The sequence below is a fragment of the Pseudomonas sp. NY15372 genome, from assembly GCF_048068215.1.
Classification (GTDB): domain Bacteria; phylum Pseudomonadota; class Gammaproteobacteria; order Pseudomonadales; family Pseudomonadaceae; genus Aquipseudomonas; species Aquipseudomonas guariconensis_A.
The window spans coordinates 1-54,251 of sequence record NZ_JBLUPY010000028.1 but is presented as its reverse complement, the minus strand read 5'-3'; the positions used below and the strand labels follow the sequence as shown (position 1 = coordinate 54,251).

Annotated in this window: 46 protein-coding genes; 18 read left to right on the top strand and 28 right to left on the bottom strand. The window is 63.6% G+C overall.

The window, feature by feature from the left end:
* Window positions 1-209 precede the first annotated feature (209 nt).
* Entirely contained in the window at window positions 210-794 is a 585-nt protein-coding gene (locus ACNFG0_RS17445; protein WP_196145878.1) for a LysE family translocator, read from the top strand.
* Between the two features lie 27 nt (window positions 795-821).
* Here ACNFG0_RS17445 and ACNFG0_RS17440 read toward each other — a convergent pair whose 3' ends face one another.
* Window positions 822-1,598, bottom strand: coding sequence for an AraC family transcriptional regulator (locus ACNFG0_RS17440; RefSeq protein WP_416765794.1), 777 nt, complete (start codon window positions 1,596-1,598; stop codon window positions 822-824).
* Window positions 1,599-1,608: 10 nt separating this feature from the next.
* Window positions 1,609-2,151 (bottom strand): helix-turn-helix domain-containing protein, encoded by a 543-nt coding sequence (locus tag ACNFG0_RS17435; RefSeq protein ID WP_416765792.1) that lies wholly within the window; start codon window positions 2,149-2,151, stop codon window positions 1,609-1,611.
* A 163-nt stretch (window positions 2,152-2,314) separates the two neighbouring features.
* On the opposite strand from ACNFG0_RS17435, the gene ACNFG0_RS17430 reads away from it, so the two are divergent.
* Both ACNFG0_RS17430 and ACNFG0_RS17425 read left to right on the top strand, forming a co-directional pair.
* Window positions 2,315-3,097, top strand: coding sequence for an aldolase (locus ACNFG0_RS17430; RefSeq protein ID WP_196145881.1), 783 nt, complete (start codon window positions 2,315-2,317; stop codon window positions 3,095-3,097).
* A gap of 33 nt (window positions 3,098-3,130) precedes the next feature.
* Window positions 3,131-4,018, top strand: coding sequence for a dihydrodipicolinate synthase family protein (locus ACNFG0_RS17425; RefSeq protein ID WP_196145882.1), 888 nt, complete (start codon window positions 3,131-3,133; stop codon window positions 4,016-4,018).
* A 225-nt stretch (window positions 4,019-4,243) separates the two neighbouring features.
* Here the strand turns inward: ACNFG0_RS17425 and ACNFG0_RS17420 are convergent, their stop codons facing one another.
* The 4 genes from ACNFG0_RS17420 to ACNFG0_RS17405 all read right to left on the bottom strand — a co-directional run bounded on the left by ACNFG0_RS17420 (window position 4,244) and on the right by ACNFG0_RS17405 (window position 9,590).
* Window positions 4,244-6,460 carry a TonB-dependent siderophore receptor gene (locus tag ACNFG0_RS17420; protein WP_416765790.1) on the bottom strand — a complete coding sequence of 739 codons (2,217 nt, stop codon included), beginning with the start codon at window positions 6,458-6,460 and terminating at the stop codon, window positions 4,244-4,246.
* A gap of 155 nt (window positions 6,461-6,615) precedes the next feature.
* Window positions 6,616-8,034, bottom strand: coding sequence for a short-chain fatty acid transporter (locus tag ACNFG0_RS17415; protein WP_196145884.1), 1,419 nt, complete (start codon window positions 8,032-8,034; stop codon window positions 6,616-6,618).
* A 166-nt stretch (window positions 8,035-8,200) separates the two neighbouring features.
* Window positions 8,201-8,857 (bottom strand): CoA transferase subunit B, encoded by a 657-nt coding sequence (locus tag ACNFG0_RS17410; protein ID WP_023380384.1) that lies wholly within the window; start codon window positions 8,855-8,857, stop codon window positions 8,201-8,203.
* A 34-nt stretch (window positions 8,858-8,891) separates the two neighbouring features.
* Window positions 8,892-9,590 carry a CoA transferase subunit A gene (locus tag ACNFG0_RS17405; RefSeq protein ID WP_043215587.1) on the bottom strand — a complete coding sequence of 233 codons (699 nt, stop codon included), beginning with the start codon at window positions 9,588-9,590 and terminating at the stop codon, window positions 8,892-8,894.
* A 119-nt stretch (window positions 9,591-9,709) separates the two neighbouring features.
* Between ACNFG0_RS17405 and ACNFG0_RS17400 the strand changes: the two genes are divergently transcribed.
* A complete protein-coding gene (locus tag ACNFG0_RS17400) occupies window positions 9,710-10,615 on the top strand; it encodes a LysR family transcriptional regulator (protein WP_416765787.1) in 906 nt (301 codons plus the stop codon).
* A complete protein-coding gene (locus ACNFG0_RS17395; protein WP_416765786.1) occupies window positions 10,603-11,424 on the top strand; it encodes an aldo/keto reductase in 822 nt (273 codons plus the stop codon). Before ACNFG0_RS17400 ends, ACNFG0_RS17395 begins: the two co-directional genes overlap by 13 nt.
* 100 nt (window positions 11,425-11,524) lie before the next feature.
* Here the strand turns inward: ACNFG0_RS17395 and ACNFG0_RS17390 are convergent, their stop codons facing one another.
* From ACNFG0_RS17390 to lexA, 4 genes are read right to left on the bottom strand one after another with little or no spacing between them, the layout of a single operon-like run.
* The gene (locus ACNFG0_RS17390; RefSeq protein ID WP_416765784.1) at window positions 11,525-14,605 is read right to left on the bottom strand and encodes an error-prone DNA polymerase; all 3,081 of its coding nucleotides are present in this window, start codon (window positions 14,603-14,605) and stop codon (window positions 11,525-11,527) included.
* Complete coding sequence (locus ACNFG0_RS17385; protein WP_416765782.1) at window positions 14,602-16,020, bottom strand: Y-family DNA polymerase; 1,419 nt, start codon at window positions 16,018-16,020, stop codon at window positions 14,602-14,604. Before ACNFG0_RS17385 ends, ACNFG0_RS17390 begins: the two co-directional genes overlap by 4 nt.
* Window positions 16,021-16,026: 6 nt before the next feature.
* On the bottom strand, window positions 16,027-16,647 hold the full coding sequence (gene imuA / locus ACNFG0_RS17380) for a translesion DNA synthesis-associated protein ImuA (RefSeq protein ID WP_416765780.1): 621 nt from the start codon (window positions 16,645-16,647) through the stop codon (window positions 16,027-16,029).
* Window positions 16,647-17,264 carry a transcriptional repressor LexA gene (gene lexA / locus ACNFG0_RS17375; RefSeq protein WP_196145890.1) on the bottom strand — a complete coding sequence of 206 codons (618 nt, stop codon included), beginning with the start codon at window positions 17,262-17,264 and terminating at the stop codon, window positions 16,647-16,649. The genes imuA and lexA overlap by 1 nt, the downstream gene beginning before the upstream one ends.
* A 194-nt stretch (window positions 17,265-17,458) precedes the next feature.
* Between lexA and ACNFG0_RS17370 the strand changes: the two genes are divergently transcribed.
* Both ACNFG0_RS17370 and ACNFG0_RS17365 read left to right on the top strand, forming a co-directional pair.
* Window positions 17,459-18,148, top strand: coding sequence for a TetR/AcrR family transcriptional regulator (locus tag ACNFG0_RS17370; RefSeq protein WP_416765778.1), 690 nt, complete (start codon window positions 17,459-17,461; stop codon window positions 18,146-18,148).
* Window positions 18,149-18,337: 189 nt separating this feature from the next.
* Window positions 18,338-18,895: a TetR/AcrR family transcriptional regulator gene (locus tag ACNFG0_RS17365; RefSeq protein ID WP_196145895.1), complete on the top strand. Its 558-nt coding sequence runs from the start codon at window positions 18,338-18,340 to the stop codon at window positions 18,893-18,895.
* An 87-nt stretch (window positions 18,896-18,982) separates the two neighbouring features.
* Here the strand turns inward: ACNFG0_RS17365 and ACNFG0_RS17360 are convergent, their stop codons facing one another.
* From ACNFG0_RS17360 to ACNFG0_RS17350, 3 genes are read right to left on the bottom strand one after another with little or no spacing between them, the layout of a single operon-like run.
* On the bottom strand, window positions 18,983-20,386 hold the full coding sequence (locus ACNFG0_RS17360) for an efflux transporter outer membrane subunit (protein WP_416765776.1): 1,404 nt from the start codon (window positions 20,384-20,386) through the stop codon (window positions 18,983-18,985).
* On the bottom strand, window positions 20,386-23,511 hold the full coding sequence (locus ACNFG0_RS17355) for a multidrug efflux RND transporter permease subunit (protein WP_416765775.1): 3,126 nt from the start codon (window positions 23,509-23,511) through the stop codon (window positions 20,386-20,388). Before ACNFG0_RS17355 ends, ACNFG0_RS17360 begins: the two co-directional genes overlap by 1 nt.
* Before the next feature lie 15 nt (window positions 23,512-23,526).
* Complete coding sequence (locus ACNFG0_RS17350; protein ID WP_416765774.1) at window positions 23,527-24,660, bottom strand: MexC family multidrug efflux RND transporter periplasmic adaptor subunit; 1,134 nt, start codon at window positions 24,658-24,660, stop codon at window positions 23,527-23,529.
* 94 nt (window positions 24,661-24,754) lie between these two features.
* On the opposite strand from ACNFG0_RS17350, the gene ACNFG0_RS17345 reads away from it, so the two are divergent.
* A complete protein-coding gene (locus ACNFG0_RS17345) occupies window positions 24,755-25,321 on the top strand; it encodes a TetR/AcrR family transcriptional regulator (protein WP_416765773.1) in 567 nt (188 codons plus the stop codon).
* A gap of 60 nt (window positions 25,322-25,381) precedes the next feature.
* On the opposite strand, the gene ACNFG0_RS17340 is transcribed toward ACNFG0_RS17345, so the two are convergent.
* The gene (locus ACNFG0_RS17340) at window positions 25,382-26,695 is read right to left on the bottom strand and encodes a PucR family transcriptional regulator (RefSeq protein ID WP_416765771.1); all 1,314 of its coding nucleotides are present in this window, start codon (window positions 26,693-26,695) and stop codon (window positions 25,382-25,384) included.
* 178 nt (window positions 26,696-26,873) lie between these two features.
* On the opposite strand from ACNFG0_RS17340, the gene ACNFG0_RS17335 reads away from it, so the two are divergent.
* A complete protein-coding gene (locus ACNFG0_RS17335; protein WP_416765797.1) occupies window positions 26,874-27,743 on the top strand; it encodes a phytanoyl-CoA dioxygenase family protein in 870 nt (289 codons plus the stop codon).
* Between the two features lie 111 nt (window positions 27,744-27,854).
* Here ACNFG0_RS17335 and ACNFG0_RS17330 read toward each other — a convergent pair whose 3' ends face one another.
* The 7 genes from ACNFG0_RS17330 to ACNFG0_RS17300 all read right to left on the bottom strand — a co-directional run bounded on the left by ACNFG0_RS17330 (window position 27,855) and on the right by ACNFG0_RS17300 (window position 36,815).
* The gene (locus ACNFG0_RS17330) at window positions 27,855-28,817 is read right to left on the bottom strand and encodes a WD40/YVTN/BNR-like repeat-containing protein (protein WP_416765770.1); all 963 of its coding nucleotides are present in this window, start codon (window positions 28,815-28,817) and stop codon (window positions 27,855-27,857) included.
* A gap of 10 nt (window positions 28,818-28,827) precedes the next feature.
* The gene (locus tag ACNFG0_RS17325) at window positions 28,828-31,242 is read right to left on the bottom strand and encodes an efflux RND transporter permease subunit (protein WP_416765768.1); all 2,415 of its coding nucleotides are present in this window, start codon (window positions 31,240-31,242) and stop codon (window positions 28,828-28,830) included.
* Between the two features lie 8 nt (window positions 31,243-31,250).
* Window positions 31,251-32,897 carry a DUF1302 domain-containing protein gene (locus ACNFG0_RS17320; protein WP_416765767.1) on the bottom strand — a complete coding sequence of 549 codons (1,647 nt, stop codon included), beginning with the start codon at window positions 32,895-32,897 and terminating at the stop codon, window positions 31,251-31,253.
* A 24-nt stretch (window positions 32,898-32,921) separates the two neighbouring features.
* The gene (locus tag ACNFG0_RS17315) at window positions 32,922-34,343 is read right to left on the bottom strand and encodes a DUF1329 domain-containing protein (protein WP_192440026.1); all 1,422 of its coding nucleotides are present in this window, start codon (window positions 34,341-34,343) and stop codon (window positions 32,922-32,924) included.
* Between the two features lie 472 nt (window positions 34,344-34,815).
* The gene (locus tag ACNFG0_RS17310) at window positions 34,816-35,463 is read right to left on the bottom strand and encodes a hypothetical protein (protein ID WP_416765796.1); all 648 of its coding nucleotides are present in this window, start codon (window positions 35,461-35,463) and stop codon (window positions 34,816-34,818) included.
* Between the two features lie 177 nt (window positions 35,464-35,640).
* A complete protein-coding gene (locus ACNFG0_RS17305; protein ID WP_054905267.1) occupies window positions 35,641-35,856 on the bottom strand; it encodes a hypothetical protein in 216 nt (71 codons plus the stop codon).
* A 71-nt stretch (window positions 35,857-35,927) separates the two neighbouring features.
* Window positions 35,928-36,815, bottom strand: a complete 888-nt coding sequence (locus ACNFG0_RS17300) for a phytanoyl-CoA dioxygenase family protein (protein ID WP_326431173.1) — start codon at window positions 36,813-36,815, stop codon at window positions 35,928-35,930.
* 388 nt (window positions 36,816-37,203) lie between these two features.
* On the opposite strand from ACNFG0_RS17300, the gene ACNFG0_RS17295 reads away from it, so the two are divergent.
* From ACNFG0_RS17295 to ACNFG0_RS17260, 8 genes are all read left to right on the top strand, one after another.
* Window positions 37,204-37,782, top strand: a complete 579-nt coding sequence (locus ACNFG0_RS17295; protein WP_326431172.1) for a TetR/AcrR family transcriptional regulator — start codon at window positions 37,204-37,206, stop codon at window positions 37,780-37,782.
* A gap of 303 nt (window positions 37,783-38,085) precedes the next feature.
* Window positions 38,086-39,612, top strand: coding sequence for a flavin-containing monooxygenase (locus ACNFG0_RS17290; protein ID WP_326431170.1), 1,527 nt, complete (start codon window positions 38,086-38,088; stop codon window positions 39,610-39,612).
* Entirely contained in the window at window positions 39,609-40,484 is an 876-nt protein-coding gene (locus tag ACNFG0_RS17285) for an alpha/beta fold hydrolase (RefSeq protein WP_054905271.1), read from the top strand. Before ACNFG0_RS17290 ends, ACNFG0_RS17285 begins: the two co-directional genes overlap by 4 nt.
* Before the next feature lie 217 nt (window positions 40,485-40,701).
* Window positions 40,702-41,859: an iron-containing alcohol dehydrogenase gene (locus ACNFG0_RS17280; protein ID WP_416765765.1), complete on the top strand. Its 1,158-nt coding sequence runs from the start codon at window positions 40,702-40,704 to the stop codon at window positions 41,857-41,859.
* A gap of 12 nt (window positions 41,860-41,871) precedes the next feature.
* Window positions 41,872-43,203, top strand: coding sequence for an APC family permease (locus ACNFG0_RS17275; protein WP_416765764.1), 1,332 nt, complete (start codon window positions 41,872-41,874; stop codon window positions 43,201-43,203).
* A 79-nt stretch (window positions 43,204-43,282) separates the two neighbouring features.
* Window positions 43,283-44,707 (top strand): gamma-aminobutyraldehyde dehydrogenase, encoded by a 1,425-nt coding sequence (locus ACNFG0_RS17270; protein ID WP_416765763.1) that lies wholly within the window; start codon window positions 43,283-43,285, stop codon window positions 44,705-44,707.
* Window positions 44,708-44,752: 45 nt separating this feature from the next.
* A complete protein-coding gene (locus ACNFG0_RS17265; RefSeq protein ID WP_416765762.1) occupies window positions 44,753-46,006 on the top strand; it encodes a diaminobutyrate--2-oxoglutarate transaminase in 1,254 nt (417 codons plus the stop codon).
* 183 nt (window positions 46,007-46,189) lie between these two features.
* Window positions 46,190-46,342, top strand: coding sequence for a hypothetical protein (locus tag ACNFG0_RS17260; protein WP_416765761.1), 153 nt, complete (start codon window positions 46,190-46,192; stop codon window positions 46,340-46,342).
* Window positions 46,343-46,391: 49 nt separating this feature from the next.
* Here the strand turns inward: ACNFG0_RS17260 and ACNFG0_RS17255 are convergent, their stop codons facing one another.
* From ACNFG0_RS17255 to ACNFG0_RS17225, 7 genes are all read right to left on the bottom strand, one after another.
* Window positions 46,392-48,050 (bottom strand): cation acetate symporter, encoded by a 1,659-nt coding sequence (locus ACNFG0_RS17255; RefSeq protein WP_196145915.1) that lies wholly within the window; start codon window positions 48,048-48,050, stop codon window positions 46,392-46,394.
* The gene (locus ACNFG0_RS17250) at window positions 48,047-48,370 is read right to left on the bottom strand and encodes a DUF485 domain-containing protein (RefSeq protein WP_196145916.1); all 324 of its coding nucleotides are present in this window, start codon (window positions 48,368-48,370) and stop codon (window positions 48,047-48,049) included. Before ACNFG0_RS17250 ends, ACNFG0_RS17255 begins: the two co-directional genes overlap by 4 nt.
* Before the next feature lie 55 nt (window positions 48,371-48,425).
* Entirely contained in the window at window positions 48,426-50,078 is a 1,653-nt protein-coding gene (locus ACNFG0_RS17245) for an acyl-CoA synthetase (RefSeq protein ID WP_230386132.1), read from the bottom strand.
* Window positions 50,079-50,161: 83 nt separating this feature from the next.
* The gene (locus ACNFG0_RS17240) at window positions 50,162-50,929 is read right to left on the bottom strand and encodes an SDR family NAD(P)-dependent oxidoreductase (protein WP_196155127.1); all 768 of its coding nucleotides are present in this window, start codon (window positions 50,927-50,929) and stop codon (window positions 50,162-50,164) included.
* Entirely contained in the window at window positions 50,929-52,101 is a 1,173-nt protein-coding gene (locus tag ACNFG0_RS17235; RefSeq protein WP_416765760.1) for an acyl-CoA dehydrogenase family protein, read from the bottom strand. Before ACNFG0_RS17235 ends, ACNFG0_RS17240 begins: the two co-directional genes overlap by 1 nt.
* 53 nt (window positions 52,102-52,154) lie before the next feature.
* On the bottom strand, window positions 52,155-52,511 hold the full coding sequence (gene lvaB / locus ACNFG0_RS17230) for a 4-hydroxypentanoyl-CoA kinase subunit LvaB (protein WP_015270461.1): 357 nt from the start codon (window positions 52,509-52,511) through the stop codon (window positions 52,155-52,157).
* Entirely contained in the window at window positions 52,508-53,566 is a 1,059-nt protein-coding gene (locus tag ACNFG0_RS17225; protein WP_196155124.1) for a phosphotransferase family protein, read from the bottom strand. The genes lvaB and ACNFG0_RS17225 overlap by 4 nt, the downstream gene beginning before the upstream one ends.
* A 202-nt stretch (window positions 53,567-53,768) precedes the next feature.
* Between ACNFG0_RS17225 and ACNFG0_RS17220 the strand changes: the two genes are divergently transcribed.
* A partial coding sequence (locus ACNFG0_RS17220; RefSeq protein ID WP_416765757.1) for a PrpR N-terminal domain-containing protein occupies window positions 53,769-54,251 on the top strand: 483 nt, incomplete at its 3' end.

The following is a 54,251-nucleotide window of genomic DNA, read 5'->3' as shown; positions in this document are numbered from 1 at the left end:
ACTGCATTGAAATAGCGAAATATCTATTCGCCATGGCGGCGCTGACTCACCTTTTCGCCTTTACGGCGACCTACTTTTGCTCTTGGGCAAAAGTAGGCAAAAGCCGCTGGCCCCTGCCTTCGGCGCTCATGTAATGGGGAACTTTTCTTCAATACCCACCCCAGCCTTCTGCCCCAACATGGCGCCCTCCTCCACAAGGAACACTTACCATGAGCCTGTCATTGTCCATGGCCGCCTTCGCCCTGGCGGCCTCCATTTCACCCGGCCCAGTCAATATCGTCGCCCTGGGTAGCGGTGCCCGCCACGGGCTGCGTGCCAGCCTGGCCCATGCCGCAGGCGCCACCCTGGGGTTCTGCCTGCTGCTGTTGCTGGTCGGCCTTGGCCTGCACGAGCTGCTGCTGCGTTGGCCGCACCTGGGTCAGGTGCTGCACGGTGCTGGCGTGGCGTTCCTGTTGTACATGACCTGGAAGCTGGCCAGCGACGATGGCCAGCTGGGTAGCGAACACCGTCAGGGCGCGCCATCGGCCTGGCATGGCGCGCTCATGCAATGGCTCAACCCCAAGGCCTGGCTGGCGGCGATCGCAGGGGTCGGGGCCTACACCGGTGGCGAGCAGCACTTGCTGTGGCTGTTCGCCTGGATCTATGGGCCGATCTGCTTCGTTTCGATAGCCAGCTGGGCCTGGGCAGGCAGCGTGATTCGCCACTTCCTGGGCAACCCGCGGCACATGCGTGCGTTCAACCGCACATTGGCAGGCTTGCTGGCGGCCAGTGCCGTTTACCTGGTGCTAGGGTGAGCCTGCGCCTGATCGCCGCTCGGCGACCTAGCCCTGCCGATAATGCCCCGGGGTCGCTGCCAGGTGCTGCTTGAATGCCCGCTGTAGATGCGCCTGGTCGGCGAACCCCGCCTCCATCGCCACCTCGGCGATCGGCCGCCCCTGGCGCAACTGCGCCCGGGCATGCTGCACGCGTTGGTCCAGCAGGTAGCCGTGGGGCGTCAGGCCAAAGCGCTGGCCGAAGGCGCGTATCAGGTAAGCCCGCGACAGGCCCACAGCAGCGCAGATGTCGTCCAGGGTTAGGGGGTCGAGCCGGTGCGCACGGATGAACGCGGCTGCAGCTTCCAGACGTGGATGGGCGCGCAACCCGCTGGCCGGGGCGCGTTCCAGATAACCCGGCAAGTCCTCGAAGAAGCGAGCCAACAGCGCCTCCCGGCCAACTGTCTCGGCATCGAAGAGCGCAGCGAATACCGCCAGCAGCCGGCCGTAGAGCGCAGGGGACGCACTGTAGGTCGCCTCAGGCAACGCGAAGCCACGGGCCTGCAGCCATGGCAGGTCGACGAAGAGCATCAGGTAGGACCAGGGTTCGCCCTCGATCGGGTTGCAGGCATGCACCACGCCCGGGTTCATCACGACCGTGGCGCCTGCGCCCACCTCCCGCTGGGTACCACCGGTGAGGTAGGTGCTACGCCCCCCGGTGATCACACCGATGGAAAAGCTCTCATGGGAATGGGCCGCGTAGCACACCTGGCGCCCATCGCCCACGCGCCGGGCCTCGACGAAGGGCAATGCCGGATCCCGCCAGAACCGCGACACCTCGATCATCGCCCTGCCCTCACTCGCCGCCGCCCTGCACGACCACCAGCAACTGCGCCTGGCGCGGCCCGACCGAGCGCAGGCGGTGCGGGGTCTGGGCATTGAAGTGCAGGGCATCGCCCTGCTCCAGCACTACCCGTTCGTTCATGAAATCCACCTCCACCTGCCCTTCATGCACGAACAGGAACTCTTCGCCCTGGTGTTCCTTGAAGGTCGGGTCGCTGAATTCGGTCGGCGGCTGGATGAGAAACGGCAACAGGCTGCGATGGCCGACCTGGGAAGTCAGCACCGTATACCCCGGCCCTTGGCCATCGCCCACCAGCGCCTGGCGTTCGCCTTGGCGCACCAGGCTGTAGCGGGCCTGGGCGTGCTGGTCGTCGGCGAACAGCTCCTCGACATTCACGTTCAGCGCCCGCGCCAGCTTCAGCGCTGCGGCAATCGACGGGGTATTCAGGCCGCGTTCCACCTTGGACAGGTAGCTCTTGGTCATGCCGGATTTCTCGGCCAGCAACTCCAGGGTGATCCCTAGCTTTTTTCTCAGCAATTTCAGACGGATAGACATGTGACGCGGTTTTCCCGGGCGAACGTACTTGCTTATGACACTTTGTGTCATATAGGATTATTTGTGTCATGTGCTTGACCGCCCCGCACCGGACTACCCCACGCAGCAGGTAACGAGGCGACAAGTACCGACATTGTCCATCACGCCACAGAGGATACCCCCCATGGCCAAGACCCTGACACACAGCAAGGACCAGTTGGTCCGCCAAGCCCTGACGCAGATGCAGGGCTCGCTCGCCGATAATACGTGGACCGTGCGCGAAAAGCTGGCCCTGACCTGCCGAATTCTCTTCGACCATGGCCATGATTCAGGCCTGGCCGGGCAGATCAGCGCACGTGGCCCGCAGCCGGGCACGTTCTACACCCAGCAGCTGGGCCTGGGTTTCGACGAGATCAGCGCCAGCAACCTGCTGCTGGTCAACGAAGACCTGGACGTGCTCGAAGGCCAGGGCATGCCTAACCCGGCCAACCGTTTCCATAGCTGGGTGTACCGCGCACGCCCGGACGTCAATTGCATCATCCACACCCACCCAACCCACGTCGCCGCGCTGTCCATGCTGGAGGTACCGCTGCAGGTGTCGCACATGGACCTCTGCCCGCTGTATGACGACTGTGCCTTCCTTGAGGCCTGGCCAGGGGTGCCAGTGGGCAACGAAGAAGGCGAGATCATCAGCCAGGCCCTGGGCGACAAGCGCGCGATCCTGCTCTCGCACCATGGTCAGCTGTCGACCGGCAACAGCATCGAGCAGGCCTGCGTCTACGCCCAGCTGATCGAACGGGCCGCGCGCCTGCAACTGCTGGCGATGTCCGCAGGCACCATCAAGCCTATCGCCCCGGCGCTTGGCCGCGAGGCCCATGACTGGATCGACCGGCCCAAGCGCCATGGCGCGGCCTTCGCCTATTTCGCCCGGCAGAGCCTGCGCCGGCATACCGACTGCTTGAACTGAACCCTGAACGCCTTGCTTGCGGAGCCTTTCATCATGACCACAGAATTCCACGGCATCATCGGCTACACCATCACCCCCTTCAGCGCCGACGGCGAACAGCTCGACCTGCCTGCTCTGGGCCAGTCCATCGACCGGCTGATCGACCACGGGGTACAGGCCATCGCCCCGCTGGGCAGCACCGGCGAAGGTGCGTATCTGAGCGATGAGGAATGGCGGCAGGTGGCCGAGTACAGCCTGGCGCGCATCGCCGGGCGCGTGCCGAGCATCGTCAGCGTCTCCGACCTGACCACCGCCAGCGCCGTGCGGCGCGCCCGTTTCGCCCAGCAACATGGCGCCGATGCGGTGATGGTGCTGCCCTCGGCTTACTGGAAGCTCGGCGAGACCGAGATCATCCAGCATTACCGGGCCATCGGCGCGGCCATCGACATCCCGATCATGCTCTACAACAACCCGGCCACCAGTGGGACCGACATGTCGGTAGAGCTGATCCTGCGCATCGTGCGCGAAGTCGACAATGTCACCATGGTCAAGGAGAGCACTGGCGATATCCAGCGCATGCACAAGCTGCACCTGCTCGGCGAAGGCCAGGTCCCCTTCTACAACGGCTGCAACCCGCTGGCGTTGGAGGCGTTCGTGGCGGGCGCCAAGGGCTGGTGCACCGCCGCCGCCAACCTGATCCCCGACCTTAACCAACGCCTTTACCAGGCGATACGGGCGGGCGACCTGGCGCAGGCCAAGGCGTTGTTCTATCGCCAATTGCCGTTGCTGGACTTTATCCTCAAGGGCGGCTTACCGGCCACCATCAAGGCCGGGCTGGCCATGACCGGGCTGCCCGTGGGCGAGCCACGGCGGCCGGTGTTCGGCCTGGACGAACAAACTCGCCAGGCTTTGCAGGCGCTGTTGAGGCACTGCCACGCATGAATTAAAGCCGCCGATCGCGGGGCAAGCCCGCTCTCATAGAACAACGCATAACTATTTGATTTTGCAAGTCCTTGTGGGAGGTTGCGCTAGCCGCTTGTTCTTTATGCGACAGCGCAGCCCGGGAGGGATGGGTGATCTCCCACAGGATGTCTCCATTCCCGGAGCCAGCGCTGCCCTGTAGCAGCGGCCTTGCGCCGCGATCAAGGGCGCAGCCCTTGCCTACCCCTAGAGCCGCCAATCGACGCCAAGCATCACCGTCCGAGGTTCGCCGTAATACACCCCGTTATAGAACCCGATGTTGTTGTAGTAATGCTCATCGAACAGGTTCTTCACGTTCAGCGAGGCCGACAGGTGCTCGTCGAACTGGTAGCGGGCCATCAGGCCTACCACCGAGAACGCGCCTTGGCTGACGGTATCGGCCACGGTGATGAACTTGCCTTGCTCGGTACGCCCGATCGGGCGCTTGGTCGACTTGTAGGTCTCGCTCTGCCAGTCCAGCGTGCCGCCAACCGTCAACGCCGGCGTGAGCTTGTAGGTGGTGGCCAGGCGCACCAGGTTCAGCGGCTGCTCGGGGCTCTTACGGGTTCGCTCGGCCGCGGCGGCATGGGTGTAGCTGTAGCCCAGGCTCATCTGCCAGTCGGGCATCACCTCGCCTGCGACCTCGGCCTCGAAGCCCTCCACCACCACGCCCTTGCCCCCGGACTTGTAGAACACTTCGTTGCCGCCTGGGTCCACCGAGTCGTCACGCTCGGGCACGTTGTCCTGCTTGCTGCGGTACACCGCGCTGCTCAGGTTCAGACGGTCTTCGAACAGGCTGCCCTTCAGGCCCACCTCATAGACCTTGCCGACGATCGGGTCCAGGTAGTTGCGGTTCACGTCCCGCACCGTCTGCGGGTTGAAGATATCGGTGTAGCTGGCATACACGGTGTACTGTTCGGTCAGGTCGTAGAGCACACCGGCGTAAGGGGTCCACTGGTCGCTCTGGGTCTGTTGGGTGCGCGGCAGCTCCTTGCCGTTGAGGGCATCGTCGTAGGCCCATTGGCGTTGTTCGCTCTGCCAGGTGCCGTAACGGCTGCCGAGCACGACATGCAGCCGCTCGGTGGGGTTCAGACGGGTGGCGATGTAGCCGGCCTTCTGCCGGGTATAGCCACGCGAAGCGTCTCGCCCGGAGTCGGTGTCGAAGAATTTGGGGATAGAGCCCATGTGCTTCCAGTCCGGGATCTTGGTGTAGTCGTCCGGCAATGCCTGGCGCACCAGGTAAGGCTCGGTGTTGCGCCGCTGCGACTCGCCGTAGCCGACCATCAAATCATGGCTGCGACCGAACAGTTGGTAAGGCCCGGCCAGGTTGAAGTCAATGGCGTCCATCTTCTCCACGCCGGAGAAGTGCGCCAGCCAGGCCGTCATGCCGCTGCGGTCGGCCTCGGGGAAGCCGTTGCCGCCGTAGTAAACCTTGCCATCGCTGTCGCTCTGGCGATGGGTATAGGCCGCCTTGAGCAGCCAATCGTTGCCCAGCCGCTGGTCGAGGGTGACGAACACAGTCTCGTCCTTCAGGGGCCAGGACGACCAGGGTGCGGTAAGGTTGGTCGAGCGTGGCAGGTTGGCCTTGCTGCCGTCGGCGTTCCAGATCGGCACCGTGCCCCAGGACGAACCCTGCACGTGCTTGTTCTGGTAGTCATAGCCGACCGCCAGCACGGTACTGTCGCTCAGGTCGGCCTCGAGGATCCCGTAGGCGACCTCGCGCTGGTTGGCGTATTTGTCCATGAACGACTTGGCGTCGCGGTAGGCCAGCACGGTGCGCCCACGCAGCCGCCCATCCCATCCCAGCGGGCCGCCGACATCGAGGTAGCTGTAGTAGTTGTCGAAGCTGCCGGCACTGGCGCCGGTGCGGATCGCCAGTTCATGGGTGGGCCGCTTGCGTACCATGGCGATGGTCCCGGAAGGGTCGCCCGCGCCGGTGGTCAACCCGGTGGCACCGCGCACCACTTCGATGCGGTCGTAGATGATGGTGTCGGAGTCGGACTTCAGGCCCGAGAAGGTGTTGAGCATCCCGTCGATCTGGAAATTGTTGATCGCGTAACCACGCGAATAGTAGGCCGGCCGCTCCGAATCGTTGCGCTGCACAGTGACCCCAGTGACATGGGCCATGGCTTCGGACAAGGTGTTGAGCTGAAAGTCGTCCAGTTGCTGGCGAGTCAGTACCGAGACCGATTGTGGCGTTTCCTTGATCGACAGATTCAGGCGCGTGGCTGCGCTCATGCTGCCGGTGGTGTAGGAGCCGGTATGCTCCGTGGTGCTGCCCAGGCCTTGGGCGAAGATTTCGGTGGAACCCAGTTCCAGGACCTCTGCGCTGACCTGGTTGTCGGTTTCTTCGGCCAGGGTTGCAGTGGCGGTGACGCACAACCCCAGGGTCAGGGTCATGTAACGGCTGATGGGCGCGAACATCGCTGCCTTACTCCTTGTTCGTTTCGATGAATGTCCTTGCCTGCCGCACGGCGGCATTCACTTGAGAACGAATCACTTATGCGAATCGTTATCGATAATTCATCGATACGAAAAAAAGGGCGGTTTCCTACAGCCCTCTTCTAGCTTTCCTACACCTATGGCATGACCGGTGGCACGTATTGCAAGGTCGTGCCCAGCGCCCACAAGAGCACCAGCACCAAGGGTACATGCACCAGCAGCTGCACGAAGGAGAAGCCGATCAGGTCCCGCGCCTTGAGCCCCAGCACTCCCAGCAGCGGCAGCATATAGAACGGGTTGATCAGGTTCGGCAGCGCTTCGGCGGCGTTATAGATTTGCACGGCCCAGCCCAGGTGGTACTGCAGGTCGTTGGCCACCAGCATCACGTAGGGCGCCTCGATGATCCACTTGCCGCCACCGGACGGGATGAAGAAGCCCAGCACCGCCGAGTAGACGCCCATGAGCACGGCATAGGTGTCGTGGGAGGCGATCTGCACGAAGAAGGTGGAGATATGGTGGGCCAGGGTCTGTTCGTCCACGCCCTTGACCTGGGTGAGGACAGCCGCGATCGAGCCGTACAGCGGGAACTGGATCAACACCCCGGTGGTGGTCGGTACGGCACGGGCCACTGCGTCGAGGAAGCTGCGCGGGCGCCAGTGGAGCAAGGCGCCGAGCATGATGAACAGGAAGTTGTAGGTATTCAGGCCCGAGATCGCGGTGATGGCAGGCTTGGTGGCAAATTCGTGGTACAGCCAGCCTGCGGCCAGGGCCACCAGCAGCAGGGTCAGGATCGGGCTGTACTCCAGCCACTCACCCGGGCGCGTGCGCTGGGCGGGTGGCGGCGCGCTGAAGCTTGGGTCCACGCCGCACTGTTCGGCGGTGCGGGCACTGTTCGGGCCGGGAGCGGTGGCATAGGCGATCACCAGCGAGACGATCACCAAGGCCGCCAGCATGACGCCGGACTGCCACAGAAAGATAGTTTCGGTGAACGGGATCACCCCCGTGATAGCCAGGATCGAAGGCGGCAGACTGGCCGGGTTGGCCTGCAGCTGCGCGGCCGAGGACGACAGCCCCAGCGCCCAGACCGCACCCAGGCCCAGGTAGGCGGCGGCACCGGCGGCGCGATAGTCCATCTTCAGATCCTGGCGGCGTGCCAAGGCGCGTACCAGCAAGCCGCCGAACACCAGCGACAGCCCCCAGTTGAGCAGCGAGGCGAGCATCGAGATCAACGCCACCCAGCACACCGCCGAACGGCCGTTCTTGGGCAGCCGGGCCAGGCGGTCGATCAACCGCGCAGCGGGCGGCGAACTGGCCACCACGTAACCGCCAATGACCACGAAGGCCATCTGCATGGTGAACGGGATCAGGCTCCAGAACCCATCGCCGAAGGCCTTGGCGGTGTCGGTGGGCTTGCCGCCCATGAGCATGGCGCCCAGACACACCAGCACCACAGCGAGGGCGGCGAACACCCAGGAGTCGGGGAACCAGCGTTCGGCCCAGTTGGAGCAGCGCAAGGCGAAACGGGCGGAGCGGCTGTCTTGGATTTCAGCGGCCACGGTAGTCTTCCTTTTATTGGTTTTATGGTTTTTTCAAGAACAAGCACAAAACCCTGTGGGAGCGGGCTTGCCCCGCGATAGCGTCCGCTCAGGCGATGATGTTGCCTGGCCTGACGCTATCGCGGGACAAGCCCGCTCCCACAGGGAGGGTCTACAACCTCTGATGTCAGAAGGTCATTTCCTTCACATCGTCCGGCACGATCAGCTTGCCGGCGGTCTTCTCGATGATCTCCTCGACGCTTACCCCAGGAGCCGTCTCGCGCAGGATGAAGGCGCCGTTTTCGATCTCCAGGTAGGCCAGATCGGTGAGCACCTTACGGATGCAGCCGGCACCGGTCAGCGGCAGGCTGCAGCGCGGTAGCAGCTTGGACTCGCCGTCCTTGGAGGCATGGGTCATGGTGACGATGATGTTCTCGGCACCGGCCACCAGGTCCATGGCGCCGCCCATCCCCTTGACCAGTTTGCCGGGGATCATCCACGAGGCGATGTTGCCTTCCACGTCCACTTCGAAGGCACCGAGCACGGTGAGGTCGACATGGCCGCCACGGATCATGGCGAAGGATTGGGCCGAATCGAAGATCGAGGCACCGCGGCGGGCGGTGACGGTCTGCTTGCCGGCGTTGATCATGTCGGCGTCGATCGTGCCTTCGGTGGGGAACTCGCCCATGCCGAGCAAGCCGTTCTCGGACTGCAGCATCACGTCCATGTCGGCGGGCACATAGTTGGCCACCAGGGTGGGGATGCCGATGCCCAGGTTGACGTAGTAGCCGTCCTTCAGTTCACGGGCGACGCGTTGCGCCATCTGTTCGCGGGTCAGTGCCATGGTCAGGATCTCTTTGTTGTTCTGTGGGCGGCGCTCAGGCCTTGACGGTGCGCTTCTCGATGCGCTTCTCGAAGGTGCCGACGATGACCCGGTCGACATAGATGCCCGGGGTGTGGATCTCGCTGGGCAGCAACACGCCCGGCTCGACGATCTCCTCGACCTCGACCACGGTGATCTTGCCGGCGGTAGCGGCCAACGGGTTGAAGTTCTGCGCGGTGTTGCGGTACACCACGTTGCCGTAGTGGTCGGCCTTCCAGCCCTTGACGATGGCGAAGTCGCCGGTGATGGATTCTTCGAGGATGTACTTGCGGCCCTTGAACTCGCGCACTTCCTTGCCTTCGGCGACCGGGGTACCGTAGCCGGTGGCCGTGTAGAAGGCCGGGATGCCGGCACCGCCCGCGCGCATCTTCTCGGCCAGGGTGCCCTGGGGGGTCAGTTCCACTTCCAACTCACCGCTGAGCAGTTGGCGTTCGAACTCAGCGTTTTCGCCCACGTAGGAGGCGATCATCTTGCGGATCTGCCGGTCTTCCAGCAGCACGCCCAGGCCGAAGCCGTCGACGCCGCAATTGTTGGATACCACGGTCAGGCCCTTGACACCGCGGCGCTTGATTTCGGCGATGAGGTTTTCGGGGATGCCGCACAGGCCGAAACCACCGGCCAGCACCGTCATGTTGTCGGTCAGGCCTGCGAGGGCCTCTTCATAGGTTGCTACGCGCTTGTCCAGTCCGGCCATGCTCAGTCGCCTTTTGTAGTTGTTGGAACCGTGGACGCATCTTCACCGCTGCCGACTGATTTGTTAATTTTGTTTTCGTCATCGATTGATAATTTTTCTAAAACAAAAACAGGTTCGCCATGAACGTCAAGCAGTTACGCGCCTTCGTCACCGTGGCCAAGTACCAGAGCTTCGCCCAGGCCGGCGAACACCTGCATATTTCCCAGCCGGCGCTGAGCCTGACCATCAAGGCGCTGGAGGACAACCTCGGCGGCGCCCTGCTCACCCGCACCACCCGCAGCGTCAGCCTGACGCCCGAGGGCGAGGTACTCCTGCCCCTGGCCCGGCGCTTGCTGGCCGACTGGGACGACACCGAAGAAATGCTGCGCCAGCGTTTCACCCTGCAACTGGGGCGGGTCTCGGTAGCGGCCATGCCGGCATTTGCCGGCAACCTGCTGCCCCGGTCGTTGAAGGTGTTTCGCCAGCGCTACCCGCGGGTCAATGTCACGGTGCACGATGTGATCAACGAACAGGTGCTGGAACTGGTGCGCCATCGCCGCGTCGAACTGGGCATCGGTTTCGAGCCGGAGAACCTCGACGGGCTGCGCTTCCATCCGCTGTACCTCGACCGTTTCGTGGCCGTGGTGCCCGCCGATTCGCCCTTGGCCGAGCAGCCCCAGGTTAGCTGGCAGCAACTGCTCGCAGAGGACTTCATCGCCCTGCAACGGCCCTCGGCCGTGCGCCTGCTGCTCGAGCAGAATGTGGCGGCCAGCCACGGCAAGCTGGCGGTGGCCTTCGAGAGCCACCAGTTGTCGACCATCGGCCGCATGGTCGCCAACGGCCTGGGCGTCAGCGCCGTGCCAGCGCTGTGCGTCAACCAGATGCAGGAGCTCGGCGCCCGCTGCGTGCCCCTGGTCGAGCCCAGCGTGGAGCGGCGCATCGGCGTCATCGCCCTGGCCGACCACAAGCTTTCCACCGCAGCGCAAGCGCTGCTCGACGTCGTGCTTTCCTACACCGATCCACAGGAGGTGACATGCGTTTCGTGAATCTGGCAGGTTCGAAAGTGCCGGCCATCGGCCAGGGCACCTGGTACATGGGCGAAGACCCGCGGCGCAAGGCGGCTGAAGTGGCCGCACTGCAACAGGGCATCGACCTTGGGCTGACCTTGGTCGACACCGCGGAGATGTATGCCGAGGGCGGAGCCGAAGAGGTAGTCGGCCAGGCCATCGCCGGGCGCCGCGACCAGGTATTCCTGGTCAGCAAGGTGTACCCGCACAATGCCAGCCGGCGCGGCGTGCCGGCAGCTTGCGAGCGCAGCCTCCGGCGCCTGGGCACCGATTGCATCGACCTGTATTTGCTGCACTGGCGTGGCCAGTACCCGCTGGAGGAAACAGTCGAAGCCTTCGAGCGCCTGCGCGAGCAAGGCAAGATCCGCCGCTGGGGCGTGTCCAACTTCGACCTTGACGACCTGCTCGAGCTGGGCAACGACGATTGTGCCACTAACCAGGTGCTGTACAACCCGGCCCAGCGCGGCATCGAGTTCGACCTGCTGCCGTGGAGCCAGCAACAGCGTTTGCCGACCATGGCCTACTGCCCGCTGGCCCAGGCCGGGCGCTTGTTGCAGCACCCGGTGCTGGCCGAGATCGCCGAGCGCCATGGGGCGACCTCAGCCCAGGTGAGCCTGGCCTGGGTGACGCGCAATGACGGAGTGATCGCCATTCCCAAGGCCGTGGATCCGATGCATGTGCAGCTCAATGCGGCGGCGGGTGAACTGGTGCTGCGTGCTGAAGACCTGCAGGCGATCGACAAAGCGTTTCCGGCGCCGACGCGCAAGCAGCACCTGGCGATGGTGTGACCCTCATCGCCGGCAAGCCGGCTCCCACCAGGCCTGCGCTGTCTTCAGAGACCCCGCCGTAGCTGTGGGAGCCGGCTTGCCGGCGATTGGACCTTAAGCGCTAGTGAAAATCCCGGCTACGCACATCCAACCCCTGCAGCAGAAGGCTGATATCTTCCAGCCGCCGGGCAACCAGATGGCGCACGCCCTTCTCCTGTTCCAGCCGCCCGCTCACCTTGAGCAGCTGCGAACCCACCAAGGCCCTGCGCTGGCGCTCGGCCAAATCGCGCCAAACCACCACATTGACCATGCCATGTTCATCTTCGAGCGTGACGAAGGTCACCCCGCTGGCGGTCTGCGGCCGTTGCCGCCCCACCACCAGCCCGGCCACCGCGACGCTGTCCCCATGCTCGACCTCGGCCAGTTCCACGGAGCTGCGACAGCCCAGCGCTCGCAAGCGCCGACGTAACAAGGCCAGGGGGTGCGGCCCGAGGGTGGTGCCCAAGGTGGCGTAGTCGGCGAACAGGTCCTCGCCCACCGAGGGCATCGGCAGGGCCACAGGTACCTCGGGCATTGCCTGCACCTGGGCGAACAACGGCAATTGCGCCTGCACCGCCGCGACCTGCCAGCGCGCCTGGTGGCGGTCGCTGGCCAGGGCACGCAAAGCGCCGGCATCGGCCAGGCGGGCCCTGGCGCGGCTGTCGAGCTTGGCGCGCAGGCACAGGTCTTCGACATCCCGCCAGGGGCGCAGCGCCCTGGCCTGCTCCAGGCGCCGGGCATCGACCTCGCTAAAACCGCGAATCTGTCGCAACCCCAGGCGGATCGCCAGTGCGCCTTGCGCGTCAGGCTCCAAGGTGCAATCCCATTCGCTGTGGCACACATCCACCGGCCGCACCTCGATGCCCTGGCGCCGCGCCTCCTGCAACAGCTGATCCGGGCTGTAGAAGCCCATGGGCCAGCTGTTGACCAGGGCGCAGGTGAAGATCGCCGGCTCATGGCATTTGAGCCAACTGCTGGCATAGCAGAGCAAGGCGAAGCTGGCGGCGTGGGACTCGGGGAAGCCATAGCTGCCAAAGCCCTTGATCTGCTCGAAGATGCGCTCGGCGAAGGCCTGCTCGTAGCCATTGCGTTTCATGCCTTCGAGCAGCCGTTCGCGGTGCGGCTCCAGGCCCCCGTGACGCTTCCAGGCCGCCATGCTGCGGCGCAGCTGGTCCGCCTCGCCAGGGGTGTAGTCAGCGGCGACCATGGCCAGCTCCATCACCTGCTCCTGGAACAACGGCACGCCCAAGGTACGCCCGAACACGTCCTTGAGCTTGGGCGACGGGTAGGTCACCGGCTCCTCCTCCAGGCGCCTGCGCAGGTAGGGATGGACCATATCGCCCTGGATCGGCCCAGGTCGGACGATGGCCACCTCGATCACCAGGTCGTAGAACTTCTGCGGCTTGAGCCTGGGCAGCATGGCCATCTGCGCCCGCGATTCGATCTGGAAAACCCCCATGGTCTCGGCGCGGCTGATCATGGCATAGGTGGCTTCGTCTTCCTTGGGGATGCTCGCCAAGGTCAGGTGCCGGCCACGGTGACGGGCCAGCAGGTCGAAGCAGCGCCGCAGGGCGCTGAGCATGCCCAGGGCCAGCACATCGACCTTGAGCAAGCCGACCAGATCGAGGTCGTCCTTGTCCCACTGGATCACCGTGCGCTCGGCCATCGCAGCGTTTTCCACCGGCACCAGGTGGTCCAGTGGCTGCTCGGAGATGACGAAGCCGCCGGGGTGCTGGGACAGATGCCGAGGGAAGCCGATCAGTTCGCCGGCCAGCACCAAGATGCGCCGCAGCGACGGGCTCTGCGCCTCGAAGCCGGCCTCGGCCAGGCGCTGGGCATCGGGAATGCGGTCGCTCCAGCGCCCGCAGCACTTGGCCAAGGCATCCACCTGGTCGGCCGGCAGCCCCAGGGCACGGGCCACGTCACGCACGGCACCAGCGGCATGGTAGGTATTGACCACGGCGGTGAGTGCCGCGCGGTGCCGGCCGTAGCGGCGAAACACGTACTGGATCACTTCCTCGCGGCGCTCATGCTCGAAGTCCACGTCGATGTCCGGTGGCTCGTTGCGCTCGTGGGACAAAAAGCGCTCGAACAGCAACCGGTGCTCCATCGGGTCCAGCTCGGTGATGCCCAGCACGAAGCACACCACCGAGTTGGCGGCCGAGCCACGGCCTTGGCAGAGAATGCCCTGCTTGCGGGCAAAATCGACGATGTCATGGACGGTGAGAAAGTAGCTTTCGTAGCCCAGCTCCTGGATCAGGCACAGCTCCCTTTCCAAGGTCGCCAGCGCTTCGGCGCTCGGCCCCTGGGGCCAGCGCTCGGGCAGGCGCAGCTGGCACAAGTGGCGCAACCAGCTGCCAGGCGTATGGCCCTGGGGCACCAGTTCGCGGGGGTACTGGTACTTCAATTCACCCAGGTCGAAGTGGCAGCGGCCGGCGATGGCCTGGGCCTCGGCCAGCAGGTCGCCCGGGTACAGCTCGGTGAGTTCGGCCCACATGCGCAAGTGGCGTTCGCCATTGGCAAACAGGTAGCGCCCGGCCTGGGCCACGGTGCAGTGCTGACGGATCGCCGTCATGCAGTCCTGCAGGGCGCGACGCCCCCGGACATGCATGTGCACATCGCCGCAGGCCACGGCGCGGATCCCCAACCGACCTGCCAGGCTGCGCAACCGCTGCAAGCGGCGAGCATCGTCGCAGCCACGGTGCAAGTGTACCGCCAACCACAGGCGCGGGCCGAACAGCGACTGCAGCCACTGGCCGGTGGCCGGGTCGTCGTCGGCATCGGCGACCCACAGCGCCAGCAGGCCCTGGCAGCGCCCCTGCAGGTCTTCGGCCAGCACCTGGTATTGACCCTTCTGCGCCCGTCGCCGGGCCTGGGTGATCAGGCCGCAGAGGTTCTGGTAGCCCGTCAGGTCCTCGACCAGCAGCACCAGCCTGGGCCCCTGTTCCAGCTGGACTTCACTGCCGATGATCAGCCGTACCCCATGTTGCCGGGCGGCCTGCCAAGCCCGGACGATACCGGCCAGGGTGCATTCGTCGGTAATAGCCAGGGCCTCGTAGCCCAGGGCCTTGGCCCGCCTGAACAGTTCGTCGGCGCTGGAGGCGCCGCGCTGGAAACTGAAGTTCGACAGGCAATGCAGCTCTGCGTAGCCTGGCGCGCTCATGCGAACCAGCCTTGCAACCACAATGGCCCTGGCTGGGCCAGGTCGCGATAGGCCCAGCCGCGCAAGCCATCGCGGGTTTCGATGCGGTAGTAGTCTCGGCGCACATCGCCGCCGTCCCACCAGCCGGACTCGATGCGCTCAGGCCTTGTCAGTAAACGCAGGCCCGCCTCGGGCAGGGGCTGGGGCTGAGGCAGCAGCCAGCCGGGGCGGCTACCCGGCGCGACCGGCAGTACACCCGGTGCGCCCTGCTCGGCCACCTGCCAGGCGTATTCGGGGCGAGGGTCAGCTTCGGCGCACAGCCCCGTGACCGCTTCATCGCCCAACCGCGCACGCAGGCGCTCACGCAACTGCTCCCAGGGTTGGGCCTGCTGCGCCCGGGGGGTGAACAATGCCTGGTGCTGGGGAACGAAAGGCGGCAGGTCCTCGGCCAGCAGCCGCAGGTTGCGCACCGGTGCGCGGATACGCAGCGGCTCCAGGCGCCCCCGGGCCAGCTCGAACAGCATCGCGGCCTCGCGCTCGGCGGCCAGCAGGCCGATCTTGAGCTCGGTATCCGGCCCTTCGACGTGCTCCAGGTACAGGTTCAAACGCTGCACACCGCAATCCCGGCCCGCGAGAAACGCCGCCAGGTCGTTGATCAATCGGCGCAGGGGGAACAGCAGCGCCTGGTGCGACTCGACATCGAAGTTCAGCTCCAGCCGCGCCTCGAACCGGTCCGGCGGCTGGTAGAACGCCAGCCCCAGGGTGCGCAGGCCGAGCAGTTGGTCCAGGTGCAATTGCACGTCGGCGGCGAAGCGTCGGGCCAAGGCGTCGCGCGGCAGCGTCAGGACGTCGCCGAGCCGGCGCAGGCCCATGCGGACGAACGCCTCCGCCGCCGCCGGAGGCAGCCCGACCTTGCCGATCGGCATGTTGGCCAGGGCCGCCCGGGTCTGTTCGGTCGTTGTCACGGCCAGGCCGTCATGGCTATTGGCGAGCATGCGTGCGGCCACCGGGTTGGTCGCCAGGACGATGCGCTGGCGCAGCCCCAGCGCTTCCAGCTCCTGGCGCAGGCGCGCCTCGAACACAGGCCATGGCCCGAACAGCCCCAGGCTGGAGCCGACTTCCAGCAGCAAGGCCCGGGGGTAGTGCCGGCTGACCTGGGCACTGAAACGGTAGGCCCAGGCGGCCAGCAACTGCTGGAGCTGTTCGATGCGCACCGGGTCGGCCTCCACGCAGGTGAAGCCATCGGCCAGGGCGCGGGCGGCGGTGAGGGTCTGCCCGGCACGCAAGCCGAGCGCGGCCGCAGCCGAGTTGACCGATTGCACGATACGCCGTTGGTGTGGCCCGCCGATCAGCACCAGGGGCGCGTCCGGATCGTCGTGCTCACGCAGGAGGCTGTCCAGTGCCAGTTGCGGAAAGACAATGCACGCCCAAAGCATGGTGCATCAACCCCGCCCCGGGCAGGCGATGGGGGTGGCCGGCGGCAGGCCGCCACGGCACTTGAGGACCCGCCACTGGGCAGGCCGGGCATCGATGGCGATACGCAAGGCCGCAGGCGAGGGATTGTGCGCGGCTTGCTGCGGTCGGCAGGCGAAGGCCAAGGCCTGGCCGGTCTCGGCAGCCACCTGCAGGCGCCGCAAGGCGCGGTCATCGGCACGCTCGGGCCAGCACAACACCGCTGCACAACTGCCGGAGCGCAGGCACTGCTCAGCCGCCCACAAGGTATCGGCCGGTGCCGCCTGGACCTGGACCAACCAACGCAGGTCGACCCCTGCCGCCTGCCAGGCCGGGGCATAGGGGATGAACGGCGGCGCCACCAGCACCACCCGCCCACCCTCGCCGGTAAGACGCGCCAGGCTCGGCCAGAGCAGCTGCAGCTCGCCACAGCCCGGGCTGGCCAGCAGCAGCTCGCTGAGCGCAGCCGCCGGCCAGCCCGCGTCGGGCAGGCACTCGTCAAGCGAGGCATGGCCGGTGGGCTGCAAGCCCTGCGGCCGAGCCTGGGCCTGGCGCCCGCGCCATACCCGGCGCTGGTCGAGCAGGCCGTCGAGGTCGACTACCGCGCCCATCAGTCTCGCCTCAACAGGCCACAGAACACGCCTTCGATGACGAAATCCCGATCCGGTGCCACATCGATCGGCGCATAGGCGGGGTTGCGCGGTAACAGGCGGTAGCCACCCGGGATGCGCTGCAGGCGCTTGATGGTCACCTCACCATCCAGCCGGGCGACCACGATCTGCCCGTCGCGGGCCTCGCCCTGCTGGCGGATGCCGACCAGGTCGCCATCGAAGATGCCGTCGTCGATCATCGAGTCACCGCGCACCTTGAGCAGGTAGTCGGGGGTGCGGCGGAACAGGCTGGGGTCGAGCAGCAATTGTTCATGGATGCCCAGGTCGGGGCCGATCGGCGCACCGGCCGCCACCTGGCCCAGCACCGGGATCTCGAGGATCTCGGGGCGGCGCAACGGTTCGGCCAGGCGGATGCCACGGGCCTGGTTGGGTGTCACGTCGATATGGCCAGCCTGGCTCAGGGCGACGATGTGCTTGCGTGCCACGCTGCGCGAGGCGAAACCGAAGCGCTGCGCGATGTCGGCCAGGCTCGGAGGCTGGCCGTGATCGGCGATGCGCTCGCGGATGAACGCGAGAATGGCGCGGCGTTTGGGGGTCATGTTGTCCATGGAGTACATTTGTACTCTTTTCGTAGAGCACTGAACAGCCCCCTTCGTCGCTACCTTGGCTATCTCGCCCGAGCGATCAGCACTGGAAACACAAAAGCCGGTAGGTAAAAAGCCCGAGTCTCGCCAACCACTGACATCGCACGCGTCGGCTGTGCTGTGGCAAACTGCCGGTTCTATTGGTTGACCGATGAAATCGCCTCCCTATGCCTGAAGCACACCCCCGCTCTGCTCCCAACGCCAAGGCCAATGAAAGCGAATCCGAACCGCTTGCCCGTCGCGGGCGCCCGGTTGGCGATCGCGACGCCAAAAGGTCCGAGCTGCTGGCGGCGGCGATCGCGGTGATCGCGCAAGAAGGCTATGCCGGCGCTACCATGCGCAAGGTGGCGCAGCACGCCGGGTGCACCACAGGCGCGGTGACCTACTACTTCGCCAACAAGGAAGAAATGGTCAGTGCCGTTGCGCAGACCCTGTTCGATAAGGTCGACGCACTGCTGGACATCGACCTCGATCAGGTCAACATCAAGTCGCTCATTGAGCAGTGGCACCAATGGATCAGCCTTGACGAGCCAGGCAACTGGCTTGCATGGCTACAACTGCTCACCCATGCCCGGCACCAGCCCGCGTTCGCCAGCGTCATCAAGCAGCGCTATACCAACTTCCGCGAGGTGGCCACTTCGGTGCTGGAGGCCGGCCAGCGCCAGGGCCAGATCCGTGAAGATGTGCCGGCCGATGTGTTGGCCGATCACATTGCCGCGTTCAGTGATGGCTGGCTCATGATGCTGCCTTTCGAGTCCGAACCCGTTAGCGCAGAGCGTGGAAAAGCCCTTATTGACGCCTTCATCGTCATGATTTCCCCTCCCGAAACAGCCAAATCCAAAGCCGTCCCCCGATAGACCCGGTACCATCCCGGAAGGCGTCACCCGCCAACGGAACGTCGTGGGACGCGGTGCAGGTGTCAGCAAACAAGCCCTTGCACGGCTGCGACTCGCAAGCCTTGGTTGAATCATTATTTGCTCAAATGGATGTTCCAGGAATCGTTTTCATCCACAATGGCCTCACGATATGCAGTGTGGAATCTTCTGATGCACCTCCCTACCGATGAGCGCTTGCTCAAAGCGCTGGCCGACGCGATCGTCGTCCACCCCCGAGCCACCTTGAAGGAGCTGGCCGAGGCGGCGGGCGTGAGCAAGGCGACCCTGCACCGTTTCTGCGGCACCCGTGACAACCTGGTGAACATGCTGGAACGCTATGGCGACCAAGTCCTCTCCCAGGTCATCGGCAACGCTGACTTGCACGGCAGCGAGCCGACCGCAGCCCTGCATCGCCTCATCGTCGAGCACCTCAAGCATCGCGAAATGATGATCTTCCTGCTCTTCCAGTACCGCCCGGACTCGTTCGACGACAGCGAAGCGAACCGCCCGTGGCGGGCCTATGCCGACGCCCTGGATGCCTTCTTCCTGCGCGGCCAGCAGGCGGGGGCTTTCCGTATCGATATCAGCGCGGCGATCTTCACCGAAATGTTCCTGAGCATGGTGTACGGCATCGTCGATGCCGAACGACGCGGGCGAGCGGCCAGCGCGACGTCCGTGCAGACGCTGGAACTGATGTTCCTCGACGGCGCTGCGGCACCCGCCCGCTGACCTGACTGCGTACGCTTTAAAAAAAAGGCCCCAGGGTATTGATCCCTGGGGCCAAGTGGCTGGACATGCCAACCAAAGGAGGCTATTTCAGCCCTTGCTCGGCCAGCCGCCGCCGAGTGCGCGGAACAGGTCGACCAACGCCAGTTGGCGCTGGGTACTGGCTTCGATGAAGGCCGCTTCGTTCACGTAGCTGTTGCGCTGGGCGTCCAGGTAGCGCAAATGGTTGTCCACTCCCCCCTCGTAACGTGCCTTGGCCAGCGCCAGGGTCACACGGCTGGTATCGGCCAGTGCTCTTCGCGCAGCCTGCTCGCGGCGCAGGGTGTCGGTGGCGGCCAGCGCATCGGCCACTTCGCGGAAGGCCACCTGGATCGCGCCTTCATAGGCGGCCACAGCCGAGTCCTTGCGTGCCTCGGCCAGGCTGAGCCCGGCCCGGTTGCGCCCGGCGTCGAACAACGGCAGCGACAATTGCGGCATGAAGGTCCAGCTACGCGAGCCTCCGTCGAACAGCCCGGACATCTGCGCACTGGCGGTCCCAAAGCTGCCGGTCAGGCTGATACGCGGGAAAAACGCTGCCCGCGCCGCGCCAATATCGGCATTGCGCGCACGCAGCCGGTGTTCGGCGGCGAGGATATCGGGGCGACGCTCGATCAATGCCGAGGGTGTACCCGGCGCAATGTCATTGAGCACCATGGGCTCATCCGAGCGCTCAGTGGGCATCGTCTTGGCCGCTTCGGCGCTGCCCAGCAACAGCACCAGCGCATTGTAGGCCTGGCGTTGTTGGCGCACGGTGACCTCAAGTTCGGCACGAGACTGCTCGACCAGCCCCAACGCCTCCTGATGGTCCAGCGCCGTGGCCGTACCGCCAGCGCGACGCTGACCGACCAACGCCAAAGAGTCCTCGCGGCTGGCCAAGGTCTGGCGGGTCAGCGCCTGGCGCCGCTCGGCACCGTCCAAGGTCAGGTAGGCCTGGCTCACCTCGGCGATCAGGGCGATGCGCGCGGCACGCGCGACTTCCTCGGTGGCCAGGTACTGTTCCAGTGCCGCATCGCTCAGGCTTTTGACACGGCCGAACAGGTCCACTTCGTATTCCGGCAGCGACAACCCCACCTGATAGGTGCTGCTGACCCCTTCGCGGCCATCGCTCGAAAGCGGCGACGGCAGGTGCTGGCGATTGCCCGCGGCGCTGGCGTTCAGCCCCGGCACCCGGTCGGCTCGCTGGATCCGATATTGGGCACGGGCCTGCTCGATGTCGAGCAGGGTCTGACGCAAGGAGCGGTTGTTGTCCAGGGCACTGGCGATCAGCTGACGCAGCACCGGGTCGACGATGAACGCCTGCCACTGCAACTGCTCCACCGAACGGCCAGCATGACCGGCAGCATCGCCCCACTCGGCCGCCACCGGTGCTTCTGGGCGCTGGTAGGTGGGCGCCAGGGAGCAACCGGTCAAGGTCAAGGCCAGGGCCAAGGGAAGCACACGATTGAATGTGATCATCACTTGGCTACCTCGACCGGTTGCACAGGTGCGGGCTTGCGCTTGAGCAGCGTCAGCACCCAGACGAAACAGATCGGCACGAACATCACGCCCAGCAAGGTGGCACTGAGCATGCCGCCGATCACACCGGTACCGATGGCGCGCTGGCTGGCGGCTCCCGCGCCGGAGGCGATGGCCAGTGGCACCACGCCGAGGATGAACGCCATGGAGGTCATCACGATCGGACGCAAACGCAGGCGCGCGGCCTCGATGGCGGCGTCGCACAGGCTATAGCCCTTCTCCCACAGTTCTTTGGCGAACTCGACGATGAGGATGGCGTTCTTCGCCGCCAGGCCAATGATGGTGATCAAGCCGACCTTGAAGTACACGTCGTTGGGCATGCCGGTGAGCGTCACCGCCCACACCGCACCCAGGGCACCAATCGGCACGATCAACATGACCGTCAGCGGGATCGCCCAGCTTTCGTACAGCGCCACCAGCAGCAGGAACACCACCAGGATGGCCAGGGCGAACAGGCTGGCCGCCTGGCCGCTGGACACCTTCTCCTGGTAGGAAAGGCCCGTCCAGGCGTAGCCGATACCCGGCGGCAGCTCGCTGACCAGGCGCTCCATCTCGGCCATCGCCTGGCCGGTACTGTGCCCCGGCGAAGCGTCGCCGGCGATGCGGATAGATGGGTAGCCGTTGTAGCGCACCAGTTGCACCGGCCCCTCTTCCCACTGGGTGGTGACGAAGGCGCTGAACGGCACCTGCTCACCATTGACATTCGGAGCATAGAGGCGCAGCACGCTTTCGGGGGTCATGCGTTCGCCTTGCTCAGCCTGCACCACCACGCGCTGCTGGCGCCCGGCATTGGTGAAGTCGTTGATCACCGCCGAACCGAAAGCGGTGGCCAAGGTGCTGTTGATGGCCTCGAAGCTCACGCCCAGCGTTCGGGCTTTTTCCCGGTCGATGTGCACGCGCAACTGCGGCGCCTCGGCCAGGCCTTCCATCATCGCGTAGAGAATCACCGGGTTGCCGTTGGCACGGGCCAGCAGTTGGTCACGGGCGGCGAGCAGTGCTTCACGGCCAAGGCCGCCACGGTCCATCAGACGCAGGGCGAAACCTCCGGAGTTGCCCAGGCCGTCGATGGGCGGAGGCATGACCGCGGTGATGGTGCCGTCACCGTTGGCGGCGAACTGGGCATTGATCGCTGCCGTTTCCGCCTCCGCCGATTGCGTCTTGTCACGCTGCGACCAGTCCTTGAAGGTGGGGAACGCCAGGGCGGCGTTGTCGCCCTGGCCCGAGAAACTGAAGCCGCTGACGATGAACGAGTTGGCCACCGCCTCACGAGACATCAGGAATTTTTCCAGCGTCTCGGCGGTGTGGTCGGTGCGTACCCGGCTGGCGCCTGGCGGCAACTGTACGTCGACGACGCTGTAGCCCAGGTCTTCAGCTGGCACGAAGGCCTCCGGTAGACGCAGGTAGGAATAGCCCAGCACCACCAGGATGCCGACATACGCCAGCATCCAGCGCCCGGCACGCGCCACCAGCTCGCTGTTGAGCAGCGAATAGCGCTCGGTGATACGGGCAAAGCCACGGTTGAAGGCACCGAAGAAACCGCCCTTCTCATGATGGCCATGGGGCACCGGCTTGAGCAGCGTGGCGCACAGCGCTGGGGTGAAGGTCAGGGCCAGGAAGCCGGAGAACAGGATCGAGACAGCCAGAGACACAGAGAACTGCTGGTAGATCACCCCCACCGAACCGGACATGAACGCCAAAGGCAGGAATACCGCCGCCAGCACCAGGGTGATACCAATGATGGCCCCGGAAACCTGCCCCATGGCCTTGATGGTCGCCTCCACCGGCGATAGGCCTTCCTCGGCCATCAAGCGCTCGACGTTCTCCACCACCACGATGGCGTCGTCCACCAGGATGCCGATGGCCAGCACCATGCCGAACATGGTCATCATGTTCACCGAGAAGCCGAGCAGCTTCATGATCATCAGTGTCCCGAGCAGGCACACCGGTACCACGATCGAGGGCACCAGGGTGTAGCGGACGTTCTGCAGGAACAGGAACATCACCAGGAACACCAGCACCATGGCTTCGATCAGGGTGTGGATCACCTTCTCGATGGCCACATCGACGAAGCGCGAGGTGTCGTACGGCACCGAATACTCGACCCCTTCGGGGAAGAACTGCGACAGTTCGGCCAAGCGCTCCTTGACCTGCGTCGCGGTCTGGATGGCATTGGCGCCCGGCGCCAGCTGCACCGCGCCGGCCACCGCCGGGTGGCCGTTCAGACGTGCCGACAGGTTGTAGTTCTCGCTACCGATGGCCATGCGCGCGACATCCCCCAGACGCACGCTGGAGCCATCCGGGTTGGCGCGCAGGACGATGCCGGCGAACGCTTCCGGGGTATCGAGGGTGCCCTGCACGGCCAGGGTGGCGGTCAGCTCCTGCTCGCTGGCACCGGGCGTGCTGCCGAAGCTGCCGGCCGGTACCTGGACGTTCTGGCCGCGAATCGCCGTGTTGATGTCGTCGATGGACAGGCCATAGCCCACCAGTTTCTGCGGGTCCACCCAGACCCGCATGGCCGCTTCCGAGGCGAAGAACTGCAGCTTGCCCACGCCAGGCACGCGCAGCAGTTCGTTGTTGATGTTACGCGCGGCATAGTCGGCCAAGGCCGTGGTATCGCCACGGTTGCCGGCCGTGCTGGTCAGGGCGTAGATCAGCAGGAAGCCGGAACTGGCCTGCTCGACTTTCAGCCCTTGGGTCAGCACCGCCTGAGGCATGCGCGCCTCGGCCTGTTTCAAACGGTTCTGCACATCGACCTGCGCCATGTCCGGGTCGGTGCCTGGCTCGAAGGTCACCATCACTTCGGCCACGCCGTTGGAGTTGTTGGTGGACTCGTAGTACAGCAGGCCCTTGGCGCCGTTGAGCGACTGTTCGATGATGCTGGTCACCGACTCCACCATGACCTTGGCCGAAGCGCCGGGGTAGGAGGCGGTGATGGAAATCTGCGGGGGCGCCACGTTGGGGTACTGGGCCACAGGCAAGGATGGAATCACCAGCAGGCCCGCCAATGAAATGAACAACGCCACGACCCAGGCGAAGTTCGGGCGATGGATGAAGAACCTGGACATCTCACTTCCCTCGCATCACTGAACAGCAGCCGTTTGTTTCTGCACTGGCGCCACCGGCATACCGGGGGCCAACCCTGCCGGGCTGCCGACGATCACCTGATCACCCGGCTCCAGCCCCTCGGTAATCTGCCAGCGCGAGCCCTGCATCACGCCGGTTCGCACGACGCGTGCCTCAGCGAGGCCATTGGCGGCGACCAATACCCGCGCCTGGCCGTCACTGCCTCGCTGGACCGCACGCTGGGGGACCAAGATGGCGTGGTTGTCGGTGCCTTGAGGCGTGCGCACGCGCACATACATGCCCGGCAAGAGGGTGCCGTCCGCGTTATCGAAACGCCCACGCAGGGTGACCTGGCCGGTACCGCGGTCCACACTCACATCGGTGAACATGAGCTCGCCCGAGCGCTGGAAATCGGTGCCTTCCACTTGCGCGGTCAGGCGCTGGCTGTCGGCCGAAAGTGCGCCGTCCTTCACCGCTTGTCGCAGGCGCAGCGCGTCAGCAGCAGACTGCGTGAAGTCGATGTAGATTGGGTCGAGTTGCTGGATACGCGCCATCAGCGTCGCATCCCCCTGCCCCACCAACGCGCCTTCGGTGGCCAGCGCACGGCCAATGCGTCCGGAGATCGGCGCAGTGACAGTGGCGTAACCCAGGTTAAGGCGTGCGGCCTGCACATCGGCCTGCGCGGAACGCACCGCCGCACGGGCACTGCGCAACTCGGCAATGGCGCTGTCGAAGTCCTGCTGGCTGACCGCCTCGATCTTGACCAGCGGCTCATAGCGCTTCACACGTGCCTGGGCTTCCTGCTGCACGGCCTGGGCACGGGCGGGGTCGGCCTCGGCGCGGGCCAGGGCGGCCTTGAACGGCGCCGGGTCGATCTGGAACAGCACATCCCCCGCCTTGACGTCAGCCCCTTCCTCGAAGCGCTTGTGCAACACGATACCCGGCACCCGCGCCCGCACCTCTGCGACGCGCATCGGCTCGACCCGGCCCGGCAACTCAGCGGCCAAGGTCACTTGCTCGGAGGCCAACGTCACGATTTCCACCGGGTAGCTCGCATTGGCTGCACCGTCCTGCTCTGCTGCGGGCTCGCACCCGGCCAAGGCAATCGCCACAGCGAGTACGCCCACTTTTATCGAACCTGTCTTGCCCATCACTCACCCGAGCCTTGATTGAAAACGGGGCGAATGCTACTTTTCAAACCCAGATGAGTCAATAATGTCTCATATAAATCAAACAAGACTCCTCATGATCACTTCAGGCTTCCCACCTTCATCGCTTCCCGCCAAGCTGGTGAATGCCCTCTATGCCGCTGCCGCCTTGCGACCCAGAGCGTCTATGGGCGAACTGGCGGCGTTGGCGGGCATCAGCCGGGCCACCTTGCACCGTTACTGCGGGACGAGAGACAACCTCGATAGCCAGCTCGAACAGCACGCCAAAAACACGCTGATGCACATCCTCGACAACAGCGATACGTTGGCCTCCACAGAGCCCCTGGCCGCGTTGCGTCAGCTGATCCACGCGCACCTGGCCCAAAGTGAACTGATCGCATTCCTCGCCTCCCGTTACCCTGTGCACATGAGCGTGCAGCACGACCTACGGTTCTATCTGGAACGGCTCGATGCGTTGTTCTTCAGTGGCCAGCGACAGGGGGTATTTCGCGCGGATGTCACCGCGGCATTGCTGACCGAGATGTTCGTATCGCTGTTGCATGGCATGGTCGATGCCCGCCAACGAGGGCGCGCGCTGAGGGAGAGTGCAACGGTGCTGGAGAACGCGTTCCTGCAGGGCATTGCAGCGCGGGCGCCCTGTTGAGCGCCCGCATGGGGGCAACAGCCGTGAGGCCGCTATTGCGTCAAAGGTAGGGAATGAACGCTATTGCTCGTCGCCATCGAGCGGCGTACTCCAGATCACCAGCTCAAGGGCAGCGGCGATCTGGATGCGATGGTCGGCAAGCGGGACAGGCAGCAGGTCCTGGGCGCGCTCCAGTCGGCGCAGCAAGGTGTTGCGATGCGTACCCAGTACCTCGGCGGTCTGGGTGATGTTGCAGCCATTGGCCAGGAAGGCGTGCAACGAATGCTGAAGTACCGTGGGCTCGGTCGCCAAGCGCCCCAGGGTGCTCAAGACGAACTGCCTGGCCGCGCGGGCATCTTGGGTCATCAGCGACACCATCCTCACCTGATCGATCGTGGCAACGGCAGGTGAACCCGCCAACCGGCCCATCAACCGCTGGGTGGTCAAGGCTTCCAGGTGCGAGCGCCGGAAGCCATTCATCCCCGCGCCCGCCGAACCGATTGCCGCGCGTATCTTGGGAAATTGTCGAGCGACACCTTGCAAAAGGTTCAGGTCCAGCGGCTTTGCCGCATTGCACCAGGCCCACAGGGTCGCAGGGCCCGCGAATACGATCAGAGGCGCTACCGTACCCGTGAGCTGCGCCAGGGCTCGCGCCATATCTTCCAGCGGGCGAATCTCGGCGTCCGGGGTTTCGCTCCAGACGAGGCAGGCGTGATGCCTCTGAGCCAGGCTGTAGCCCAGTCGCCTGCCAAATTGCTCGGCGTCCACATCCCTGCCGTCGAGCAGCCGGCTGACGAGGCTGCGTTTATCGATAGGGTCGTCATGGGCCTGGGCGCTCTTTTCTTCGAGGATGATCTGGGTCACCACACGCATGTTGCTGTCGATGAACGTCGAGATCGACCGCGACGAGACCTCCAGGAACTCCGCGAGCAGCGCGGGATCCTGCGTCAGGCTGAAGGCCATCTTCATCCACAGGTCCCAGGCTGCGTTCTGTGTCGACCTTGCGACATTCATCAGCAGCTCGGAGAGCCCCCTGCGGGCGAGCTCCCTGGCCGTGTCCACCATGTCAGCAGACACGTAGGGCTCCACCGGCTCCCCAGGGCGCTGCAGATTGGCATTGGCCCAGTGCAGCAACTCTGCCCGATTGGCGCGCCGGCACGCGGCGAGGATGACCGGATCCTCCAGCAACTTGGCATCTTCCGGTGTAGAAAACAGTGCCTGGTTCAGGCGCTCGATCCACTCGGGCGGCAGCGCCTGAGCGAGTTCGGCGCCTTTGCGCATGAGCTCGCGAACGGCTTCCGAGGGGCGTGGCCAGGGGAATGGCGTGCTGGTCATGATCAGTGCAAATCGCTCAAAAATCGTCTGGTAAATGGTGCAGTTCGTACCTTGGCTCAAGGCCAGGGGAAACCTAGCATGAACTCACTGCCTGAACAAAAAATACAAGGAGGCACCGTGACGCTTCATGTCCCTTTTTTGGGTTTAGCGCAGTGGCAAGCGGGTTTGTTTCCTGATGCCAGCAGTTGAGGGATCAACCCGCCTGCGCCAACCGTTCTTTCAATCTGGAGTGTTCTCAATGTCAGCCTCTCGCGACTCCATGCCAAGCCTGCCCGTGGTAACCCGCTCGACTTCAGCGCAAGAGATTGCGCTGCTGAGCGACCAAGCAGGAGCGGTCATCATTCGCAACTTCATGTCCCCCGAACAAGTCGTGCGGATCAACAACGAACTCGACGCTCCCTTGGCCGAGCTCGATGCCGGCTCCAAGCATGAGCACGCGCTGATCGCCGAGTTCCACGGCCATCAGACCAAACGGCTCACCAACCTCGTCACCCACAGCAAGACCTTTCGTGAGGAAATCCTCGATGACGACCTTTTTCACGAACTGGGAAACGTGCTTTTCGCCCCGGAGTGCGGTGACTGGTGGCTGACCACGGCCCAGTTGATCGAGATCGGCCCGGGCAACAAAGCGCAAATGTTGCACCGCGACATGGCGCAGTACCAACCGTTCGTGGCCATGAACAAAGATGCGCCACGCGCCATCACCAACCTGATGCTGGCGCTGACCGATTTCACCGAGGAAAACGGCGCCACGCGCTTGATTCCGGGGAGCCAGGACTGGGATGACTTCAACGATGTCGGAACCCCAGAGATGACGATCCCCGCCCTGCTGAAAGCCGGGGATGCCGTGCTGTTCGGCGGCAAGGTCGTTCACGGTGGCGGGGCCAACGTGACCGCCGACTATTACCGTCGCGGACTGACCATCCCGATGCAGGCTTCGATCATCACGCCTGAAGAAGCCTACCCGTTGATCGTGCCGCTCGAGCTGGTGCGCACGCTTTCTCCACGCGTTCAGAAGATCCTCGGTTTCCGCTCCCAATACCCCAATGGCAGCCCTGGCCTTTGGCAGCATAACTACGCAGACCTGGCGGATTACCTTCAGCTCTAGCATCCAGCGTTGACTTGCCTGGCCCTGAAGGTGCCACGACCATCCAAACGCCCAGGCAAGGAAACAGGCCAGGCATCGGTTTGCGATGCCTGGCCTTTGAGCGCCAGCCCTTCACTCCCGATAAGGCATTACCCCACGACGTGAAAACAGAACCGGTGTGCCATCGGCATTGAACAGCGCCGCCGTCAGCGATAGGCCATCAGCCGACTGGGTTTCCTCGAAACTGTGTCCACCATCGCTGCTCTGCACCATCAGCCCGTCCAACCCGACCGCCAGCACACGAGAGCCCGCTACCGCGACGCAGGTGACAGAGCCCTTGCTTTGCGTGGGCACTCGGCGAAAGCCCTTGCCGTCCGCTGAACCCTGCAACAAGGTACCGCGCTGGCCACCCAGTAGCAGACGCCCATCGGCCAGTACCGCGCCTGACCACAGGGTGCCTTCGTAGCCGGTATCCAGGTAACGCCAATTCTTTCCCTGGTCTTCGGAATGCAGCACCTGCCCATGCTCGGCCGTGGCGTAAAGCGTGCCGCGGCTGTCGGCAAACAGCCCCATCAGGTTGAGGTCGGCCCGCTTGGCCCCGGGCGGCGCTTGCACCGCCTGCTCAGCCCACGTCAGCCCCCCATCCTCGGTCGTCAGCACCAACGACCAGAGCCCTACCGCCACGCCCTGCCGGGCATTGAAGAAGTGCACGGCGAACAGCGGTCGGTCTTCTTCGGTGGCCAGGCGCTGGACCTGCCAGGACTCCCCACCATCGGTGGTGGCCAGGATCGCGCCCCAGTGGCCCACCGCCCACCCGCGCTTGGCATCCACGAACGACACCCCCGTCAATGGCGTGGACAGCGGTACCGACCTCGCCTGGCGCCACTGCTTGCCCTGATCATCGGACAACAACACGACACCGTGGTCGCCCACGGCAACCACGCGCGCCCCGGCCCAGCCAGCGGCCAGCATGGTGGCCTGCGTGGCATTGCTCGCCTGCACGGCCGGCACGGCTTGCAACGGCGCGGCCTGAAGAGACATCAGCGGCAATGCTGCTGCGAGCAAGGCCGCGGTGAATGAAACCCTGAATTTCATGCTTCTCTCCTCAGTGCACCAGCGCGCCGATCATGCGCACGGGACGCTTACGCGGGAACACCCGCTCCAGCCAGACGGCAAAGGCCGGCAGCACGGTCATGGCCATGACCATGTTGACGATGAACATGAAGGCCAGCAGCTTGCCCATGTCAGCCTGGAACTTGAGCTCCGAGAACGCCCAGGTGGCCACGCCCACGGCCAGGGTGATGGCGGTGAAAATAGTGGCGACACCCACCTCGAGCAGCGCGCACTCGACCGCCTTGGTAATCGACTGGCCATGGGCCAGATGCAGTTGCAGGCGATTGTAGATATAGAAGGCATAATCAACGCCAATGCCCACCGCCAGCACCATCACCGGCAAGGTGGCGATGGTCAGGCCGATCTGCAGCTCCTTCATGAACCAGTAGCCAATGAAAGTGCCGATGGTCAGCGGCAGGCAACACACCAGGACCGCTCGCAGGTCCCGGTACACCACGAACACCAGCAATGCGATGGCGGCATAGACATACAGCAGCATGGGGGTTTCGCTTTTTTCCACCTCTTCGTTGATGGCGGCCAGGACGCCGGCGTTACCGGACGCGAGGCGAACCGAAATGCCGGGCATCGGGTACTCGCTGCGGAACGCCTTGGCGGCGTCCACCACTCGGTTGATGGTGGTGGCCTTGTGGTCTGCCAGGTACAGGTGCACAGCCGACATGTTGCAGTCGGTGCGCATCAGCCCGGGCGTACGCGCCACCTCGGTGGCCAACGCGGCGTAGTTCATCGGGTCGATGGGCACCGCCGCCATCTTCGGGTTGCCTTCGTTGTAGCCCTCGTTGAACTGGCGCATGTTGGTGGAGAAGGACGCGACCGACAGGACACCGGGCACTCCCTGCATGGCCCACACGAAGCGATCCTGGTACTGGCCCAGGGCGACATCCTCGCAGGCCACCTGGCTGCCTTCGCTGGAAGCGGCCTTGTTGACTTCGAACACCACGCTGAGCCAGTCCAGACCTATGTCGTAGTTGCTGGCGATGGAGACCGCATCGCGATTGAAGCGCGAATTCTCGCGCAATTCCGGCGCGCCCGCCTGCAGCGTGCCAACGACACGGTCATGGCTTTGCCAGATCGCCACCAGGAACACCACCAAGGCCGCGCCAAGCACCCACTGCGCCTTGCGCGGTTCGGCGAGCCGGGCCAGGCCACGCAGCCAGCGGGTGCGCCGCTGCCGGGAAATTTCCTGGGCGGCCGCATACTTGTCATCGACACGTAGCAAGGACGCCATCAACGGCAACATCACCAGGTTGGTGATGATCTTGTAGGCCACGCCAAGCGAGGCCGTGATCGCCAGCTCTCGAACCATCGGGATCGGGATCAACAACAGCGTCACGAAGGAAACCAGCGCGGTCACCAGCGCCAGCGTCCCTGGAATCAGCAACCCCGTGAAGCTCGAGCGCGCCGCCTCTTCGGCGCGCTTGCCGATGGCGATCTCGCGCACGATGAAGTTGATTTGCTGCACGCCATGGGACACCCCGATGGCGAATACCAGGAAGGGCACCAGCACCGCCAGCGGGTCGAGCCCGTACCCCAACAGGCGCAGGCTGCCGAACTGCCACACCAGCGAAGCCAGCGAACAGACCAGCGCCAGCAGCGTGAAGCGCAGTGAGTGGCAATACCAGTACACCGCCCCCGCCGTCAGCAGCAACGCCAGCAAACAGAACTCCAGCACCGCTGAAGCTCCGTCAGCGATATCGCCGATCTGTTTGGCGAAACCGATGATCTGGATTTCGAAATCGCCATCCTCGAACTGCTGGCGGATCTCCTTTTCCAGCCTGTGGTTGAACGCCACGTAGTCCAGGTGGGCGCCATGGGTGTCGTACTCGTTGAGTTCCACCGTGATCATCGCGCTGCGCTGATCACGGGAAACCAGCGTGCCGATGAAACCACCCTGGGCAGTGGAGCTGGCGATCGTCGCGATGACCTGGTCATCCAGGTGCTCGGGAGAAACCGTCCCCGGTACCAGTGGATCCGCGCGAAAACCCTCTTCGGTGATTTCGTTGACGAAGGCATTGGGCGTCCACAACGAACGCACGCTGCTGCGCGAAACACCAGGGAGGAAGGTCACTGCCTGGGTGACGTCATACAGCCGTTTCAGGCCTGCGGCACTCCAGATATCGCCCTGTCGGGCCTTGACCACGAGAGTCAGCCGGTTCGCCCCCAGCAGGTCATTGCGGTAGGCCTCGAATGTCTCGATGTATTCATGGCCTACCGGCAATTGCTTTTCGAAGCCAGCATCCATGCGCAGTTGCACGGCGAACCAGCCCATGATCAGCGTGAACACCGCCAGGCTCGCCAGCACCAGACGACGATGCCCGAACAACACACCCTCGACACGTGACAGCAGGCCAGGTGCCGGAGCTTCGGATAACTTTACAGAACCGTTCACGGCGGGCCTCACAAGGTGCGGGAAATCGCGATGCCGACATAGTCGCGGTCACGATAAAGCTGGTCGTAGGGCGTGTCGCCGCCCATGAACTTCGCGTAGTTGAGGGAAATCTGCCAACTGGCCGGGTTTCGCACGAAGTTCAGGTACAGGTTCATGCTGCTCGCGTCTTCGGTGAAGGTCGCACTCAGGTTCGGCGTCCTGCCCCCCAGCGAGCGCGAGTAGAAGACACCTGGCGTGACCTGCCAACCCGGCAGCAACGTGCCGTCATAGGTCAGGCTGAAGTCCAGGTTGATGCCAGAGGACGTCTTGTCGCCACGAGGCTTGGGCGCTGTCGCAGGGTCCAGCTGCCAGGTATTGAGCCCTGCAGCGAGTGGCTCGCCATTGACCTCGTTATGCAGCCCTGGGTATTTGATGACCACAAGCTCGGACAGCAAGGTGCCCGTACTGGCTCCGGTGAAGTCGAGCAGCGTCGGGGAGTTCGAAGGCGTGAAGCTGTACAGGCCGGTGAGGTGCCACTGGAACTTCTTTTCGTCCTTCCAGCATTTGCCGCCATTGCTGGAGCATAGGTCGATGACCGGGTTGAGCATGACTGAATCCTTGGGCCGGTACGAAAGCTCCGTACCGACGGCCCAGTCACCGATCGGCATGTTGGCACTGATGCCATACATCATCCGGTCTTCCTGGTACTCCCAAGTGGGGGCAGCGGCGAAGGTGTCCGGGTCAAGAATGGCGACGCGCAATGACGGCAACTTGTCGTGATAACGCATCACGTAGAAGCCGTAGTTTATGTCGCTGTCCTCTGGTTGCCAGCGCAGCGAAAGGCCCCACTGACCGCTGTCGCGGGCGTCCTTCTCGGAGAACCCGTAGTCCCCCCTGCCCTCACCCAGCGCGTTGTTGGTGGACCAGTAGCTGCCCACCGGCGGCAACTCGCTCTTGTTCCAGCGGAACTGATAGTAGGCCTCGACGTTGACACCCGAGCCAAGGCCCGAAGCGACACTGAGCATCGGCGCGGGCAGCACGGCCTCCTTGAGCTGCACGCCGGGACGTGCCAGGGCCTGGTAGTCGTAGGCGTTGGTGTTGTTGATGCCACCGGCCACGAACAGGCTTTCACCCCAGTTGATCACCTGGTTGCCCAGGCGCGCGCGGACCCGCTGCCCGCCCATGTCGAAGCCTTTGCTCACCCACAGGTCCAGCAGGCGAGCCTTGAAGGCGAGGTCGTCGCGGGCGTCGTCACTCAGCCCGTTGCTGCCGACGCTCTCTGGGGTGTTGAACGACAGCGTGCCGGTGGTATCGGTGGCAGCGAAGTCGCGGATCCAGGTCCCGCGCGCCATGAAGGTGAAGTCTTCGGGCATCTTCAGCAACAGCTCATGGGTACCCTTGAGGTAGTTGGTGAACATGTCGCCGCGGTCGTAGTTCAGGTCGCCCTGGTCCGCCACGCCGGAACTCTGCGCCAGGCAGCCGGAGGGCACGTTGTGCCCGGTCGGCCCCTGGTTGATCAGGTTGCAGCCCCGCGACTCGGTACGCAGGCCCATGCCTGCGGTGATCGTGGAGTCGAAGGAGCCATTGAGGGTTTCGGTTTCAAAGGTGAACCCCATTGCCAGTGGGGTTGCGCACACGATGACAAGGCCTGACGCTTTCGTAATTATTTTTTTCATGTGGGCTCTCGATCTGGCGTCGGTTTAGCGCTCGCTGATGGCTCGCAGGTTGTCGGAGGTGAAGAAGTCGCGTTTCAGGCGAGGGTTGCCACTGTCTTCGGTGAGCCAGCGAATATCGTTCTTGCCCGCGCCGATCGAGGTCATGTCGAACAGGTAACGATGATCGGCGAGGTTGTACTGGACCTGGGCCTGCACATCGCACGCGCCGGTCTCGTAGACGGGGATCGAGAACCCTTCACGCACCTTCCAGATCTGCCCTTGCTTGTCATAGTCAACGGCCAGCAACGGGTTCCAGCTGTCCTCGTCGATGTAGAACAGGCGCTTGGGTGCTTGGTGGCGCATGCCCTGGCGAACATTGGCCTCGACGACCCAGACACGATGCAATTCGTAGCGGCGCGACTGTGGCGCGATGGAATCGTCGCCGGCGAAGCTTTCCACCTTGGCTGCGGTGTCATAGGCGCCAAAGGCGTTGTACGGCACCAGCAGCTCCTGCTTGCCGATCAGTTTCCAATCGAAGCGGTCCATGGCTCCGAAGAACACGTTCGCCTCATCGACGGTGTATTGGTTGTCCAGCCCGATCTGCGGAGCGTCGTAGGAATACGATGGCATGCGCCTGACCCGACGCTGGCCGGGGAAATAGTAGAAGGTGGTGGCCTGCTCGCCGGCTACAGTCGTCTGCACACCAGCCTGGCCGGCCAGCGCCGCTGGCTCCCGGTAACTGGAGAACGTGGCGTTTTCCAAGCGGCCAATGGACGAAAAAAGTGCACTGCCTTTCTTTCCCCAGGGCGTGAAGAAAAAGGTGTCTGACGACTGGCGTAACCACTCCCCACCCTTGCGCGGCGAAATGCCTGAAATGCTTTTGGGAATCTCGACACCAAGGCCGCGATAGCGCATCTTCATGTTCCACATCACCTCTGCGCCTGTACTGGGCAGAGGGAACGGGATGCCCGGCACATGGGCGTCCTCGAGGGCAACCCCTGTGGAGTCGAGCTTGGCGAAGCCAATGTTCTGCCGCGTGTTATCCGCCACGAAGTCCGGTACGCCACAGGTGCGGCGGGTCGGGTAGACCTCCATGCGATAGCCCGGAATCTTCTTGAACAGTTCGAGCTGGCCGGGGGACAGCTTGCTCGCATACTGCGCCACGCTATTCGAGTCGATGCTGTAGAGGGGTTTGTCATCCTTGAACTTCCAGTGGTCCCCCCGCACCTGGCCATAGCTCCAGCCCCCCCCTTGCGGCCCCGGAGCAGTCCAGGCCGGAATATCCCCGCTTGAACTAGCAGCCACCTCACCGCCCAATGGCGTCAGCTTCGAACCCAGCTCCCCGGCCCCCTGGGGTGCGGCCTGTACCGAGCACATCGCGGTCGATACCGCGAGGGTAACCAGCAGCTGCCTGAAAATACAGCCGGCGGACATGTCGTCTTTCTGCCCTGTAGATACTTCTTTCATTGGAGGCTCCTCGAACAAAGGGCCTGGACCGGCAACCCGACCATCCACATGGAAATGGGCACCTATCGCAAGCTGATCATTTGACATAGTCACGTGACCATGTCGGGTGATCAGAAAGCAATCCACATGCCAGAAGTCTCGTGGAATGATTAAGTTAGATAAATCAGGTGTTTAGTCGATAGTGGCGATCTATGTTCCTCAGATGCCTGCACCTTAATGGGAAGTAAAGAAACATGTGTTACCAGCGCATGCCCAACCATGATGCATTGCTAATTATACTTACCCATTGCAAGCTGCCGTTTACATTGAGCAAGCCTTAAATATTTCCATTGGAAACCCAACCATGGAAATGAATCAATTACCCATAAAAAAACCGCCCCTGGAGGCGGTAAAGAAGCGGGCCTATGGCCCGACATGGAGTTACTTCGAATCAAGGGATTGGCGGCACAACGACGCACCTGCGCCGCTCAATTCAACGAACATTGAGTAACGCCTCAACTGAGGCACTTCTAGAACGCTGAAGTGCACCATAGGCATAGAACGATTGCACAATCGAGTACGACCAAGTCAAGAAAGCAAAGGTCATGAATACCACCTTTGAATCGTCACCCGGAATCGGAAAGAAGTCATACCGGAATGCTATCGTTAGCCCCGCCACTCCGCCCACGGTGGTAGCCAGCGCATGCAGAAGCTCTCTGGCACAAACCAGTCGCCAAATGAAATAGGCCAGGTACGCTGTGTAAGCCAGCCACATCACCATATAAAAATAAGGCAGGAACTGCTTGAATGAACTCGACATGAAGTAAATGGCTGCAACCGTAAAGCCCGCCAGGAAAAACACAATGTCATTCACCGGGGACGGCTTGTAATCGTGCGTTACCGCCATCAAGCCAAGCGTTGCAATAACAGGAATACCAACGCCCCGGGAAAAAGCATCGAGGAATATGGCAACGTTATAATTTGCCAGCCAGCCCGTAACGAGGAAGATCGCGAAATTCGTTGCGGATATCCCGACAATCAAAAACTCTCCGCCGAGCAGATAATTTCTTCGCCCGATGAATGCCGCCCCATAATACAAGCCACAGATGATTAGCAATATACATGAGCCCAGGATACTCACTTCTATCAGTTCCACGAGAACAGCCTCTCTCAATCTGAGGATCGACATCACACTGCATGTCGAAATCGGCAACCAATCGGACGACTATTGCAAACCCAATCAGCGGGGAAATACGGGCTGAATTATTTGACCTGCACCGGTAACTTAAGTTATACGAGCAGGTCAGCATGGCCGCGATTAGTCGACCAGAGACCTCAGGTCGCTGTCGATTTTATTCAGCGTTTCCTGAGAAATAAACCCGCCAGAATATTTTGCCGCCGTCACTAAGGCAAAGCCACGGGCCATGCCAATTTGTGGGTGTTTACCGATACCGGGCAGGTGCTTTTCAAGGATCTGGCTCGTAGTGCTGTTATCCAGCAGCTCGCCAACTTTCGAGTCGATTGAGAACGCCATGGTGTCATCTCCTTGGTTGCGCCCAAAAGGGCAGAAATTCAATACGCAGCAGGCTGTGTAAACTCAGGATCTCAGAAGCCTTTTCCCGGTTCGGAAAAAGCAGGCATGCCCAAGAGCTCTTGTGGGTCACGCATCTGGCCATCAATTTCCACCCAGCCCAGCAGCGTGGAGCTCACACTCCAGCCCAGCAGGCGTTGCATTTCTGCGGGGAGCTGGCGAACCCGTTCAATGGGAATGGAAAGGAAGTGATTTTCTTCGAGGCGCAGGATGGCCAAGTCGTAGGCCATGGTCAGACCAGTACGAGGAAACGCTGTGGTATTGGCGCCACCGCCGTGATAGACCGACCCCAGCCACAACAGCGCAGAGCCTGCTTTCATCTCGGCGGCGATGGTTTCTTCCTGGGTCGGCCCGCGCTCGTCATCCCATTGATGACTGCCCGGAATAACGCGCGTGGCACCGTTCTCTTCGGTGAAGTCCGAGATGGCCAGCATGATCTGCAGACGGGCCTCGCGCCCGAAATGGGGATGTCGCCACAGCGAGGTGGCATCGTCGCGGTGCAGGGGCTGAAGGCCTTGGCCCGGACCGATCTGAATGGCCTGGGTAATGCTGAGTTGAATGTCAGGTGCCATCTCGATGCGGTCGCTGCCCACCCAGACATGGGTTGGTGTCTGCAGGATCTGCCTGGCCGCGCCGATGAACAACGGGTTTAGTGCCACCTCCACCGCCGTATCGCTTCGCCCGATGATGCGACCGATACGACGGGTCTGCATGCCTGCGAAATAGGGGTCTTCTCCGCAGGGCGTGACATTCAAGTAGGTGTCCAGCTCTTCGGTGAGGCACTTGAGCGTCTCTGGCGAGACGAAATCAGCAATGATGACCCCGCCGTCACGCCGAATGATTTCCACCACTTGTTCCACCGACGCATCACTGCTGACCGTCGAGAGTTTTTGTGTATCCATCTGCCTTCTACCTGTCCGGTTTTTCATTGTTCTATCCAGCGAGCCCGGGCAACCGCCTCGTCCCACCGGCGCAACCACCACAGCAACCTCTTATGCCGCTGCCGAAGCCCGTAATGATCTGCTCGGCATTGCCATGATTATTGAATATAGTCATTTGATCAAGTCATTTGATCTGGTTTTTTTACCACCTCGCCACTGCCCCGGCCTCGGTGAGGTACGGCAGTCAGCATCTGCCTCTGGGCAATGGCCACATACCGACGGCAAGACCGCAGACGGAAAGGGTTGCATCGACTCATCTCATGGATTGGGCCAGGACTTTGCGATAGCATTCGTCACCGCCGACGCCGGACCCGGCGGTTGGCGCAAGGCCAAAAGGGGAGAACGCTGAATGGCTCGGATAGGCGCGGAAGAACGCAGACAGGATTTCATTGAAGCGACCATCAGGGTGATCGCAGAACACGGCATAGCCAACGCCACGACGCGGCGCATTGCGGCAGCGGCAGATTCGCCGCTGGCCTCGCTGCATTACGTTTTTCACACCAAGGAAGACTTGTTCTATGCGGTCTACGAGTCCTTGATCAACATGCCGCAGCAATCGCTGCAGGCTCCGGCAAACGCTCTCCCCGCCGAATCGGTAGGGGAAATGCTGCGCCAGTTGGTCAAGTGGTTCATCGCACACCCCGAACGGGCCATAACCCAGTTCGAGCTGTTCTTCTGGAACCTGCGCAATGACCCGGAAATGGCAGCGAAGATCTATACCGTTTCCATCGAAGCCACCCAACAGGCCATCCAGAAGGCGACCGGCGATGCGCTGGATCAGGCCGCACGCACCACAGTCAGTCGGCTGCTCATCAACCTTTTCGATGGTTTGCTTCTCTCCTGGACCGCCCACGGCAACCTCGAACGCCTGGAAGCTGAGACAGAAACGGCTTGCCAGGCGGTTAAGCTGCTGGTGGCCAGCTACTGAGACGTCATTCAGATTGCCGTGGTCCGGTGTGACACGGCAATCCGGTATCCATAGGGTCTGACAGACAAACGGACTGTCGCCTCTTGCCACCCAAACCCACATACCGCCCTGTCATAACGACGCCAAAACCTGGAGTCGCCCGACGCGCAATACCCCCTACCCCAATCCCACCAGGTTCAAATCATCCCAAAAAAATTGCTTCTCGGTGCATTTTGCACCTTGCCCCGGGTAATCTGTCGTCTCATCATGGTCAAATGATCAAGTCAAAAGATCACCCCCTATAACACAATAATGGGAAGCCCTATGTCCTCGCACACTGCTCTTCCGGTTGAGCCACTCGATATATTGATCATGGGAGCCGGTGTGTCTGGCATCGGCGCGGCCGCCTATCTGCGACGCCATCAGCCTCACAAGACCTTCACGATTCTCGAGTCTCGTGAGCGAATGGGCGGCACCTGGGACCTGTTCCGCTATCCCGGCATCCGCTCTGACTCCGACCTGTACACCTTCGGCTTCGACTTCAAGCCCTGGACCAAGGCGAAATCATTGGCGGACGCCGCAGACATTCTCGAGTACCTGCGTGAAGCGATCGACGAGCATGAGCTGGAGTCCTTGATCCAGTACAAGCAGAAAGTCATCTCGGCGAACTGGCAAACGGACAAGGGCTTGTGGGCGGTGCGGGTTGAGGACGGTCACCTGGGGCAGGCCCGCACAATCGAATGTCGCTGGCTGTTCAGCGCGGGCGGCTACTATAGGTACGACCAAGGATTCAGCCCCCGCTTCGAGGGAGCCGAACAGTTCAAGGGGCAGATCGTTCATCCGCAACACTGGCCAGAGAACCTGGATTACACGGGCAAACGTGTCGTAGTGATTGGCAGCGGCGCGACGGCAGTGACCCTGATTCCGGCGATGGCGGACAAAGTCGCCAGCATCACCATGCTGCAGCGTACGCCCTCCTACATCATCAACCAACCAGCCAATGATGCGGTTGCGGCGTTTCTGCGCAAGATCCTGCCCGAGCAAACCGCTTACTCTCTGACACGCTACAAGAACGCCAGGATCACCCTGGCCTTCTGGGCCTTCTGCCAGCGCTTCCCCAAGCTTTCCCGCAAACTGCTGCTGTGGCTGACGCGCAAGGAGCTGCCGAAAGGCTACCCGGTCGACGTCCATTTCAATCCGCCCTACAACCCTTGGGACCAGCGCTTGTGCACGGTACCTGAAGGCGATCTGTTCAAGGCGATCAGCGCGGGTAAGGCCGACATCGTCACCGACCATATCGAGCGGTTCACCGAATCCGGTCTGTTGCTGAAATCCGGCAAGGCGTTGGAAGCTGACATCGTAATTACCGCCACGGGGCTGAATGTGCAGATGTTCGGGGGGATCAGTCTGTACAAGGACGATAAGCCAGTGGTGCTGAGCGACACTCTTGCCTACAAAGGAACCATGCTATCCGGTGTACCCAACTTCGCGTTCGCGGTGGGCTACACCAACTCCTCCTGGACCTTGAAAGTGTGCCTGCTGTGCGATCACTTCTGTCGCTTGCTGGGTTTCATGGACAACCACGGCTACAACGTTTGCGAACCCCGGGCGCCAGACGGGATCGAGACCCGCCCTCTGCTGGATTTCGGTGCCGGTTATGTGCAACGCGCCTTGGACAGCATTCCGCGCCAAGGGCCAAGCGAGCCCTGGGTGATGTCGATGGATTACTTCCGCGATACCAAACTCCTGCGCCGCGGCGCTGTGGCTGACAAGTGCCTAGCGTTCTCCTCCGTACCCAGCACGCCCCGGTGCGCGAACGTCGAGCTGCAACAACAGGGTAGCCGCGGATGAGCCCCGACCGCTTCTGCGAACTGCCTGGCAAGCGCCCTATTTGCTATCGCAGCCACGGGCTCGAAACGGCGCCTGCGGTCATTCTCATCGTCGGCCTGGGGCTGCAATTGACCTACTGGCCGCAACCGATCATCGCCGGCCTGGTCGAGCGGGGGTTTCGCGTCATCACGCTGGACAACCGCGACTCGGGCCGGTCGTTCTTCACCGACGTAGTGCCTCCCACGGCCATGCAGCAGTTCTTGCGCAAGCGCACCCCCGGCTATGACCTGGGTGACATGGCCAATGACGTGATCGGGCTCATGAACGGCCTGAACCTGGCAACGGCGCACGTGGTGGGCATGTCGATGGGCGGCATGATCGCCCAGATCCTCGCTGCCCGTTACCCCGAGCGTATCAGGACGCTCACCTCGATCTTCTCGACCACCGGATCGCTGCGCGTCGGCCAGCCGGCGTTGAAATCCATTCGGCAGTTGCTGCGCCGCCCGCCGCGCAGCGAGCAGGAAAGCGTTCGCGACTACCTGGACATCATGCGCCTGATCGGCTCGACCCTGGAATGGAATGAGCCCGCCTTCCGTGACTATGCCCTGTTGGCCTGGGAGCGAGGCGGTGGCGAGGCCAGCAACATCGGCACGGCCAGGCAGATCGGCGCGATCATCAATTCCGGCGACCGCACCCAGGAACTGCAACGGGTTCATTGCCGCACCCTGGTCATCCATGGCGATGAAGATCTCATGGTCGCGACCAGCGGCGGGTACGCCACGGCAGCAGCTATCCGTGGTTCCAGCCTGGTGCTGCTGCCAGGGATGGGGCACGACTTCCCACCTTGCCTGTCCGGCACGCTGCTGTCCCTGCTGGCAGGACACATGCTGTAGCACGATCACCCTTTCAGGGGCGTGCAGCTTGGCCGCCCCTCTTTTTACCCCCGAAGGAGGCCTTCGACCAGGTTCAAGCAAAACCAAGAACAACAAAATGCTGGCTTGCGCGAAATGCCAGGCCACACATCACCCGCTTGAGCTGTTATCCACGGCCTGGCGCAGGTGCTCCTCTACTGCCCTTTCAACAATGACAACAATTGAGCAAGAGGTACGTATGGACTTCAAGTTTTTACTCCCCAGCAAAATCGTGATGGAACCTGGTCTGCGCGAGCGCACCGGTGAACACCTGCACTCACTTGGCCTGGCCCGCGTGCTCATCGTGACCGATCCTGGGGTCAAGGCGGCGGGCCTGCTGGACAGCGTCTACGCCAGCCTGGAGAAGGCAGGCATCGCCTTCGAGGAAGTGTCGGACATCAAGGCCAATCCGCGCAGCGAGGACGTCAATCAGATCGCGCAGCGATATCGCGGCAAAGGTATCGATGGCTTGTTAGCCGTAGGCGGGGGCAGTGCCATGGATGCAGCCAAGGCCATCAGCGTGCTGCTCAGCCATGATGGACGGATCGAGGACTACGAAGGGTCGTTCACGCTCACCCATGCCATCCCGCCTATCGTTGCCATTCCGACCACGGCTGGCACCGGCAGCGAAGTAACCTGCTTCTCGGTGATCACCGACACCGCCCGTCATTACAAGATGAGCGTGCATGATTACCGACTCGGGCCAGTCCTGGCCTTGCTTGACTCTCATATCCTCGACACGCTGCCCGCGTCGATTGCCGCCGCAACCGGCATGGATGCCCTGACCCACGCCATCGAAGCCTACACCTGCCGCGTGTCGAACCCCATCAGCGACGGCCTGGCGCTGCATGCCATCCGCCTGATCAGCCAACACCTGAAGCCCGCCGTGCTGGAACCCGGCAACCTGCACGCCCGCGAGCAGATGCTGGCGGCCAGCCTGATCGCCGGCATGGCCTTCGGTAATGCGGACGTAGGTAGCGTGCACTGCATTTCCGAAGCCATCGGTGGCATGTACGACACGCCACACGGCGTGGGCAACGCGATCTTCCTGCCCTTCGTGTTCGGCCATAACCGCGATGCCGACATCATTCGCCATGCGCAGGTCGCCTACGCACTGGGCATCGACCCCAACCTCTCGCCGGTCGAGGCCGCCGAGGCCGCCGTCGGCTACCTGTTCCAGATGAGCAAGGACCTGGGCATCCCCCGCTTCGCCGAGGTGAAAGGCGTGCGCGAGGAAGACTTCCTGGCCATCGCTGAAAAGTCGAAGAAGAACTTCTCCGATGGCAGCAATGCGAAGGAGATGACCGTGGAAACCTACCGTGAAATCGTCGCCACTGCTTACCACTTCGTAGCATGAGGGCTGTCAGTCATGAGCGAATCAACCCCCAGCGCTTCGCTGAAGCGCACCCTGGGCCCGTTTTCGGTCCTGTTGTTCGGCCTGGCGTTCCTTGCCCCGTTGATCGTCTTCGGCACCTATGGCGTGATCTCGCAGGCCAGTGGCAACACCACGGCGATGGCCTACCTGATCGCGGCGACGGGCGTGGTGTTCACGGCGTTGAGCTATGGCCGGCTGGTCAGGGTGTTCCCGGTAGCCGGTTCGGCCTACACCTATACCCGCAAGATGCTCAGCGCCAACCTCGGCTTCATGGTGGGCTGGGCCGCACTGCTCGATTACTTCTTCATTCCGATGCTGATCTGGCTGCTTGGCGCCAGCTATCTCAACATGGCCTTTCCAGATGTGCCGCAGTGGGTGTGGATTACCGGTTTCATCGTCTCTACCTCGCTGCTGAATGTGCTGGGCATCCAGGTCGCCAACCGCTTCAACCTGCTGTTGATGGGCGCGCAACTGGCGATCATCGTGGTGTTCATCGGCCTGTGCGTGCATTACATCGTGGCTGCCAATGGCCCTGGTGGGCTGCTTTCGGCCAAGCCGTTCTTCAACCAGGATGTGCCCTTCGCCACCAGCATGGCCGGCGCCGCCATTGCCGCGTACTCGTTCCTGGGCTTTGACGCGCTGTCCACGCTCAGCGAGGAAACCCGCGACCCGGGTCGCACGCTGCCGCGTGCCATCCTGCTGGTCGCCTTGATCGGCGGCTCGGTCTACGTCGGCTCCTCGTACTTCATGTACCTGGCGCACCCCTCCCCCACCTTCGAGTTCGTGGACGGGGCCGCCTTCGAGATCGCCCGCATGATCGGCGGCGACCTGTTCTTCGCGCTGGTCCTGGCGGGGATCATCATCGCCCACTTCGCCGCGGGCATGTCGTTCCAGGCCAGCGTGGGCCGGCTGCTGTACGCCCTCGGCCGGGACAACCAACTGCCGCGCAAGCTGTTCGGGGCCTTGCACCCTCGCTACAAGACCCCGGTCTTCAATATCCTGCTCTGCGGCATTTTCGGCACCGCGGGCTTTGGCCTGACGATCGCCACCGCGACGTCGCTGGTCAACTTCGGCGCGTTTCTCGCCTTCACCGCCGTCAACCTCTGCGCGTTGCGGCTCACCTTCGACGCACAGGTCAAGGACAGCGCTGGCCTGCTGCGCGGCGTGCTCTTCCCACTCATCGGCCTGGCCACGGCCGGCTGGATGCTGGCCAGCCTGGATAAAGACGCACTGATCATGGGCTGTATCTGGCTCGCCCTGGGCGTGGTTTACCTCGCCTGCCGGACCAGTTTCTTCCGCAACCCGGTGCCCGACGCGCTGGCGTAGCGGCCAGCTTCCTATCGAATGCCCTGACGACAACCACAAGGCAAGGCCCTGGCCTTGCCGTTCAATGGCGAGAATCGACATGCAAACCAAACTCTTGATCAACGGTGCCCTGGTGGCCGGCGAAGGCGAAAACCTCGACGTGTACAACCCGTCCCTGGGCAGCGTCCTGGTACAGACCACCGAAGCCAGTCGCGCCCAAGTCCATGCCGCGGTGCAAAGCGCCGATGCAGCCTTCGACGCCTGGTCGCAAACGCCGCCCAAGGACCGCGCGGCACTGCTGCTCAGGCTCGCTGACCGCATCGACGCCCAGGCGCCGGTGTTCGCCCGCCTGGAGGCGGACAACTGCGGCAAGCCGTTCACCGCCGTGCTGCAGGACGAACTGCCAGCCGTGTCCGACGTGTTCCGCTTCTTTGCCGGTGCCGTGCGCTGCCTGCAGGGCTCGGCGGCGGGCGAGTACATCCCGGGCCACACCTCGATGATCCGCCGCGACCCCGTGGGCGTGGTCGCCTCCATCGCGCCGTGGAACTACCCCCTGCTGATGGCGGCCTGGAAACTGGGCCCAGCCTTGGCCGGCGGCAACACCGTCGTGCTGAAGCCGTCGGAACACACGCCGATGAGCACCTTGAAACTGGGCGAGTTGCTCGCCGACATCTTCCCCGCCGGTGTGGTCAACATCGTGCACGGTCGCGGCGCCTCGGTGGGTGAGCCGCTGACCAGCCACGCCCAGGTGCGCATGGTGTCGCTGACCGGCTCCGTGCGCACCGGCAGCCGTATCATCGAAGGCACCGCCGACAGCGTCAAACGCATGCACATGGAGCTCGGTGGCAAGGCACCGGTGTTGATCTTCGACGATGCCGACATCGACGCCGCCGTCGAAGGCATCCGCGCCTTCGGCTTCTACAACGCCGGCCAGGACTGCACCGCCGCATGCCGCCTCTATGTGCAGAAGGCGGTGTACCCGGAGTTCGTGCGCAAGCTCGGCGAAGCCGTGTCCAGCATCAAGTGCGGGCTTCAGGATGACCCGGCGACCGAGATGGGCCCGCTGATCACCCAAGAGCACCTGGAGCGTGTCGAGGGCTTCGTGAACCGTGCCAAGGAACTGCCTCACATTGAGGTGGTCACCGGCGGCAAGCGCGCTGCGGGCGGCGGCTTCTTCTTCGAGCCGACGGTCCTGGCCGGCGCTACGCAGGAGGACGAGGTGGTGTGCCGTGAAATCTTCGGCCCGGTGGTGACGGTTTCGCCATTCGAAGACGAAGCCCAGGCACTGGCATGGGCCAATGAATCGGACTACGGCCTGGCCTCGTCGGTATGGACCGCCGATGTGGGTCGCGCCCATCGCCTGGCCGCTCGCCTGCAATACGGCTGCACCTGGGTCAACACCCACTTCATGCTGGTGAGCGAAATGCCCCATGGTGGCGTGAAGCTGTCCGGCTACGGCAAGGACCTGTCGATGTACGGGTTGGAAGACTACACCGTGGTTCGCCACGTGATGTTCAAGCACTGACCGCCCACGACCCAGATAGCCCAGATCATTTTTCAAGAGGTTTGCATGAACAACATCGAGACATTCGAAAGGCTCGAGTCCAACGTGCGGATGTACTGCCGTGACTTGCCGCTGGTGTTCGATACCGCCCAAGGCAGCAAGATCCGAGGTGAAGACGGCCGCGAGTACCTGGACTTCTTCGCTGGCGCCGGCGCCCTGAACTATGGCCACAACGACCCGCGCATGCGCGATGCCTTGATCGCGTATCTGTCGTCCAACGGCGTGACCCACGCCCTCGACCTGCACACCACCACCAAGCGCCAGTTTCTCGAAGCGATCGAGCGCGACCTGTTCATGCCACGCGGCTGGGACTACAAGGTGCAGTTCACCGGCCCGACCGGTGCCGACGCCGTCGAGGCGGCGTTGAAACTAGCGCGCAAGGCGACGGGGCGTACCAAGGTCGTCTCGTTCTATGGGGCTTACCACGGCATGACCGCCGGCGCCCTGGCCGTCACCGGCAACCGCACTCGCCGTGGCCCTGGGCTTTCCACCGATGTGGTGTTCGTGCCGTACGAAGACAGCCCCTACGGCGAATTCGACAGCATTGGCTTCCTCGAGCGCCTGGCCAACGACCAAGGCAGCGGCTCGGAGCTGCCGGCGGCGGTGATCGTCGAGTCCGTGCAGATCCAGGCCGGCGTCTACCCGGCTTCCAACGAATGGCTGCAACGCTTGCGCAAGTGGACCAGCGATCACGGCGTGTTGCTCATCTGCGACGAAATCCAGGCCGGCTGCGGGCGCACCGGCGACTTCTTCGGCTTCGAGCGCTCCGGGGTGGTGCCAGACCTGATCACCTGCGCCAAATCGATCGGCGGCTTCGGCCTGCCGATGGCGATCGTGTTGATTCGCGCCGGGCTGGATGTGTGGCAACCGGGCGATCACATCGGCACCTTCCGCGGCAACCAACTGGCCTTCTTGACGGCCCAGATCGCGCTCGGCTATTGGCGCGATGAGTCGTTCCTGAAGTTGCTGGCCACCAACTGCGCGGCCATGGAGCGCGCGGTCGCCGGTTTCGCGGAAATTCCTGGCGTCGCCTCCGCGCGCTGTCGCGGCATGATCGCCGGCATCGACTTCGGTCGCGGCAACGTCGCATTCGCCAAGGATGCCCAGCAGCGTGTGCTGCAGGCGGGTGTGCTGGTCGACCGCTGCGGCCCGAACGGCGAAATCATCAAGCTGATGCCACCGGTGAACACCCCGACCGACCAGCTCGAAGCAGGCTTGAAAGCCTTCGGCGAATCGGTCGCGGCGGCGTTTAGCCAGTAATCGCAGGGTTCTGCCGTGCGCCAGGTCGCGCAGCGCGCAGAGTCGATGGGTTATGGCGACCAAGACATCGTGGCCATAACCCAGTCATTCGCCCGCGACAAAGCGTCCGGGCAATAACCGTGTGATACAGGCCTTTCAGATCGAACCTGAAGACAACAACAATAAAAATCGCTGGAGGATCATATGCGCCGATTTGGTTTTCTACTGGCCGTGTTGACGCTGGCCGTTTTCCTGAGTGCCCTGCTTGCCCCCAGGCCTTCTCTCGTCAACCGAGCGGCGGCGCAGCACATGGGGCATCCGATCACCAGCATCGGCGAGATTTTCAGGGGGTATTAACGAGGTTTCACCTGGCCGCTGGCACGCATCCGCCAGCGGCCGCAGGTAATCAATGATCGACCGCACCGCTGGCGCCAAGGCCGGTCTGGCCCCTTACGAACTGGTCGGCGAACGCCGCCCTTTCTGCCTTGGCTCGCGCAGTCCGGTCTAGCCGGGAAACGCCATACGCCACCGCAAATGCCAGCGGCATGGAGAACAGCGCTGGCTGGGTATAGGGGAACAGCGGCTCGGCAAAGTGCAACACATCCACCCACACGAGCTTGGAAAACACCACGAAGCCCATGGCGCTGACCAACCCCACGTAGCCACCGGCCAACGCGCCGCGCGTGGTCAACCCCGACCAGAACATCGACAGGAACAGCACCGGGAAGTTGGCCGACGCGGCGATGCCGAACGCCAGCGCGACCATGAAGGCCACGTTGATGTTTTCGAACACGATGCCCAGAGCTATCGCCACCAACCCAAGCCCGAGGGTGGCCAGCTTGGTCACCCGCAGCTCCTGCGACTCGCTGGCCGCGCCCTTCATGATCACCCGCGCATAGAGATCATGGGCGATGGCGGAAGCACCCGCAAGCGCCAGGCCTGACACCACGGCCAGGATGGTGGCGAAGGTCACGGCAGACAAAAAGCCCAGCAGCAGGTTGCCGCCTACCGCCTGGGCCAGGTGCATGACCACCATGTTGCCCCCGCCCAGCAGCTTGCCACCCACCTGCCCGCCTTCGAAAAACTGCGGCTGCTGGCTGACGATCACGATCGACGCCAGGCCCAGCAGGAAAATGACATTGAAAAAGTAGCCGATGAATCCGGTGGCATAGAGCACCGACTTGCGCGCCTCACGGGCATCGCTCACGGTGAAGAAACGCATCAGGATATGCGGCAGCCCGGCAGTGCCGAACACCAGCCCCAGGCTCAGCGACAGCGCGGTCAATGGGTCGGCCAACAGGCTGCCAGGCGCCAGCAGGCGCTCGCCCAGGGCATGGGTGTCCATGGCCTGGGTGACCAGCGTGTCATAGCTGAAGTCGAACTCGCGCAGCGCCAGGAACAGCACCAGCGAACCGCCTACCAGTAGCAGGAATGCCTTGATGATCTGCACCCAGGTGGTCGCCACCATGCCACCGAAGGTGACATACAGCATCATCAGCACGCCGACGATCACCAGGGCGATGTGGTAGTCCAGGCCGAACAGCAGCCTGATCAGCTGCCCGGCCCCGACCATCTGCGCCACCAGGTAGAAACACACCACGGTCAGCGAGCCGATGGCGGCCATGGTGCGCACCTTACCTTGGTCGAGGCGGTACGAGGTGATGTCGGCGAAAGTGAAGCGGCCCAGGTTGCGCAGCCGCTCGGTCATCAACAGCAGCAACACCGGCCAGCCCGCGAAGAAGGCGATGAGGTAGATGTAGCCATCCATACCGGAGGTGTAGATGAGCGCGGTGATCCCCAGCAACGTCGAGGCGGACATGTAGTCACCGGCCAGCGCCAGGCCGTTCTGCCAGCCTAGGATGCCGCCACCGGCGCTGTAGAAATCCGCCGTCGAGCGGGTGCGCCGCGCCGCCCACCAGGTGATGCACAAGGTGAAAAGCACGAACACCATGAACATGCCGATGGCATGCAGGTTGAGCGGCTGACGCTGACCCGCGTCGAGCGCAGGCGAAGCCAACAACAGGCCGGAGTGCAGCAACAAAGCCAGAGGCAGTAGTTTCTTCATGCGCGCGGCTCCTCTTCCAACCCGGCAACCAGCGCCTGCGTCAGACGGTCGAACTCGCCGTTGGCCCGGTACACATAGAACGCCGACAGCGCACAGAAGAACACGAATAGGAAAGCCCCGGCCGCGACGCCGAAGGTCATGTTCGACCCCTCGGCCAGGCGCCTGGCGATCAGCTCGGGCCAAAACGATACCAACGCGATGTAGCCATAGAACGTGGCCAGGATCAGCACGAACAGGCTCAGGGTAAAACGATTTCTGCGCGTCACCAGTTGCTGGAACCGGGCATTGGCGCGAACACGCGCATATAACAGGCTGGACATGGGACACCTCGATCAATGTACTTGTTGTTATGGGGTGTGCAGGGTTGCCGCTCGATCAAGGCTCGGCGTCGGCGGTATGCGCCTCCTGTTGCCGGGCCCACTCGCGCAGGACGAACTTCTGGATCTTGCCGGTGGCGGTCTTGGGCAGCTCCGTGAGCGACACATGCCGCGGCGCCTTGAAATGCGCCAGACGCTCGCGGCACCAGCAGATCAGGTCCCCTTCGGTGACCGTGGCCAGCGCATCTGGGCGCAGGGTGACGAACGCATGGGGGGTCTCGCCCCAGCGCGCATCCGGGCGCGCCACCACCGCGGCCTCGATTACCTCGGGGTGCTGGTAGAGCACTTCTTCGATCTCCAGCGAGCTGATGTTCTCGCCGCCGGAAATGATGATGTCCTTGGCCCGGTCCTTGATTTCCACATAGCCGTCCGGGTGCAGCACGGCCAGGTCGCCCGTGTGCAGCCAGCCATTGGCCAATGCGGCCCGGGTGGCCTCTGGGTTGTGCAGGTAGCCTTTCATCACGGTGTTGCCGCGCACCACCAGCTCGCCAAGGGTAAGGCCATCGGCTGGAACCGGGCGGCCGGTATCGGTATCCAGCACCGTGGCCTCCTCGAGCATCGGGTGGGCGACACCCTGGCGGCTCATGAACTGCGCCCGGGCCTCAAGCGGCAACTCGTCGACCCCCGGCTGCCACAGGCACAATGTGCTGGGGCCATAGCTTTCGGTCATGCCATAGGCATGGGTGATGTTGAAGCCACGCGCCTCCATCGCCGCGATGACCGCACTGGGCGGGGCAGCACCGCCTGTGATCACCGATACCGGCACCGGAGGGGCACTGGCATGCTCGGCGTGGATCAGCATCGACATCACCACCGGGGCGGCGCTCAGGTGAGTCACGGCATGCTCGGCGATGGCGGCGTTGATCGCATCAGGCTGGACCTTGCGCAGACACACGTGGGTGCCACCGGACAACGTCACCGCCCAGGTATGGCTCCAGCCGTTGCAGTGGAACATCGGCAAGGTCCACAGGTAGACGCTGCGCGGCCCCAACTGGAAGATCAGCGCCCCAGCGCAGGCGTTTAGGTAGGCTCCGCGGTGATGCAGCACCACGCCCTTGGGGTCCCCCGTGGTGCCGGAGGTGTAGTTGATGGCGATCGACTGCCATTCGTTCTGTGGCGCACTCAAGGGTCGCGCGGGGTCGCCCTGGGCCAGGAACGCTTCGTAGTCCAGGTCGTGGGCCAGGTCGGCGCGCTCGGCCTGATCATCGTCGATGCCCACCAGCAAAGGCGGCGCATCGAGCATGGCCAGCGCCTGACTGGCCACGGCCCCGAACTCGCGATCGCAGATCAATACCTTGGCCGCGCAGTGACGCAGGATGAAGGCAATGCTGCGCGCCTCCAGGCGGATGTTGATGCACACCAGCACCGCCCCGGCACCGGGCACGCCATAGTGGGCCTCGAGCATTTCCGGGATGTTCGGCGCCAATATCGCCACCCGCTCGCCCGGCTGAACACCGACCCGCTCCAAGGCACTGGCCAGGGCGCGGCTGCGCTCATGCAATTGACGGTAGCTGTAGCGCCTTGCGCCATAGACCACCGCATCGCGCTGCGGGTACACCTGGGCGGCACGCTTGAGGAACGACAGCGGGGACAGCGGGACATGGTTGGCTTCGTTGGGAGCAAGCTCATGTTCGAGGGTTGGAACCATCATGGCAGGCACCTCATCGACACATTGCTCAGGTTTTGCACGCACATACCTACCTCCTGTTCTTGTTGTTATTGCGCCAGGGCGCGTTACAGGCTGCTGCACAGATGGCCGCCATCGACCACGATCTCAGCGCCGCTCATCGCCCGCCCAGCATCGCTGGCGAGCAGCAGCAAGGCGCCGTCCAGGTCCGACGGCACGCTGAAGCGTCGGCTGGGGATACGCGAACGCAACTTGTCACCAGCCTCGCTGGCCAGGAAGGCCTCGTTCAAATCAGTCATCACGTAGCCGGGCGCCAGGGCGTTCACCCGGATGCCATGGCGCGCCAACTCCAGCGCCATGGCGCGGGTCAGGTGGGCCAGGCCGGCCTTGGCCGCCAGGTAAGGGCCGACGGCACCGGCCACACGGCAGGCGAGGATCGAGGTGACATTGATCAGGCTGCCCCCCTTCCCCGCCACCACCATGCGCCGGGCGCTTTCCTGGGCCACGGCCCAGGCGCCCTTGAGGTTGGTGTCGAGCACGTGGTCCCAGGTTTGATCATCGCAGGCCAGCAAAGGCTGGCTGTCGCTCACCCCCGCATTGTTGACCAGGACATCCAGCGGGCCGGCGGCATCGAGCACCCGGCAGATGTCCTCACGGCTGGTCACATCGAGGGCAAAGGCCTGCGCCCGCCCTCCAGCCACCTCGATGGCCTCCACCAACGCCCGCAGCGGCGCCTGGCGCCTGGCGGTCACCACCACCTCGGCGCCTGCAGCGGCCAGGGTCATGGCGAAGTGACGGCCCAGGCCGCTGGAGGCCCCGGTCACCAGGGCGCGGCGCCCGTCAAGGGCGAACAGTCGGACAAGGTTCGGCTGCATCAGTGGGCCTCCAGGCGCTGGTCGAGCAGCTTCTTCGCCAGGCTCATGCGGTGCACCTCGCTCGGACCGTCATAGATGCGGAACGGGCGAATGTCACGGAAGATCCGCTCCACCACGGTGTCCCCGGTCACCCCGCGGCCACCCAATACCTGGACGCAACGATCGACCACCCGCCACAGCGCCTCGGCGCTGATCACCTTGGCCATGCTCGAATCGACATTGGCGCGCCGGCCCTGGTCGAGCACCCAGGCGCAGTGCCAGACCGCCAGGCGCACCACGTGCAGGTCCATCATGTTGTCGGCGAGCATGAAGCCCACGCCCTGGTGCTCGCCCAGCGGCTTGCCGAAGGCGTCACGGGTGCGCGCATAGTCGCAGGCGATGTCGTGGGCGCGGCGCGCGGCACCGAGCCAGCGCATGCAATGAGTCAAGCGTGCGGGCGCCAGGCGCACCTGGGCATAACGGAAGCCCTTGCCGATCTCGCCGAGGACATCGCTCGCCGGGATACGCAGGTTGTCGAAACGCAGCTGCCCGTGACCACCGGTAAAACAGCTGTCCAGCGAGTCCAGCTGACGTTCATGGATGATGCCGTCGCGCTTCATGTCGGTCAGGAACATGGTCGCGGTGCCATCCTCCATGCGCGCCATGATGATGCCGACGTCCGCGCCTTCGGCCCCGGTGATCAGCCATTTGCGGCCATTGATCAGGTAGTCGTCGCCATCGCGGATGGCAGTGGTACGCAGCATCGACGGATCCGAACCGGAGCCCGGAGCAGGCTCGGTCATGGCGAAGCACGAACGGGCATGGCCCTGGACCAGCGGGCGCAACCAGCGGTCCTTCTGCGCCTCGGTGGCGACCACGTCCATCAGGTGGATATTGCCTTCGTCCGGCGCATGGATATTCAGCGCTACCGGGCCCAGCGGCGAGTAACCGGCCTCTTCGAAAACGATCGCCTTGGCCACATGGCTCAGCTCCAGGCCGCCCATTTCGCGGCTGGCGTGAGGCGTCAGCAAGCCGGCGGCGCGGGCGCGGGCCACCAGGTCCTGGCGCAAGGCGTCGCTGGGGCCGTGGCTGTCCTGGCGGGGGTCGTTCTCGAACGGGATGACCTGTTCGGCAATGAAGTCTCGGGTCTTGGCCTGCAAGGCGAGCAGTTCGTCCGGGAGAGTGAAGTTCATGGCTGTCCTTGTGTGTTCTTGTCTATCGGAGGAATGGGGTGGACGATGCAGTTTCAGGGCAAGGCCTTGGGGTTGCTGATCGCCAATCGGGCAACGGTGATCTGGCGCAATGTCTCGACCAGGGTGCGCCGGGTTTGCGGGGCGTCATGGCTGCCCTGGCGAATGGCGCGAGCCAGTTGGCGGCGCAGGTCGGGCAATGTCGACGGCGCGTCATCGACCAAGGCGACCAGACGCGCCTGCTCCTGATCTTCGGCCTGAGCGCCCAGGCGGCTTTCGCGGGCTGCAATGGCCATGGCGTTGGCGATCATCAAGGCCGGGTAACGCAACTCGCCGGGCAGCGCTGGCAACAGCTGCTCCAGAAGCGTCGCGCGGGCGATCTCGAGCAATTGGTGGGCGTTGGGTTGGGTCATGGCGCTTCGGCTCCAGTCATGTGCAGGATGTCGAGTTCGAGCTCCGGCAACAGCCGGGCTGTCAGTGCCAACTCGAGCGACGGTTCTTCACCGGACAGATGGCGCTGCCCTTGCTGCAAGGCAATCACTGCCCAGCGCAGGGTGGCCATGACCTGCCAGTAGTGCAGCTGACTGCGTTCGATGCACAGCGAAGACACCTCGTGATAACCACGCAGAAAATCCTCCAGCTGGCCAATGCCGCCGGCTTCGAGGTCTGGACGGGTAAAACGCCAGCAGCGGGCGGTGAACCAGCCGAGGTCCTCGCAAGGATCTCCCCAGCCGGTGAACTCCCAGTCGAGCACGGCCTCCAGCCCTTCTTCGCTGGCCAGGTAGTTGCCGGTGCGGTAGTCACGGTGCAACAGGCACAGGGTGCTGCTGCGCGGCGCATGCAGCTCGCACCAGCGCAGGCCCCATTCCAGCACGGGATAGGCATCGGCGAGGGTGTCGAGGTAGCGGCGGTAGGCGTCGATGGTCGCCAGGGCCGGCGAGCTGTCCGCAGCGGACAGGAAGCCCAGCGTGGCGCACGGCGGGCGGACCTGATGCAGACGCGCCAGGTTGGCGCCAAGCTGCGCCGCCAGTTGCGCCCGGCCCTGAGGACCGGCGCCGGTGCTGAGCGCGCGGCCGGCAGCGCTACCCGGCACATACTCCATCAGGAAGAACACCCGCCCATGCACGCGCACATCGCGGCACAGCCAGAGCGGGCGTGGCACTTTCACCCCGGCCTGGTAAACCACCTGCAGCACGGCGAACTCCTGTTCACGGTCAAGGCTGGCGGGTAACGCTGAAAGCGCATCGCTGCGCAGTACCCAACGCCGGACACCGGCCCACGGGCCGCCTTCGATCAGCAGGTCCAGCAGCCAGTTTTCCTGGATGGCACCGCCGCTCAGGCGCTTGCGCGCCTGGATGACCACCCGTGTTGCCGAGGCCTGCTCTCGGATGAACTCGGCCAGGCGGTGATCGTCAGTCATGGCCGCGAACGTATCGCTGGCCGGGGAAATCGTTGGTGAACTGCTCATGGGTCTGTAGGCCCTGCCTTTGGTTTCTGGGTTGGCACAAGCCCAAGAGCAAGGCCTGGGCCAACTCTTCAAAAGTCAGCCACAGGCCGCATACAGCCTGGGTTCTGACGCCTCACCGCCGAGCGAAAGTCAGGCTGCTCGTTGCATATTTGCAAGCTATTGATTCATTATCGAAACATTTCAAATATGAACAGGCCCCGTGATGGATGCTCTTGCCTCCCAGGTCGTCGTGCTGATCAGCCACTTGCAGCGCCCCCAACAACGGAGCCGGCTCGCCCATGTGGTGGCCGGGCTCACGACGGACTACCCCGATACCCGTATCGAAGTCCTCGACACCTCGGTGGCTGAAGCACTGCAGACCGCCCGAGAATTGGAGCAGGCAGGCAAGGTCGATGTGTTCGTCTGCGCCGGGGCGACCGCCGCCTACCTGCGCAAACACCTGACAGGCCCGGTACTGGCGATGCGCGTGGGCAGCGGCGACCTGCTACGGGCATTGGGGCAGGCCCGCGAACGCTCCTCCCAAGTGGCCGTGCTCAGCTACAACCACATCAACCACGACCTGCAAGCCATGGCCGCGCTCTTCACCGTCCAGGTTCACCAGGCCGCCTACACCTCCCTGGAAGAGGCCCGCCAGGCCGTCGAACAGGCGGCCCAGCTAGGCTGTCGCAGCATCATCGGCTCGTCG

Bases quoted from the DNA above. Each gene is read 5' to 3' on its own strand.
- ACNFG0_RS17445 (WP_196145878.1), top strand. From the start codon at position 210: ATGAGCCTGTCATTGTCCATGGCCGCCTTCGCCCTGGCGGCCTCCATT.
- ACNFG0_RS17440 (WP_416765794.1), bottom strand. From the start codon at position 1,598: ATGATCGAGGTGTCGCGGTTCTGGCGGGATCCGGCATTGCCCTTCGTC.
- ACNFG0_RS17435 (WP_416765792.1), bottom strand. From the start codon at position 2,151: ATGTCTATCCGTCTGAAATTGCTGAGAAAAAAGCTAGGGATCACCCTG.
- ACNFG0_RS17430 (WP_196145881.1), top strand. From the start codon at position 2,315: ATGGCCAAGACCCTGACACACAGCAAGGACCAGTTGGTCCGCCAAGCC.
- ACNFG0_RS17425 (WP_196145882.1), top strand. From the start codon at position 3,131: ATGACCACAGAATTCCACGGCATCATCGGCTACACCATCACCCCCTTC.
- ACNFG0_RS17420 (WP_416765790.1), bottom strand. From the start codon at position 6,460: ATGTTCGCGCCCATCAGCCGTTACATGACCCTGACCCTGGGGTTGTGC.
- ACNFG0_RS17410 (WP_023380384.1), bottom strand. From the start codon at position 8,857: ATGGCACTGACCCGCGAACAGATGGCGCAACGCGTCGCCCGTGAACTG.
- ACNFG0_RS17405 (WP_043215587.1), bottom strand. From the start codon at position 9,590: ATGGCCGGACTGGACAAGCGCGTAGCAACCTATGAAGAGGCCCTCGCA.
- ACNFG0_RS17400 (WP_416765787.1), top strand. From the start codon at position 9,710: ATGAACGTCAAGCAGTTACGCGCCTTCGTCACCGTGGCCAAGTACCAG.
- ACNFG0_RS17395 (WP_416765786.1), top strand. From the start codon at position 10,603: ATGCGTTTCGTGAATCTGGCAGGTTCGAAAGTGCCGGCCATCGGCCAG.
- ACNFG0_RS17390 (WP_416765784.1), bottom strand. From the start codon at position 14,605: ATGAGCGCGCCAGGCTACGCAGAGCTGCATTGCCTGTCGAACTTCAGT.
- ACNFG0_RS17385 (WP_416765782.1), bottom strand. From the start codon at position 16,020: ATGCTTTGGGCGTGCATTGTCTTTCCGCAACTGGCACTGGACAGCCTC.
- imuA (WP_416765780.1), bottom strand. From the start codon at position 16,647: ATGGGCGCGGTAGTCGACCTCGACGGCCTGCTCGACCAGCGCCGGGTA.
- lexA (WP_196145890.1), bottom strand. From the start codon at position 17,264: ATGTACTCCATGGACAACATGACCCCCAAACGCCGCGCCATTCTCGCG.
- ACNFG0_RS17370 (WP_416765778.1), top strand. From the start codon at position 17,459: ATGCCTGAAGCACACCCCCGCTCTGCTCCCAACGCCAAGGCCAATGAA.
- ACNFG0_RS17365 (WP_196145895.1), top strand. From the start codon at position 18,338: ATGCACCTCCCTACCGATGAGCGCTTGCTCAAAGCGCTGGCCGACGCG.
- ACNFG0_RS17360 (WP_416765776.1), bottom strand. From the start codon at position 20,386: ATGATCACATTCAATCGTGTGCTTCCCTTGGCCCTGGCCTTGACCTTG.
- ACNFG0_RS17355 (WP_416765775.1), bottom strand. From the start codon at position 23,511: ATGTCCAGGTTCTTCATCCATCGCCCGAACTTCGCCTGGGTCGTGGCG.
- ACNFG0_RS17350 (WP_416765774.1), bottom strand. From the start codon at position 24,660: ATGGGCAAGACAGGTTCGATAAAAGTGGGCGTACTCGCTGTGGCGATT.
- ACNFG0_RS17345 (WP_416765773.1), top strand. From the start codon at position 24,755: ATGATCACTTCAGGCTTCCCACCTTCATCGCTTCCCGCCAAGCTGGTG.
- ACNFG0_RS17335 (WP_416765797.1), top strand. From the start codon at position 26,874: ATGTCAGCCTCTCGCGACTCCATGCCAAGCCTGCCCGTGGTAACCCGC.
- ACNFG0_RS17330 (WP_416765770.1), bottom strand. From the start codon at position 28,817: ATGAAATTCAGGGTTTCATTCACCGCGGCCTTGCTCGCAGCAGCATTG.
- ACNFG0_RS17320 (WP_416765767.1), bottom strand. From the start codon at position 32,897: ATGAAAAAAATAATTACGAAAGCGTCAGGCCTTGTCATCGTGTGCGCA.
- ACNFG0_RS17315 (WP_192440026.1), bottom strand. From the start codon at position 34,343: ATGAAAGAAGTATCTACAGGGCAGAAAGACGACATGTCCGCCGGCTGT.
- ACNFG0_RS17305 (WP_054905267.1), bottom strand. From the start codon at position 35,856: ATGGCGTTCTCAATCGACTCGAAAGTTGGCGAGCTGCTGGATAACAGC.
- ACNFG0_RS17300 (WP_326431173.1), bottom strand. From the start codon at position 36,815: ATGGATACACAAAAACTCTCGACGGTCAGCAGTGATGCGTCGGTGGAA.
- ACNFG0_RS17295 (WP_326431172.1), top strand. From the start codon at position 37,204: ATGGCTCGGATAGGCGCGGAAGAACGCAGACAGGATTTCATTGAAGCG.
- ACNFG0_RS17290 (WP_326431170.1), top strand. From the start codon at position 38,086: ATGTCCTCGCACACTGCTCTTCCGGTTGAGCCACTCGATATATTGATC.
- ACNFG0_RS17285 (WP_054905271.1), top strand. From the start codon at position 39,609: ATGAGCCCCGACCGCTTCTGCGAACTGCCTGGCAAGCGCCCTATTTGC.
- ACNFG0_RS17280 (WP_416765765.1), top strand. From the start codon at position 40,702: ATGGACTTCAAGTTTTTACTCCCCAGCAAAATCGTGATGGAACCTGGT.
- ACNFG0_RS17275 (WP_416765764.1), top strand. From the start codon at position 41,872: ATGAGCGAATCAACCCCCAGCGCTTCGCTGAAGCGCACCCTGGGCCCG.
- ACNFG0_RS17270 (WP_416765763.1), top strand. From the start codon at position 43,283: ATGCAAACCAAACTCTTGATCAACGGTGCCCTGGTGGCCGGCGAAGGC.
- ACNFG0_RS17265 (WP_416765762.1), top strand. From the start codon at position 44,753: ATGAACAACATCGAGACATTCGAAAGGCTCGAGTCCAACGTGCGGATG.
- ACNFG0_RS17260 (WP_416765761.1), top strand. From the start codon at position 46,190: ATGCGCCGATTTGGTTTTCTACTGGCCGTGTTGACGCTGGCCGTTTTC.
- ACNFG0_RS17255 (WP_196145915.1), bottom strand. From the start codon at position 48,050: ATGAAGAAACTACTGCCTCTGGCTTTGTTGCTGCACTCCGGCCTGTTG.
- ACNFG0_RS17250 (WP_196145916.1), bottom strand. From the start codon at position 48,370: ATGTCCAGCCTGTTATATGCGCGTGTTCGCGCCAATGCCCGGTTCCAG.
- ACNFG0_RS17245 (WP_230386132.1), bottom strand. From the start codon at position 50,078: ATGATGGTTCCAACCCTCGAACATGAGCTTGCTCCCAACGAAGCCAAC.
- ACNFG0_RS17240 (WP_196155127.1), bottom strand. From the start codon at position 50,929: ATGCAGCCGAACCTTGTCCGACTGTTCGCCCTTGACGGGCGCCGCGCC.
- ACNFG0_RS17235 (WP_416765760.1), bottom strand. From the start codon at position 52,101: ATGAACTTCACTCTCCCGGACGAACTGCTCGCCTTGCAGGCCAAGACC.
- lvaB (WP_015270461.1), bottom strand. From the start codon at position 52,511: ATGACCCAACCCAACGCCCACCAATTGCTCGAGATCGCCCGCGCGACG.
- ACNFG0_RS17225 (WP_196155124.1), bottom strand. From the start codon at position 53,566: ATGAGCAGTTCACCAACGATTTCCCCGGCCAGCGATACGTTCGCGGCC.